Annotated in this window: 60 protein-coding genes and 1 pseudogene (2 of these 61 running past the window's edge); 25 read left to right on the plus strand and 36 right to left on the minus strand. The window is 65.9% G+C overall.

The features are described 5' to 3' along the window. Nucleotides 1-145 carry the 5' portion of a hypothetical protein gene (locus HNE04_RS02725; RefSeq protein WP_172216500.1) on the minus strand. It extends 158 nt beyond the left edge of the window, so only the first 145 of its 303 coding nucleotides appear in the window; the start codon lies at nt 143-145; the stop codon falls past the left edge of the window. A gap of 26 nt (nt 146-171) precedes the next feature. On the opposite strand from HNE04_RS02725, the gene HNE04_RS02730 reads away from it, so the two are divergent. Beyond that, nucleotides 172-768, plus strand: a complete 597-nt coding sequence (locus HNE04_RS02730; protein WP_172216502.1) for a 3'-5' exonuclease — start codon at nt 172-174, stop codon at nt 766-768. On the opposite strand, the gene HNE04_RS02735 is transcribed toward HNE04_RS02730, so the two are convergent. Both HNE04_RS02735 and HNE04_RS02740 read right to left on the minus strand, forming a co-directional pair. Then, nucleotides 747-1,295 (minus strand): NYN domain-containing protein, encoded by a 549-nt coding sequence (locus tag HNE04_RS02735; protein WP_235964716.1) that lies wholly within the window; start codon nt 1,293-1,295, stop codon nt 747-749. The two genes, HNE04_RS02730 and HNE04_RS02735, sit on opposite strands and share 22 nt — an antisense overlap. 3 nt (nt 1,296-1,298) lie before the next feature. After that, the gene (locus tag HNE04_RS02740) at nt 1,299-2,303 is read right to left on the minus strand and encodes an aldo/keto reductase (RefSeq protein WP_172216504.1); all 1,005 of its coding nucleotides are present in this window, start codon (nt 2,301-2,303) and stop codon (nt 1,299-1,301) included. A 48-nt stretch (nt 2,304-2,351) separates the two neighbouring features. Here HNE04_RS02740 and HNE04_RS02745 point away from each other — a divergent pair, with 48 nt between their 5' ends. Then, nucleotides 2,352-3,608 (plus strand): DEAD/DEAH box helicase, encoded by a 1,257-nt coding sequence (locus tag HNE04_RS02745; RefSeq protein ID WP_172216505.1) that lies wholly within the window; start codon nt 2,352-2,354, stop codon nt 3,606-3,608. 453 nt (nt 3,609-4,061) lie between these two features. Here the strand turns inward: HNE04_RS02745 and HNE04_RS02750 are convergent, their stop codons facing one another. From HNE04_RS02750 to HNE04_RS02760, 3 genes are read right to left on the minus strand one after another with little or no spacing between them, the layout of a single operon-like run. After that, the gene (locus HNE04_RS02750; protein WP_172216506.1) at nt 4,062-4,370 is read right to left on the minus strand and encodes a DUF6172 family protein; all 309 of its coding nucleotides are present in this window, start codon (nt 4,368-4,370) and stop codon (nt 4,062-4,064) included. 26 nt (nt 4,371-4,396) lie between these two features. Further along, on the minus strand, nt 4,397-4,978 hold the full coding sequence (locus HNE04_RS02755; protein WP_172216507.1) for a molybdopterin-dependent oxidoreductase: 582 nt from the start codon (nt 4,976-4,978) through the stop codon (nt 4,397-4,399). Between the two features lie 35 nt (nt 4,979-5,013). Next, nucleotides 5,014-5,799 carry a 2-keto-4-pentenoate hydratase gene (locus HNE04_RS02760; protein WP_172216508.1) on the minus strand — a complete coding sequence of 262 codons (786 nt, stop codon included), beginning with the start codon at nt 5,797-5,799 and terminating at the stop codon, nt 5,014-5,016. A gap of 61 nt (nt 5,800-5,860) precedes the next feature. Between HNE04_RS02760 and HNE04_RS02765 the strand changes: the two genes are divergently transcribed. Next, complete coding sequence (locus tag HNE04_RS02765) at nt 5,861-6,682, plus strand: aldo/keto reductase (RefSeq protein WP_172216509.1); 822 nt, start codon at nt 5,861-5,863, stop codon at nt 6,680-6,682. Further along, nucleotides 6,682-6,915, plus strand: a complete 234-nt coding sequence (locus tag HNE04_RS02770; RefSeq protein WP_172216510.1) for a hypothetical protein — start codon at nt 6,682-6,684, stop codon at nt 6,913-6,915. The genes HNE04_RS02765 and HNE04_RS02770 overlap by 1 nt, the downstream gene beginning before the upstream one ends. Before the next feature lie 349 nt (nt 6,916-7,264). Here HNE04_RS02770 and HNE04_RS02775 read toward each other — a convergent pair whose 3' ends face one another. From HNE04_RS02775 to HNE04_RS02785, 3 genes are read right to left on the minus strand one after another with little or no spacing between them, the layout of a single operon-like run. Beyond that, on the minus strand, nt 7,265-7,477 hold the full coding sequence (locus HNE04_RS02775; RefSeq protein ID WP_172216511.1) for a DUF3820 family protein: 213 nt from the start codon (nt 7,475-7,477) through the stop codon (nt 7,265-7,267). Between the two features lie 7 nt (nt 7,478-7,484). After that, a complete protein-coding gene (locus tag HNE04_RS02780; protein ID WP_172216512.1) occupies nt 7,485-7,850 on the minus strand; it encodes a translation initiation factor Sui1 in 366 nt (121 codons plus the stop codon). 21 nt (nt 7,851-7,871) lie between these two features. Beyond that, nucleotides 7,872-8,621 (minus strand): SDR family oxidoreductase, encoded by a 750-nt coding sequence (locus tag HNE04_RS02785; protein ID WP_172216514.1) that lies wholly within the window; start codon nt 8,619-8,621, stop codon nt 7,872-7,874. Nucleotides 8,622-8,745: 124 nt separating this feature from the next. Between HNE04_RS02785 and HNE04_RS02790 the strand changes: the two genes are divergently transcribed. Next, a complete protein-coding gene (locus tag HNE04_RS02790) occupies nt 8,746-9,639 on the plus strand; it encodes a LysR family transcriptional regulator (protein WP_172216779.1) in 894 nt (297 codons plus the stop codon). Here the strand turns inward: HNE04_RS02790 and HNE04_RS02795 are convergent. From HNE04_RS02795 to HNE04_RS02810, 4 genes are all read right to left on the minus strand, one after another. Next, nucleotides 9,636-10,433: a lysozyme family protein gene (locus HNE04_RS02795; protein ID WP_172216516.1), complete on the minus strand. Its 798-nt coding sequence runs from the start codon at nt 10,431-10,433 to the stop codon at nt 9,636-9,638. The genes HNE04_RS02790 and HNE04_RS02795 overlap by 4 nt on opposite strands. Nucleotides 10,434-10,532: 99 nt before the next feature. Beyond that, nucleotides 10,533-13,547: an ATP-binding protein gene (locus tag HNE04_RS02800; protein WP_172216518.1), complete on the minus strand. Its 3,015-nt coding sequence runs from the start codon at nt 13,545-13,547 to the stop codon at nt 10,533-10,535. 109 nt (nt 13,548-13,656) lie between these two features. Beyond that, a complete protein-coding gene (locus HNE04_RS02805; protein WP_172216520.1) occupies nt 13,657-13,911 on the minus strand; it encodes a hypothetical protein in 255 nt (84 codons plus the stop codon). An 8-nt stretch (nt 13,912-13,919) separates the two neighbouring features. Then, the gene (locus HNE04_RS02810; RefSeq protein WP_172216522.1) at nt 13,920-14,918 is read right to left on the minus strand and encodes a Bug family tripartite tricarboxylate transporter substrate binding protein; all 999 of its coding nucleotides are present in this window, start codon (nt 14,916-14,918) and stop codon (nt 13,920-13,922) included. A 483-nt stretch (nt 14,919-15,401) separates the two neighbouring features. On the opposite strand from HNE04_RS02810, the gene HNE04_RS02815 reads away from it, so the two are divergent. Then, nucleotides 15,402-16,607, plus strand: coding sequence for a WD40/YVTN/BNR-like repeat-containing protein (locus tag HNE04_RS02815; protein ID WP_172216524.1), 1,206 nt, complete (start codon nt 15,402-15,404; stop codon nt 16,605-16,607). Nucleotides 16,608-16,644: 37 nt separating this feature from the next. Here HNE04_RS02815 and HNE04_RS02820 read toward each other — a convergent pair whose 3' ends face one another. Both HNE04_RS02820 and HNE04_RS02825 read right to left on the minus strand, forming a co-directional pair. Beyond that, nucleotides 16,645-19,008: a glycoside hydrolase family 5 protein gene (locus HNE04_RS02820; protein WP_172216526.1), complete on the minus strand. Its 2,364-nt coding sequence runs from the start codon at nt 19,006-19,008 to the stop codon at nt 16,645-16,647. A gap of 8 nt (nt 19,009-19,016) precedes the next feature. Further along, nucleotides 19,017-21,035 (minus strand): penicillin-binding protein 1A, encoded by a 2,019-nt coding sequence (locus HNE04_RS02825; RefSeq protein ID WP_172216528.1) that lies wholly within the window; start codon nt 21,033-21,035, stop codon nt 19,017-19,019. Between the two features lie 163 nt (nt 21,036-21,198). Between HNE04_RS02825 and HNE04_RS02830 the strand changes: the two genes are divergently transcribed. After that, a complete protein-coding gene (locus HNE04_RS02830; protein WP_172216530.1) occupies nt 21,199-21,837 on the plus strand; it encodes a class I SAM-dependent methyltransferase in 639 nt (212 codons plus the stop codon). Here the strand turns inward: HNE04_RS02830 and HNE04_RS02835 are convergent. After that, the gene (locus tag HNE04_RS02835) at nt 21,834-22,262 is read right to left on the minus strand and encodes a helix-turn-helix domain-containing protein (protein ID WP_172216532.1); all 429 of its coding nucleotides are present in this window, start codon (nt 22,260-22,262) and stop codon (nt 21,834-21,836) included. The genes HNE04_RS02830 and HNE04_RS02835 overlap by 4 nt on opposite strands. Nucleotides 22,263-22,319: 57 nt before the next feature. Between HNE04_RS02835 and HNE04_RS02840 the strand changes: the two genes are divergently transcribed. Together HNE04_RS02840 and HNE04_RS02845 are read left to right on the plus strand one after the other, a co-directional pair. Continuing rightward, a complete protein-coding gene (locus tag HNE04_RS02840) occupies nt 22,320-22,913 on the plus strand; it encodes a D-Ala-D-Ala carboxypeptidase family metallohydrolase (protein ID WP_172216534.1) in 594 nt (197 codons plus the stop codon). A 10-nt stretch (nt 22,914-22,923) separates the two neighbouring features. Then, entirely contained in the window at nt 22,924-24,189 is a 1,266-nt protein-coding gene (locus HNE04_RS02845) for a phospholipase D-like domain-containing protein (protein WP_172216536.1), read from the plus strand. Here the strand turns inward: HNE04_RS02845 and HNE04_RS02850 are convergent. Beyond that, on the minus strand, nt 24,173-24,775 hold the full coding sequence (locus HNE04_RS02850) for a DedA family protein (RefSeq protein WP_172216538.1): 603 nt from the start codon (nt 24,773-24,775) through the stop codon (nt 24,173-24,175). The genes HNE04_RS02845 and HNE04_RS02850 overlap by 17 nt on opposite strands. A gap of 221 nt (nt 24,776-24,996) precedes the next feature. Here HNE04_RS02850 and HNE04_RS02855 point away from each other — a divergent pair, with 221 nt between their 5' ends. Continuing rightward, nucleotides 24,997-25,434 (plus strand): DUF4383 domain-containing protein, encoded by a 438-nt coding sequence (locus HNE04_RS02855; RefSeq protein ID WP_172216540.1) that lies wholly within the window; start codon nt 24,997-24,999, stop codon nt 25,432-25,434. Between the two features lie 11 nt (nt 25,435-25,445). On the opposite strand, the gene HNE04_RS02860 is transcribed toward HNE04_RS02855, so the two are convergent. The 9 genes from HNE04_RS02860 to HNE04_RS02900 form a co-directional block, all read right to left on the minus strand. Continuing rightward, the gene (locus tag HNE04_RS02860; RefSeq protein WP_172216542.1) at nt 25,446-26,039 is read right to left on the minus strand and encodes a DUF2889 domain-containing protein; all 594 of its coding nucleotides are present in this window, start codon (nt 26,037-26,039) and stop codon (nt 25,446-25,448) included. Nucleotides 26,040-26,081: 42 nt separating this feature from the next. Beyond that, entirely contained in the window at nt 26,082-27,662 is a 1,581-nt protein-coding gene (locus HNE04_RS02865; RefSeq protein ID WP_172216544.1) for an MFS transporter, read from the minus strand. Nucleotides 27,663-27,705: 43 nt separating this feature from the next. After that, a complete protein-coding gene (locus HNE04_RS02870) occupies nt 27,706-29,448 on the minus strand; it encodes a DUF4382 domain-containing protein (protein ID WP_172216546.1) in 1,743 nt (580 codons plus the stop codon). 162 nt (nt 29,449-29,610) lie between these two features. Further along, nucleotides 29,611-30,366 (minus strand): SDR family NAD(P)-dependent oxidoreductase, encoded by a 756-nt coding sequence (locus HNE04_RS02875; RefSeq protein ID WP_172216548.1) that lies wholly within the window; start codon nt 30,364-30,366, stop codon nt 29,611-29,613. Between the two features lie 2 nt (nt 30,367-30,368). Continuing rightward, nucleotides 30,369-31,370 (minus strand): tripartite tricarboxylate transporter substrate binding protein, encoded by a 1,002-nt coding sequence (locus tag HNE04_RS02880; RefSeq protein ID WP_172216549.1) that lies wholly within the window; start codon nt 31,368-31,370, stop codon nt 30,369-30,371. Between the two features lie 31 nt (nt 31,371-31,401). Next, complete coding sequence (locus tag HNE04_RS02885; protein ID WP_172216551.1) at nt 31,402-32,118, minus strand: GntR family transcriptional regulator; 717 nt, start codon at nt 32,116-32,118, stop codon at nt 31,402-31,404. A gap of 5 nt (nt 32,119-32,123) precedes the next feature. Then, nucleotides 32,124-32,747 (minus strand): DAK2 domain-containing protein, encoded by a 624-nt coding sequence (locus tag HNE04_RS02890; RefSeq protein ID WP_172216553.1) that lies wholly within the window; start codon nt 32,745-32,747, stop codon nt 32,124-32,126. After that, a complete protein-coding gene (locus tag HNE04_RS02895; protein WP_172216555.1) occupies nt 32,747-33,745 on the minus strand; it encodes a dihydroxyacetone kinase subunit DhaK in 999 nt (332 codons plus the stop codon). The genes HNE04_RS02890 and HNE04_RS02895 overlap by 1 nt, the downstream gene beginning before the upstream one ends. 2 nt (nt 33,746-33,747) lie before the next feature. Next, nucleotides 33,748-34,638, minus strand: coding sequence for a dihydrodipicolinate synthase family protein (locus HNE04_RS02900; protein ID WP_172216557.1), 891 nt, complete (start codon nt 34,636-34,638; stop codon nt 33,748-33,750). A 149-nt stretch (nt 34,639-34,787) separates the two neighbouring features. Between HNE04_RS02900 and HNE04_RS02905 the strand changes: the two genes are divergently transcribed. After that, nucleotides 34,788-35,516 (plus strand): GntR family transcriptional regulator, encoded by a 729-nt coding sequence (locus HNE04_RS02905; RefSeq protein ID WP_172216559.1) that lies wholly within the window; start codon nt 34,788-34,790, stop codon nt 35,514-35,516. Nucleotides 35,517-35,545: 29 nt separating this feature from the next. On the opposite strand, the gene HNE04_RS02910 is transcribed toward HNE04_RS02905, so the two are convergent. From HNE04_RS02910 to HNE04_RS02935, 6 genes are read right to left on the minus strand one after another with little or no spacing between them, the layout of a single operon-like run. After that, the gene (locus HNE04_RS02910) at nt 35,546-36,214 is read right to left on the minus strand and encodes an aspartate/glutamate racemase family protein (RefSeq protein WP_172216561.1); all 669 of its coding nucleotides are present in this window, start codon (nt 36,212-36,214) and stop codon (nt 35,546-35,548) included. Next, nucleotides 36,214-37,146 (minus strand): SMP-30/gluconolactonase/LRE family protein, encoded by a 933-nt coding sequence (locus HNE04_RS02915; RefSeq protein ID WP_172216563.1) that lies wholly within the window; start codon nt 37,144-37,146, stop codon nt 36,214-36,216. The genes HNE04_RS02910 and HNE04_RS02915 overlap by 1 nt, the downstream gene beginning before the upstream one ends. A gap of 12 nt (nt 37,147-37,158) precedes the next feature. Next, nucleotides 37,159-37,926: an HpcH/HpaI aldolase family protein gene (locus tag HNE04_RS02920; protein ID WP_172216564.1), complete on the minus strand. Its 768-nt coding sequence runs from the start codon at nt 37,924-37,926 to the stop codon at nt 37,159-37,161. A 9-nt stretch (nt 37,927-37,935) separates the two neighbouring features. Beyond that, nucleotides 37,936-38,796 (minus strand): IclR family transcriptional regulator, encoded by an 861-nt coding sequence (locus tag HNE04_RS02925; RefSeq protein ID WP_172216565.1) that lies wholly within the window; start codon nt 38,794-38,796, stop codon nt 37,936-37,938. 10 nt (nt 38,797-38,806) lie between these two features. Next, nucleotides 38,807-39,562 (minus strand): SDR family NAD(P)-dependent oxidoreductase, encoded by a 756-nt coding sequence (locus tag HNE04_RS02930; protein ID WP_172216566.1) that lies wholly within the window; start codon nt 39,560-39,562, stop codon nt 38,807-38,809. 28 nt (nt 39,563-39,590) lie between these two features. Beyond that, entirely contained in the window at nt 39,591-40,586 is a 996-nt protein-coding gene (locus HNE04_RS02935) for a tripartite tricarboxylate transporter substrate binding protein (RefSeq protein ID WP_172216567.1), read from the minus strand. 224 nt (nt 40,587-40,810) lie between these two features. Here HNE04_RS02935 and HNE04_RS02940 point away from each other — a divergent pair, with 224 nt between their 5' ends. Both HNE04_RS02940 and HNE04_RS02945 read left to right on the plus strand, forming a co-directional pair. Next, nucleotides 40,811-41,719 (plus strand): Cof-type HAD-IIB family hydrolase, encoded by a 909-nt coding sequence (locus HNE04_RS02940; protein WP_172216568.1) that lies wholly within the window; start codon nt 40,811-40,813, stop codon nt 41,717-41,719. Between the two features lie 2 nt (nt 41,720-41,721). Continuing rightward, the gene (locus tag HNE04_RS02945) at nt 41,722-42,669 is read left to right on the plus strand and encodes a phosphotransferase family protein (protein WP_268904835.1); all 948 of its coding nucleotides are present in this window, start codon (nt 41,722-41,724) and stop codon (nt 42,667-42,669) included. A 9-nt stretch (nt 42,670-42,678) separates the two neighbouring features. Here the strand turns inward: HNE04_RS02945 and HNE04_RS02950 are convergent, their stop codons facing one another. Beyond that, nucleotides 42,679-43,095: a cupin domain-containing protein gene (locus tag HNE04_RS02950; RefSeq protein WP_172216570.1), complete on the minus strand. Its 417-nt coding sequence runs from the start codon at nt 43,093-43,095 to the stop codon at nt 42,679-42,681. A 100-nt stretch (nt 43,096-43,195) separates the two neighbouring features. Here HNE04_RS02950 and HNE04_RS02955 point away from each other — a divergent pair, with 100 nt between their 5' ends. From HNE04_RS02955 to HNE04_RS02965, 3 genes are all read left to right on the plus strand, one after another. After that, nucleotides 43,196-44,089 (plus strand): LysR family transcriptional regulator, encoded by an 894-nt coding sequence (locus tag HNE04_RS02955; RefSeq protein ID WP_172216571.1) that lies wholly within the window; start codon nt 43,196-43,198, stop codon nt 44,087-44,089. Nucleotides 44,090-44,091: 2 nt separating this feature from the next. Further along, entirely contained in the window at nt 44,092-44,517 is a 426-nt protein-coding gene (locus HNE04_RS02960) for a DUF1810 domain-containing protein (RefSeq protein WP_172216573.1), read from the plus strand. Nucleotides 44,518-44,748: 231 nt separating this feature from the next. After that, entirely contained in the window at nt 44,749-45,741 is a 993-nt protein-coding gene (locus tag HNE04_RS02965) for an acrylyl-CoA reductase family protein (RefSeq protein ID WP_172216575.1), read from the plus strand. Between the two features lies 1 nt (nt 45,742). Here the strand turns inward: HNE04_RS02965 and HNE04_RS02970 are convergent, their stop codons facing one another. Beyond that, a complete protein-coding gene (locus tag HNE04_RS02970) occupies nt 45,743-46,552 on the minus strand; it encodes a class I SAM-dependent methyltransferase (protein ID WP_172216577.1) in 810 nt (269 codons plus the stop codon). 219 nt (nt 46,553-46,771) lie between these two features. Between HNE04_RS02970 and HNE04_RS02975 the strand changes: the two are divergent. The 7 genes and pseudogenes from HNE04_RS02975 to HNE04_RS03005 all read left to right on the plus strand — a co-directional run. After that, nucleotides 46,772-46,978, plus strand: a pseudogene (locus HNE04_RS02975) (FCD domain-containing protein); the annotation flags it as partial. Nucleotides 46,979-46,982: 4 nt separating this feature from the next. Continuing rightward, nucleotides 46,983-47,720: an ABC transporter substrate-binding protein gene (locus HNE04_RS02980; protein WP_172216579.1), complete on the plus strand. Its 738-nt coding sequence runs from the start codon at nt 46,983-46,985 to the stop codon at nt 47,718-47,720. A 157-nt stretch (nt 47,721-47,877) separates the two neighbouring features. Next, on the plus strand, nt 47,878-48,555 hold the full coding sequence (locus HNE04_RS02985; RefSeq protein WP_235964717.1) for an SRPBCC family protein: 678 nt from the start codon (nt 47,878-47,880) through the stop codon (nt 48,553-48,555). A 34-nt stretch (nt 48,556-48,589) separates the two neighbouring features. Then, nucleotides 48,590-48,862, plus strand: coding sequence for a 2Fe-2S iron-sulfur cluster-binding protein (locus HNE04_RS27925; protein ID WP_328700248.1), 273 nt, complete (start codon nt 48,590-48,592; stop codon nt 48,860-48,862). Between the two features lie 142 nt (nt 48,863-49,004). Next, nucleotides 49,005-49,394, plus strand: a complete 390-nt coding sequence (locus HNE04_RS02995) for a hypothetical protein (protein WP_172216581.1) — start codon at nt 49,005-49,007, stop codon at nt 49,392-49,394. Nucleotides 49,395-49,518: 124 nt separating this feature from the next. Beyond that, nucleotides 49,519-49,722, plus strand: a complete 204-nt coding sequence (locus HNE04_RS03000; protein WP_172216583.1) for a dodecin family protein — start codon at nt 49,519-49,521, stop codon at nt 49,720-49,722. A gap of 39 nt (nt 49,723-49,761) precedes the next feature. Then, a complete protein-coding gene (locus HNE04_RS03005) occupies nt 49,762-50,043 on the plus strand; it encodes a GIY-YIG nuclease family protein (RefSeq protein WP_172216585.1) in 282 nt (93 codons plus the stop codon). On the opposite strand, the gene HNE04_RS03010 is transcribed toward HNE04_RS03005, so the two are convergent. Next, nucleotides 50,020-50,238: a hypothetical protein gene (locus tag HNE04_RS03010; RefSeq protein ID WP_172216587.1), complete on the minus strand. Its 219-nt coding sequence runs from the start codon at nt 50,236-50,238 to the stop codon at nt 50,020-50,022. The two genes, HNE04_RS03005 and HNE04_RS03010, sit on opposite strands and share 24 nt — an antisense overlap. Before the next feature lie 29 nt (nt 50,239-50,267). Between HNE04_RS03010 and HNE04_RS03015 the strand changes: the two genes are divergently transcribed. Together HNE04_RS03015 and HNE04_RS03020 are read left to right on the plus strand one after the other, a co-directional pair. Then, complete coding sequence (locus tag HNE04_RS03015; RefSeq protein WP_172216589.1) at nt 50,268-52,313, plus strand: M3 family metallopeptidase; 2,046 nt, start codon at nt 50,268-50,270, stop codon at nt 52,311-52,313. Between the two features lie 10 nt (nt 52,314-52,323). Continuing rightward, nucleotides 52,324-53,160 carry a PPK2 family polyphosphate kinase gene (locus HNE04_RS03020; RefSeq protein WP_172216591.1) on the plus strand — a complete coding sequence of 279 codons (837 nt, stop codon included), beginning with the start codon at nt 52,324-52,326 and terminating at the stop codon, nt 53,158-53,160. Between the two features lies 1 nt (nt 53,161). Here HNE04_RS03020 and HNE04_RS03025 read toward each other — a convergent pair whose 3' ends face one another. After that, nucleotides 53,162-54,244 carry the 3' portion of a SulP family inorganic anion transporter gene (locus HNE04_RS03025; protein ID WP_172216593.1) on the minus strand. It continues 669 nt past the right edge of the window, so only the last 1,083 of its 1,752 coding nucleotides appear in the window; the start codon falls outside the window, past its right edge — the gene reads right to left on this strand; its stop codon occupies nt 53,162-53,164.

Raw genomic sequence — 54,244 nt, forward strand, 5'->3', positions numbered from 1 at the left:
TGCGCAAGTACGCGGTGTACACGGGCGCCACCAGGCTGGCATCGCCCAGCGTGTCCTCCAGCGCCGCGCGAAAACGTTGTTCAGCCTCTCGCCGCTGAGCATCGGAGACGTCGTCGGCATCGTAGAGAACGAGGGAATAGGTCATTGGGTTATCCTGCGCTGCCAATTCTCATGCATAGCCGCCACCCCACGCCCGACAAAGCCGAGATAGCCCTGCTGGAGCCATTCGACCGGCTGGGGCTGGACCAGATCCAGCTCGTGGCGACACCGGCGCAGGCTCAACAGGCCTCCCGCGAACTGGCTGCGGCCCCGGTGTGGGGCTTCGATACCGAATCCAAACCCACATTCGTCAAGGACCAGCTGTCCGAAGGGCCGCACATCGTGCAATTGGCGACTCTGCACAAGGCCTGGGTGTTCCAGCTGCACGACCTGGAGTGCCGCGCCATGGTGGCGCAACTGCTGGCGCTTCCGGGTGTCGTCAAGGCGGGCTTCGGACTGGGCGACGACCGCAAGCGGATCGTGAGCAAACTGGGGGTCGAGCCGGTGGACGTGCTGGAGCTCAACACGGTCTTTCGGGACCGCGGGTACCGCAAGGACATGGGCGTCAAGGGGGCCGTGGCCGTCCTGTTCAACCAGCGTTTCATCAAGTCGCGCAAGGCGACCACCTCGAACTGGGCCAACCCGCGGCTGTCCGAGGCACAGCTGATCTACGCGGCCAACGACGCTTACGCCGCTGTCCGCGTATTTCACGCGCTTGGACTGGGCTGAGCCTTAGCTTCGGCGGGCGACGCGCCGGACAGGCTCTCGTAGTAGCGAAACTCATGGCAGCTCTTGGCCCAGTGCCGGTTGGTCGACTTGCGCGCCGCGACGCCTACGAGTGTCAGGCCGGCCGCCCTGATCTTCTGCGACAGCGGCGTGAAATCGCTGTCGCCTCCGACCACGATCACGGTCCGGATGTGACCGAAGCGGGCCATGTCTTCGGCCGCATCCAGGCACAACCGGATGTCGGCGCCGTTCTTGGACGAGCCGCCCGGCGGAAAAAGCTGCACCAGATCCACGGCGTTCTGCATCAGCGCATCGCGGTAGCGGCCGAAATACTGCCAGTTGCAATAGGCCCGGTTGATGGCGATCGGGCCGTACGACAGCGCCAGATCGACGATGGCCTGCACGTCCACCAGCGGCTCCTGGACCTTGAAACGGTTGTCGGGCTTGCCGCCGTAGGCGCCCTCGCCCTGCAAGTCCTCGTACAGGCTGGCGTGAAGGTTCTCGAAATCCCAATACAAGGCAACGGACATCGTCTAGCCCCTCACCCGCGGATGCAGCGGATAGCCCGGATCGGTATACCCCGGCGTCGATGGATGGCCGGGCGCAACGAAGGAATCGACCAGTGCCTCGTCCTCGCGGGTCACCGCGTATTCGAGCGCGGGCAGATAGTCCTGCCATTGCTTGAGTGTCCTGGGTCCGGCGATCACCGAACTGACGGCGCGGTTGGCCAGCACCCAGGCCGTGGCGAACTGCGCCAGGGTGATGCCCTTTGCTTCCGCATGCGCCTTCAGCTTCTGGGCGATTTGCAGCGATTCCTCGCGGAACTCGGTTTCGGCGATGCGCTTGTCGCCGCGCGCCGCACGCGTGCCCTCGGCCGGCGGTTGGCCCGGCGGGTACTTGCCCGTCAGCACGCCCCGCGCGATCGGGCTGTAGGGCGTGACGCCGATGCCGAAGTGTTCGCAGGCAGGCAATATCTCGACCTCCGGCATGCGATTGAGCAAGTTGTAATAGGGCTGGCAGACCACGGGACCCGGCATGCCCAGCTGGCCGGCCACTCGCACGATCTCGGCGATGCGCCAGCCGCGGAAGTTGGACACACCCCAGTAGCGGATCTTGCCAGCGCGCAACATGGCATCGAACGCCCGCAGCGGCTCTTCCAGGTCCATGCCGTTGTTGTCGCGGTGCATGTAGAGGATGTCGACGTGATCGGTCTGCAGGCGCTGCAGGCTGGCGTCCACCTCGCGCAGCATCCAGCTGCGCGAGAAGTGCCCTTCGTTCGGGCGATCCGACATCTTGTTGCCCAGCTTGGTGGCCAGCACCCAGTCGTGACGCTGGTCCTTGATCAGCTCGCCGACCATGCGCTCGGAGCCACCCTTGCTGTACACGTCGGCCGTGTCGATGTAGTTCACGCCGTTGGCGCGCGCATCGGCCACGATGGACTGGGCTTCTTCGCGGCCGGTCTGGTCGCCGAACATCATGGTGCCCAGGCAGAGGGCGGACACTTGCAGGTTGCTTTTGCCGAGCTGGCGGTATTGCATGGCATCTCCTTCGGGCCCACAGCTTAAACTGCTGCGAAACTTCCCATCATGCCCTTCTCCTTTCTCGGCCTTTCCCCCGCGCTCGTGCGCGCCGCCGGCGAACTCGGTTTCGCCGCGCCCACACCCATCCAATCCGAAGCCATCCCCGCAGCGCTGCGCGGCGCGGATCTCTTGGGCTGCGCCCAGACCGGCTCGGGCAAGACGGCCGCCTTCGCCCTGCCCCTGCTGCAGCGCCTGGAGCAAGGGCCGCAGCACACGCCAAGACGCACGCGAGCGCTGGTCCTCGTGCCAACGCGCGAGCTGGCGGCCCAGGTGGGCGAAGTCATTCGCAGCCTGGCCCAGCATCTGCCGCAGCGGCCCAAGGTGGCCGTGGTGTTCGGCGGCGTTTCCATCAATCCACAGATGATGGGCTTGCGTGGCGGTGCCGACGTCGTGGTGGCAACGCCCGGCCGCCTGCTCGACCTGGTGCAGCACAACGCGCTCAAGCTCGCCGCGGTGGAAGTGCTGGTTCTCGACGAAGCCGACCGGTTGCTGGACCTGGGCTTTGCCGAGGAACTGGATCGCGTGCTGTGGCTGCTGCCGCCCAAACGCCAGAACCTGTTCTTTTCGGCAACTTTTCCACCGGCCGTTCAGGTGCTGGCTGAAACGCTGCTGCGCGACCCGGTTCGTGTGGACGTGCCCTCCACGCCCGCGAACGAACCGTCCATCCTCCAGCGCGTGATCCAGGTCGACGAGAAGCGGCGCACCGAGCTGCTGCGCCACCTCATCAAGGAGCAGAGTTGGGAGCGGGCGCTGGTGTTCGTCGCCACCAAGTACGCCGCCGAGCACGTGGCCTGGAAGCTGTACAAGAACGGCATCTTCGCCACGCCCTTCCATGGCGACCTGAGCCAGGGCGCCCGCAAGCAGGTGCTGTCGGAATTCAAGAGCGGCCAGTGGGACGTGCTGGTCACGACCGACCTGGCATCGCGCGGCATCGACATTGTGCAGCTGCCAGTGGTGGTCAACTACGACTTGCCCCGTTCCGCGGTGGATTACCTGCACCGCATCGGCCGCACCGGCCGCGCCGGTGAAAGCGGTCTAGCCGTGAGTTTTGTCAGCGCCGACACCGAAGCCCACTTCCGCCTGATCGAGAAGCGCCAGCACCTGAGCCTGCCGCGCGAGCAGATCGAAGGCTACGAGCCGGTCGATGCGGAAGCGGCGGCAAGCGCGGCCGCCGCGCCGGGCACCGGCGGCATCAAGGGCAAGCGCCCCAGCAAGAAGGACAAGCTGCGCGCCGCAGCGGCGAATTTGTCATCCCGGGCTTGACCCACTACTGTCCGGAGATTTCAGAGCGCTCGCAATTGCTCGTGGATGAGAGCTTGACCCGGGACCTATGGTCGCGAGCGGTTCGCTGCTTTGTGACGCGCGGTCAGCCCGTTCCGCGCCTTTTCAAGGCGCGGAAGCGGCGACGTGTGCAAGGCTGTGCGCCGGTCGGCTGCGGCGCGCAATCGGGACCAGTCGAGATGCGGAGGTCGAGTTTGCGGCCGTTTGCGCGCGATCAGCGCGCGGACGTCTCCGGAGCGCGGGGACAGGCCACGATTAGTCCGAAGGCCGCAAACTCGACCTCCGCATCGTTTCGGCGCTCCCAGCGCCGAACGGCTGGTCCGCGCGCCGCAGCCGACCGGCGCACAGCCTTGCCGCGAGGTGTTGGCGCGCAACAGGGTGGATTGCGGACCGGGCCTGCCCCGGACTTGATGCGGGGTCCGCAATGACAGCTTTTCATGCCGCCTCCGCCTCGCCCTCAGGCCGGGCCTTGCGGTGGCCGGGCTTGGCCAGGATCTCCACGTAAAACTGATCGCCACCGGCCTTGGCCACTTCGTCGATCAGGCCTGTGAGGTTGCCCAGGTGCGTGACCTGGGCGGTGTCGGCGGCAACGCCGAACTTGCAATCGAAATCCCAGTAGTCGGCACCGGCGGGCACGTCGCGCCCGCGCTCGCGCCTGATGTACTTGCGGATCTCGTGCTTCACGGCTTCGAGCACGCGGTCGCGATTCTTGCCTTCGATGTTGAGCTGGAATGTCTTTTTCATGCGCGATGGTACCGCGCGCCTTGGCGCTAGGCTTGCACGTCGATGTGGTACAGCGCCCAGGGGCACAGCGCGAACCGCTGGTCGACCGGTTTGGTCGCCATGTCGGGGAAACGATCGGCATCGTATACCGCCCAGAGGGGCCCCAGCCCGCCTAGCGACATCGGCTTTCCGTCCAGGAAAGTCGCGACGATGAAGCGGTACTTCTGAACGTCCGCAATACTGATCGATGGCGAATAACCGTCCACTGCTCGCATCGCCAGCTTGCTAGCGTTCGGCGCGACGCGAGCCGCCTTCAGCACGGTGGCGAGCAGCGGTCCGCGCAAAGTGTGCGGCTTGTTGTCGTACTCCAACGTGGGTCTGATGGTGACCGAGGGCATCGCCGCTAGCGCGGGGAAGTCAAAGGAGCAGGCTTTGTCGAAGTTGACCTTCTGCTTGGCCATCATCTGATCCAGCACCGGGTCGAACGGGCCGCGGTTGGTCTTGCCGATGGCTCCGCTGAGCGTCAGCAAGGCGGGCGTTTGTCCTCTGCCCAGGCTGATGCCCTGGGCCAGTGATGGCACGGCCGCTGATCCCAGGACGCTGGCCGCCAGAAAATCGCGTTTGTTCATAGTCCTGCTCGTCAAGGAGCCAATGGTGGATGCCTTCAGGTGAAGGATATCTCCAGCCTGGAAAGCGGCGCGTCGAAATGCGCCACCCAGCGCTCCCCCGACCCCACGGGCCAAGCATCGGTCCACGTACCCGTCGTCACCACGTCGCCGGGCTGTACATCGGGCGCGCCCGGAAACTCGCGCAACGTCTTCAGGAAATGTTGCAGCGCATGCAAGGGCCCCTCCAGCACGTTGGCACCCACGCCCTGGTCCACCTCCTCACGGCCATGATGCAGGGTGACGCGGGCTGCCGCAAATTTTTGCTCGAATTCGATTGCGTTGCTGGCAACCGCGGCGACAGGCAGGCGCGCGCCCACCAACAGGTGGGCGTGCAGGCCACCATCGGCCACCGTGTCCGCGGCAACGAACTTCCAGCCCGGTTGGTGCGATTGCACGATCTCGAACCCTGGCGCCACCCATTCCACGCACGACAGCAGTTGGTCCATCGAGGCCCGGGCCGGTGGCGTGCTGGCGAAGCCGAAAACCGCTTCGGCCTCCAACCGCGGCTGGCAGGTTCTCGCCAGCGACACCTCGCCCCGCCCTTCGCAAAAAGTCAGCGTGGTGTCCCACACCGTTCCCCAGATGGGTGCGAACACGTTGTAGCGAGGCCAGATGCCGCGGTTGGTGAAGCCCACCTTGTACCCGCGCGGCTGTTCGCCCCGTGCGATGCGCATCTGGCGCACCGTCAGCGCGCGTTCATAGGCAAGCGGCAAATCCAGGCCGCAACCCGCCGTCCAGTAAGAGGCCTGGTCGTAGTGGTCGAGCAATTCCTGCGCGGTCATGCCTACAGCTTAGCGCAGCTGACCTTGCTTGCGCGTCACGAGGCGTTTATCGTCGTGCCTCATGCACACACGTCCCATCCCTTCCACGGGTGCAATGCTGCCCGTCATCGGCTGCGGCACCTGGCTCGGCTTCGACGTCGGCTCCAAGCCGCTGGAGCTGCCCCAGCGCGGCGAAGTCCTGGCCGCGCTGTTCGAAACCGGCGGCAGCGTGGTGGACACCTCGCCCATGTACGGTTCGGCCGAGCAGGTCGTGGGCAATCTCTTGCTAGCCAATAGCCAGCGCGACAAGGCCTTCCTCGCCACGAAGGTCTGGACCACGGGCAAGCAGGCCGGCATCCAGCAGATGGAGCGCTCCATGGCGCTGCTGCGCAGCGGCCACATCGACCTGATGCAGGTGCACAACCTGGAGGATTGGCGAATCCACCTGCCGACGCTGCATGCGTTGAAAGCCGAAGGGCGCATCTCGTACCTCGGCGTGACGCACTACACCGAGGCCGCGCACCCCGAGCTGGAAAAGGTGATGCGTGCCGAGCCGTTGGACTTCGTGCAGTTCAATTACTCGATCGCCAGCCGAAATGCCGAGCAGCGCCTGCTACCGCTGGCGGCGGAGCGCGGCATGGCCGTGCTGGTCAACTTGCCATTCGGCGGGGGCAAGGTGCTGCGCCCGTTGCGGGAAAAGCCATTGCCGGGCTGGGCTGCTGAAATCGGCTGCACCAGCTGGAACCAGGTACTGTTGAAATTCGTCCTGTCGCAGCCTGCCGTCACCTGCGTCATTCCTGGCACCTCCAGCCCCAGCCATATGCGGGACAATACGCAGGCTGGCAGCGGCGAGTTGCCAGGACCGGACTTCTGGAAAGCAAGGATGAGAGATCTCGAACCCTGATGGCTAAGGCAAAAGCAAACGATTGGGCGCCGAAGGTGCTCGCGCTGCTCAAAGGCGGCAATGCGCCGGCGGCCATCGCCCAGATCAAGGTCGCGCCTAGCGTGAAAGACCTCAAGCAGCTCGGCGACGCCGTGGCGGCCGCCGGACTTGTTGGGCGCTGGCGCGACGTCGATGCGGCTATCGAAGACAACATCGCCGCGCTGTCCGCCCCGCGGTTGCACCGGTCGCCATAAGAGCGATCGATCATCCTCGCGTCGCGGCAGGCGGTACCCGGCGAGGGCTCATACTGTGGCGGTCGGCGCTTTCTGCGCCGACTCCGCTGCGAGCCTCGGCCTGGGGTCGGCGTCGCGGAACTCACTGCGCGCCCTAAGGCCGCTGCGTTCAAACAGCCGCGACGAGTCAGTTACGAAGCGCTGCGCGCCCGCCCCCAGGCCGAGCCTCGCAGCCGCCACAGAAATCGCCCCCGCCGGGTACCGCCTGCCGCGAGCCAAGGTGGTGGGCGTGCGGTGCGACGAATACCAACCACCTCTCTGCAAAGGCCTGCCCGGACACGCCTTTGCCGCGTGAACCTGCGGCAGGGCCTTAGCGCTTTCGCAGCGGAGCGAGCAACGAGCTCAAGCCGTTGTGGTCGATCTCGTGCATCAGCGCCAAGAGGCGGCCGAGTTCGCCTGAAGGGAAGCCTTCACGCGCGAACCAGTTCAGGTAGTTGCCCGGCAGGTCCGCCAGCAGGCGGCCCTTGTACTTGCCGTAGGGCATTTCGCGGGTGACCAGCAGTTCCAGCGATTTCGCGTCCATGGATTGCCTATCCGCCCGCGCGCTTGACGGTGTGGCCCTGCTCCTTGAGCATCCCGATCACCCGCTCGCAGTGATCGCCCTGCACTTCGATCACGCCGTCTTTCACCGTACCGCCAGAGCCGCAAGCCGCCTTGAGCTGCTGGCCCAGCTTGACCAGTGCCGCTTCGTCCAGCGTCAATCCCTTGACCACCGTCACGGCCTTGCCGCCCCGGCCCTTCGTTTCGCGCGACACCCGCACGATGCCGTCGGAAGGCACGGCGGCCTTCGCCTGCTTGCAGATGCACTGCGCGATGGGCCGGCGGCACGCCGGGCACATGCGCCCGGCGTCCGTGGAGTACACCAGCCCGCCGCCGGTCGTGATCCTGCTTTTCATGTCCGCAATACTACCTTTGGTTCAGACCAAGCCGCCGTTGGCGCGCAAGGTCTGGCCGTTGATCCAGCCGGCGTCGTCGCTCGCCAGGAAAGCCACGGCGCTGGCGATGTCCTCGGGAGTGCCCAGGCGTTCCAGCGGTGCAGCTTTCGCGAGTCGCTCGATGGCATCGGGAGACTTGCCGTCCAGGAACAAGGCTGTGGCCGTGGGTCCCGGCGCCACCGCGTTCACGGTGATGCCCTTGCCGCGCAGCTCCTTGGCCACGATGTTGGTGAAGGTTTCCACGGCGCTTTTAGTGGCGGCGTAAACGGCGTACCCCGGAAGCGCCAGGCCGATCACGCTGGTGGAGAAATTGACGATGCGCCCGCCGGCCTGCAGCCGCGTTGCCGCTTCACGCAGGGTGTTGAAGGTGCCTTTCACGTTGACGGAGAAGAGCCGGTCGAACGTCGCGTCGTCGGTCTGCGCCAAGGGCGGCAGCGCGGGCGGCATGATGCCCGCGTTGTTCACCAGCACATCGACTCGGCCCCAGGTGCTGATAGCTTCATCGAACAGCCGCCGCACGGCTGCGCTGTCCGATACATCGGCCTGCACGGCAATGGCTTGGCCGCCCTCGGACTCGATCGCTTGCACGACGCCATGCGCCTCTTCGGCCTTGCCGGCGTAGTTGACGACGACAGCGTAGCCGTCCCGGGCCAGCCGCAGGGCTACAGCGGCGCCGATGCCGCGCGACGCGCCGGTGACGATGGCGACTCGGGGATGGGTGGGGTTGCTCATTTCAGGTGCTCCAGGTTGAAAAGTTGAATCGGTGAGGGGATTGTTCTATTCAACCTGGCCTAGATAAATGGCCTAAAATTGCCATTACTATCCAAACAGCAACAACAATCGACGCGAGGTTCCCCTGGATCGTTTTCATTCCATGCGGCTGTTCACCCGCATCGTCGAGCTGGGCAGTTTCACCAAGGCCGCGGACGACCTGCAGCTGCCCCGCGCCACGGTGACGCACGCCATCCAGCAGATGGAAAAGCGGCTGGGGACGCGGCTACTACACCGGACGACGCGCCATGTCAGCCCCACGCAGGACGGAGAGGCCTACTACGAGCGCTGCGTGCGCCTGCTGGCAGACCTGGAGGAAACCGAAACGGCGTTTGCCGCTAGCGCCAGGCCCAAGGGCAAGCTGCGCGCGGACCTGCAGGGCACGTTGGCCAAACACTTCATCCTGCCCGTCGTTCACGAGTTTTTCGAGCGCTACCCGGATATCGAGCTCGAGATCGGCATGGGCGACCGCCTGGTCGATCTGGTGCGAGAGGGTGTGGACTGCGTGCTGCGCGCTGGGGAGCTGGGCGATTCAGCCATGGTGGCGCGCCGCGTCGCGTCCCTGCAGCAAGTGACCTGCGCCAGCCGTGAATACCTCAAGCGTCACGGCGTGCCCAAGTCCGTCGATGAACTGCGCGGGCACCGCGCGGTGAACTTCCTCTCCGCCCGCACCGGCAAACCCCTGCCGTTCGACTTCGTGGTGGACGGCGCGCCTCGCAGCGTGCGGCTGCCGGGCTCAGTGACGGTGAATGACGCCGATGCCTACGCAGCGTGTTGTGCTGCGCACCTGGGATTCATCCAGCTGCCGCGCTATCACGTGGCCGCCCAGCTGGAGGACGGCAGCCTGCGCGAGGTGCTCGCCAAGTGGCGGCCCGCGCCCATGCCGGTTTCGGTCATGTACCCGCACCACCGGCAGCTGTCGCCGCGCGTGCGCGTGTTCGTGGACTGGCTGGCCGAAGTGATGGGCCGCGCCGGCTAATTGCTCGCCGTCAAGACGCCCCGCGCCAGGATGTCGGCCTGCTGCGCCCCGAGCCGGGCGTTGTGGATGTGCAGCTGCGTTTCGCGTGGAAGCTTCTTGGTGTTCTTGCCGTTCCAGGCGGCCCGCCCGCGGCTGGAGAGGTTGTAGTAGATCGAAACGCCTTCGCGCAGCTTGGCGGCGCGTTCGTCGGCATCGAGCTTGAGGCCGGCGATTCGCGCCTGGCTCCACAGCGCCGCTTCCTTCATGTGCAGTGCGGCCACATGCACCGACTCCACCGGATCGTCGGGGTTGCGCACACCCAGCAACTTGGCAGTGGCCGGCTCGAACTGCGCGATGCCCAGGTTGGGCGTGCCGTCCTTGCTGGCGCCGGTGCGGGGAACCCAGGAGGTCTCGGCATTGATGATGCCGTACACGTCCTTGAAGCCGAGGCCCACCTCGTTCAAGCCGGCGCGCTGCGCGGCGGATTTGACCAGCAGGATCCTGGAATCGGGATCGGGCGTGGGAAGCTTCTCCTCGCCTATGCGTGTGGACACCCAGCGGATGCGGCTGCGCAGCTGGTCGTAGTACCCGTCCTCGGGCCGGGGAGCCGGCACCGCGGCGACCGGCGCCTGCGCAACTTTTTCCTGCACCGCCTGGATCGTCGCCTGGGCCTGCGCAGCCGCGAGTTGGGTAGCGCGGGTGGGATGCCAGCCCATCCAGCCGGCAAGGGCTACGAGTTCCAGCGCAACGACGGCAAACGCGACAGTGGTGAATCCTGCAACAGCAGAGTAAGTCGCCCAGCGATGGCTGTTCATGTAGTCCCTTTCTTACAAAGAAGACCAAGGGAGACCGCTGGCGACCTCCAAGTTCACCGATGTTTCAATCAATCCTGCTGCTGAGGATGTACGCGCGAATTAATCCACGGCTTCATTGCGCTGGGAGCTGATGTGCCGCAGCAGAGTCAGGAGGCGCCCGGTTTCTATCGGCTTCACCATGTGGTGGTCGAACTCGGACGCGATCGGGCTCGGCCTGCCGTTTTCCTGGCTGTATCCCGTCACCGCGATCAGCACCGAACCGGCGGTCTCGGGCTGGGCTCGCAGCCGGCGCGCCAGTTCGTTGCCGTCCATCTCGGGCAATCCGATATCCAGCAGGCAAACGTCGGGCTGCGCCGCCCGCGCCAGCTCCAGCGCGTGCTTGGGCAGGTGTTCCACGAAAACGCGCTGGCCGGAGACCTTCAGGAGCATGCCCAGCATCTGGGCCGCGTCCACGTTGTCGTCGACGATCAGAACCTTCAACTCCGCCGCGCCGGCCTGCGCGGCCAGAGACTGGCCGGGTTTTTCAACCGCGGGGGCGATCTCGCCGGCACGCGGCAGCAATACCCGGAACTCACTACCCAGGCCAAGGCCGTCGCTGTGCGCCGTCACGGTTCCGCCGTGGAGCTCCACGATCCCCCGCACCAGCGCCAAGCCGATCCCCAGTCCCCCGTCGGCGCGATCGGACGTTCTTTGGGCCTGAGCGAACAGCTCGAACGCGGACTCGACCAGCTCCGGGGACATGCCGATGCCGTTGTCGCGCACCGAAAGCCCGACATAGCCTTCCAGCGCCTCGACCTTCAGGACGATATTGCCGCCCGGCGGCGTGTACTTGACCGCGTTGTTCAGCAGGTTGGCCAGCACCTGCACCAGCCGCTTGTGGTCGCCCCACACCAGGGCGGGGACGGGCGCGGGCAGAACCGCCAGATGGTGGTCGCGCGACCTGATCAGCGGCTCGACCTGCTCTATCGCCTCGGCCATGATGCTCTTGATGTCCATCGGCGCGCGGACCAGGGTGACCAGCCCGCTCGTCACGCGCGACATATCCAGCAGGTCGTTGACCAGGCTGGTCATATGGCTGACTTGGCGCGAGATGACCTCGCTGGTGTGCTGCACGTCCTCGGAATTGAGCCCCTCGATGGAAAGAAGCTCCGCCGCCGCCGCGATGGGCGCCAGCGGATTGCGCAGCTCATGGGCGAGCATCGCCAGGAATTCGTCTTTGCGGCGATCGGCTTCCTTGAGCTTCTCCTCGGCCTGCTTGCGTTCGTTGATGTCGCGATAGAAGACTGCCAGCCCGCCATTCAGCGCCGGATAGGCGCGCACCTCCAGCCATGAGACCTCGTCGCCACCGTTGGTACGGTATTCGACCGACGCGCCCTTTCCCGTTTCCCGGACGCGGTGATAAAGATCGCTGAGGCCCGAGCCCACCACCTTGGGCCAGATCTCCCAGACCCTGCGCCCGATCACCTCGGGCGCGGACAACTTGCCGATGCGCAGCCCCTCGGCGTTCATCTGCAGCAGGCGGCAATCCGGGTCGAGCATGGCGAACCCCTCGGTCATGCTGTCGAACACGTACTGGCTCTGGTCCCGCTCGGCCCGCAGCGCTGCCTGGGCCCGCGCGGTTTCGACGTAGGACCAGGTGCGCTCGGCCATGTCCTGCGCGCGCTGCAGGTCCACGGCTCGCCAGCGGCAGGGCTCTTGCTGCTGGACCATCAAGACGATGCTGAGCCGCCCGGACTTGACCAGCGGCAAGGCAAGAAACGCGCGCACGCCCACCCGCGCATACGTTTGCGCGAAGGCTGCGGTCCGTTCGTCCTTTGACACGTCATCGACGGTCAACACCGTGCCTGCCCGCAAGGCCGCGATGACGTCGGTGCCGAACTCTTCGAGGCGGTTGATGTTGCCGGCCACGCTGACGACGCCCTCGTCGGTCCAGTCGCGACGCACGTCGAAGGTTCCGTTGACATCATCCACCTCGGCGTAAAGGACCCGGGATGCGCCGAGCTGATGGCCCAGCAGGCTGCTTGCCAGCGCAATGATCGCGTCGGGGTCGGTCAGCGGCCGCAGCATGTCGGAGAGTTCGAGCCGGAAGGCCTGCAGGGCGGCGTTGTGCTGCAGTTCCTCCTCCGCCATGCGCCTTCGCTCGTCGGAATGCGCGCGTTCGATCGCAGCCCAGGTACGCTCCGCAACGTCCTCGGCCAGCGTCACCTCGTCGTCGGTCCACACGTGAGTGGCGGCGCGGTGCAGGCGGAGCACGGCGCGCCACCGGCCGTTCTTGATCAGCGGGATGGCCAGCAACGACCGCGCGCCGATAGCCGTGTAAGTGTGGGCGTACGGTGCCGAGCGTTCATCCGTTTGGGAATCGTCCACCCGGAGCGTGCGCCCAGCCTTCAGCACGGCGGTTGCCATCGGACCGAAGTTGTCCAAGTCGAGGGTCCGGCCGGACAGCGGCGGCAGCTCACCCTGCGACCAGTCATGCCTGACCTTGACCTGTCGTTCAGCCGCATCGACTTCCAGGTAACCGACACGCGCCACCTTGAGATGCAGGCCCAGCATGCGGCTGGCCACGCCGATGATTTCGTCCGGATCCGACAAGCGCCGCAGGTGATCGGAAAGCTGCAGCTGGAACGCATGCCGCCGTTCCATCTCGACTTGCGTCGTGGTTTCGGTCGCAATGCAGATGAGCCCGCCAATACTGCCCTCGTCGTCGCGAACCGGCGTGTACGAGAAAGTGAACCAGCCTTGGCTGGGGCGGCCGTGGCGGACGGTCTCGGCGGGGAAATTCTCGAAGTAGCAGGACTGCCCCTCGACAGTGCGGTAAGCGATGGGGCCGATCTCGGGCCACACCTCGGCAAATACTTCCCGCATCGGCGCACCGAACGCGGCTGGATGCTTGTGACCGATCAGGCTCAGATACCCGTCGTTGTAGATGAGCCTGAGCTCGGGCCCCCAGGCCAGGCACATGGGAAAGGCCGAGTCCAGCATCAGGTCCACGACCGTGCAGAGCGACTTCGGCCAAGAGAGCGGCTCCCCGAAGGATGAGGCACTCCAGTCGAACTCGCTCATGTAGGCGTGCATCCGGCTCGTACCCGGGCGCGTTTCCCTGTCCAGTGCCATTTGTCCGCACCTCCAGCAGACTGAACAGCTTACTCTGTTGCTGCTTTTTTGTGCATCATCCAATTGAGGGATGGGCCAGCAATACTTTAATACTACTTAGACCCGGAAATCAGTCGGGCGTGAACTTGGCGTTGAACGTGGCGGCGTCGGCCGCCAGTTCGAAGGTCACCAGTTGGCCCATCTTGCCGTCGGCCAGCCGGTAGGCAGCGAACAGGCTGTGCTTGCCCTTCAGGCGGAATGCGGGCAGGTCGATCAGGGCATAGGGATGCGGCACGAACACCTCATGCAGGAAGATCTCGCGGTGCACGTTGCGCGGAGATGGGAAAAGCTTGTAGCTGTCGGTGGTGATGGTGGCTTCGGGCATTCCGCATCCTAATCCGGCTTGGCACCCGACTCCTTCACCACCTTCGCCCACTTCGCCGTTTCGCTCTGCATCAGGCTGGCCAGCGCCTCGGGAGTGCCGGGCCCTGCCTCCAGCCCCAGGCCGGACAGTTTTTCCCTCACGTCGGGCATGGCCAGGACCTTGGCCGTTTCCTGGTTGATGCGCGCCTGCACGTCGCGCGGCATGCCCGCCGGCCCGAGCAACGCGAACCATGACGTGGCCTCGAATCCCGGCAAGCCGGATTCGGCGATGGTCGGGATGCCGGGCGCCGCCGGCGAACGGTTGGCGCTGGTGACGGCAATAGCCCGCACTTCGCCCGCCTTGACCAGCGGCAGGGCCGAGGGCATGTTGTCGAAGATCATGTGGATGCGTCCGCCCAGCAGATCGGGCACCGCCTGGGCGCGCCCCTTGTACGGGATGTGCTGCATCTTCACGCCGGCGAGCGTATTGAAGAGCTCGCCGGATAGATGGATGGACGTGCCACTTCCCGACGAGCCGAAGCTCAGCGGCGTCGTCTTCGCCAGCTCTATGAGTTCCTTCACCGTGGTCGCCGGCACGGTCTTGTTCACCACCAGCAGGTTGGGCGTGGAAGCCAGGAAGGTGATGGGCGTGAAGTCCTTGATGTGGTTGTACGGCAGCTTGTCGTAGAGCGACGCATTGATGGCGTGGGTTCCCACCGTGCCAATGATGAGCGTTGCGCCATCGCCCGGGCTCTTGGCAACGAAATCCGCCCCGATGTTGCCGCCGGCGCCAGGCTTGTTGTCCACGGTCACCGGCTGCCCCAGCGCGGCCCATTTCTCGGCCAGCACGCGGGCCAGCGTGTCAGGCGCGCCGCCCGGCGGAAACGTGACCACGATCCTGATGGGCTTGGTGGGCCACAAGGCGCTCTGCGCGTGTGCCGCCGCATGCAGCGCGAACCCGACGAGCAACACACTGGAGCTGATGAGCATCTGCCGCAAGCTCATGCGGCTGAGGGAACGGATGGGCATGGGATGTCTCCTTGGATGGCAGCTTACGTGCGGTCAGCGCTCGTGTCAGTGCGGGTTTGACCCATACACCAAAGCGCTTAACAAGGTTTGCGGATGAGGCATCCGCCTACACGCGGACGATCCTAAAGCTGATGCGTACGGTCGGACTGGACTTTCAGAATGCCTGCTGAGGCGTCTGTGTCACGCCGTATCAAAAGGGGATAGCTCGTGTCCATCAGTCACTCAAAATCGCGTTACCAGAACATCGCTTGGTCAACTGTGGCTGCCCTTTGGCTGACCGCTTGCGGCGGTGGGGGCGGAGGAGACTTCGTCATCAGCGCGCCGGCACCAGCCCCTGCGGCCGGGCCCGCACCAGCCCCCGCGCCGGCACCCGCCCCCGTACGTGTCACCGGGCTTACACAGCAAGCTCAGGCGAACGCCTCGTACACGGTGGCGGCGGCGACGACGGGCACGGTTGTCATCACGCTCCCTCCCACTGCGCAAGTGCAAGTGGGCGACACAGTCAGCGTGACGGGCGAGAGCGCCAATAGCTGGCAAATTGTCCAGAACCCGGGGCAGGCCGTAGTGACCACGGGCATGGCGGGGAACGTGGCGCCCGGCGCAACCTGGACGCCTCGCATGAGCCCGAAAGCCTGGCATTGGATTTCTTCAAGCGCGGGCGGGGACGTATTGGCCGCTGGCGCGGGCGGGGGCGACCTCAACACATCCGTTGACGGCGGCGTCAACTGGACTGCCGGCGACAGCCCGACCGGCCTCACCTGGATCTCCAGTGACATGAGCGCCAGCGGCGACCGCATCGCGGCGGTCCAGTATGGCGGCGGCCTGTACATGTCGACCAACGGCGGCGCAAACTGGACACAGGTGACGAGTACGGATCCCGGCGTCAACCTGGCCGCACAAGCCTTCGAGTCGGTGAACGTCTCGCAGGATGGTCAGCGCATCGTGGTCGCGGTGCAGAACGGGCCCCTTTACGTTTCCAGCAACGCCGGCGTGAACTGGGTGGCAGGCACGATGGCGGCGGCTCCCCTGAACGGCTGGTGGCGCTCGGTCGACAGCTCGGCCGATGGGATGATCGTCATGGCCGCCGACCACAACGGGCTCCTCTATCGCTCCACCGATGGTGGCCTGACCTGGGCGGCCCGCAACGTCAACGTCGGCGGTGTGCCGGTTTCCGAAAGCTGGTACCGGATGAAGATGTCCGCCGACGGCAGTGTCATCGCCGTGGCGGGCAATGCCTTCGGCGGCGCGCCAGGCACCGGTATCTACGTTTCCCATGATGCGGGGCTGACATGGACCAAGCCCCATAGCCTGGTGGCCGACTACACGGCAATCGCCATGTCGGCCGACGGCCAGATCATCGGTGTGACCGCTTCCGGCGGCGGATCCACGGGTCGAGTGCTGCGCTCCACCGATGGCGGAGCCTCCTTCACCGAGGTGACGATGCCCGGCACGGACACGAACTGGCGCGCGATGGCGATGTCGTCGGACGGCAACAGGCTCGCCGTTGCGGCAGGCCTGTTCGCCGGCGCCGTGACCGGCCAGCTGTACACCTCCGGTGGCAATCGCACCGACATGGGCACGCTGGGCTCCATCACCGGCGGCCAGGGCCTGTCGGCCGAGCTCGAGTACATCGGCGGCGGACTGTTCAAGGTGCGCAGCTCAGCCGGCGGCACCTTCTCGATCCAGTAATCGCTGGGGCGGAGGCGGTGCTCGATGCGGACCCTGGCTATCGCGCCAGGTACCGCTCCAGCACCGCCATTTCTTCCGGGCTGGGTGTGCCCTTGCCTGCGATGACGGCATAGACGTTGCCCCCGAAGCCTTCGCGCGGGTAGTACCTCAAGAACCCCCATCCGATCAGCAACTGGTCGAAGCCAGCGGGCGCAAACGATGCCGCGCCGGTGGCCACGACGGTTGAATTGACGCGAAGCTTCTGAGATCCCGCAGCCGACGTGAACGAGACGACTGCCGGGGTGTTGGCCTCGAGCCGCTTGGGACTGGTCAGCTCCGTCTTGGCCCCGCTCGCATCGGTCCAGCGAGCCTGAGGCTGGCCCTTGCTGAAGCTCAATTCCGAAAAGTACATCTCCACCGAGTTGGATGCCTGGAACACCGCGCCGGTATTGTCCTGCCCGGTAACGCTCACGGCGGCGATGGCGAAGTGATCGTGCTGCATTCCGTAGCCGACACGATTTCTGGGATTGGGCTGGACGCCGGGCACGCCCAAGGGCTTGCGGCACCAGAAGCCCCAGGTGTCGGAGCCGCCATGGTCGGAGCACTTCTTGCCATTGATCACCCGCATCGTGGGCGGGCGCATCGTTCCCATCGCGGCGCTGTCGGTGTTGACCCAGTTGATCATCTGCATCGCGTTGCCGGGACTGGAGCCCCAGCCCGAGTCGGAAACCGCGCGAACCGCTTGTCCATGCGTGGCGGGCGCGCCTTGGAGGTAGTCCGTGTGGCCGTCGGCCAGGTCCCATTTGCACGCGCCGTATTTGGCGATGATCGCCATGGCCGCGTCGGGCAGGCTCGTGGCCGCATACGCGACTGGGTCGGACAGGGAGTAGACCTTCCGCGGTGGTGGCGCGGCGATGCCACCCGGCGCGCCGGAATAGGTCAGCGTCGTGACACTGTTCGCCGCCGGTGTGAACGAAAAGCTGTCCTGCCCATTCGGTCCCGCCGGTATTTCAACGGTCGTCTTGCCCAAGCGTCCGCCATTGCTCGAACTGATGGCCAGCCGGACCGGTGCAGCCAGGTTGCCGCGAGCGTAGACGGTGATCGTGACGGCCTCGCCGCCGGCGCTCCACCCGGGGCCATCGTCGAACAGCGTGGCCTGCGCGATGCCCGCGCTCGCCTTCAGCGGCCCCGACATCGCGGGCTCGAGCGTCTTCGACTGGTGCCAGCCCGGAACGTGATTGATGGCGCCGTTGTGGACCGGCCAGTGGTTGCCGCCCTGCCAGCTGTAGATCTCGCAGCCGGATTGGCGGGCATAGTTGGCCAGCCGCTTGAACATCTCCTCCCATCGAGGATCGTCGATGGGCATGCCCGTCTCGGTCAGCGCCAGCTTGACGCCCTTCGCCCGCGCCCATTCGACAGCGGGCTTCAGGCGCTGGATGCCCGTGTCCTTGTTGATGCCGGAGTTCTTCGCGGCCTCAGTGTCGTAATCGAAAACCTGGCCGGTGCCGATGGCATCGAGATACAGATGCACCTCGTAGATGATGTTGGCTGCGGCCACCGGCCAACCGGGATTCCTGGTCGCGAGGGTGGTCGCCCCGCTCCATTCGTTGCCACCCAGATAGATGGGGTTCGTGCCGTCGACGGCACGAATGGCTTTGATGGCGGCTAGCGCGTACGCCGGCCAGATGGTCAGGTCTTCGCCGCCACGGGACTCGACGATCTGCCCGGGCCGCGGCATGTCGTGCGGCTCATTCATGAGGCCGTACCCGCCGAAGCCGGGATGATTCTTCCATTTCGCGGCCGCCTTCGTCCAGAAGTCCACGAAATTCGATTGCTTGAGCGTCGCGCCCGGGGCCAGCGCAAAGATGCGGTCCTGCACCTGGGTGTTGTCGCTCGTGTACGGGCGCAGCAGCGGATCGGGAGGCACCACGAAGCCGGTCACCGACCCATCGGGCTGGAACTTGAAGTCCCGGTAGCGGCAGTAGTTGTGGCAGTCGATGATGCATTTGATGCCGGCCGCCGCGTGCGCATCCAGCACGCCGGTGATGTATGACTCATAGCCGGCATGAAAGGCACCGGGCCGGCCCACTCCCGCAATCACGGCGGGCGCGGCGACCGTGTCGTGCAGCATGGGCTGCAGCAGCTCCCATTTGATCGGCAGGCGTGTCTTGGTGTAGCCGTTGCGCGCGAGGTAGATCACATCCGCACGGCGCGGCACGGTGAAGTTGAGATTGGGCAATGCGCTGGTGCCGTAGCGAAGGCCCGACTCGGCCCATTCCATGCCGGAAAGATTGGTTCCCAAGGCGAGCACTCTCGCCGCTTGCGCCTCGCGCGGGGGCGGCCCTGCCCTGCCCTCCCCCGGCGCGAGCACGGCGCCCGCACCCAGACCGAGGGCAACCTTGGAAAAGCCTCGTCTGTGCATCCGCGCAGTCACTGGAGCTGTTTGAAAATCCGGCCCAGGAGATCGTTGACGATCCCCAGGAGCGGATCTTCCACTCGCGGCGGCTGTGGCCGCGGCCGTGGAATGTCGAACTCGGCCTGCGGATCGATCCAGCGGCTGCGCACAGCCTGCTGGAACACATCGCCGACGATGGGCAGCGCGCTGCGGGCGCCCTCGCCCCAGGCGCCCATCGTCACCTTGTTGTCGTTGAAGCCTACCCAGGCGCCTGCCACCAATTGCCTGTGCATCAGGATGAACCAGCCATCGCTGTTGTCCTGGGTGGTTCCCGTCTTCCCCGCAACGTCCGCCTGGATGCCGTAGCGCTGGCGAATGGCCGCGCCCGTGCCCTCGTCCACCACGCCCCGCATCACATCCACCAGCGTCAGGGCATGCTGGCGCTGGAAGGCCCGCTCGGGCTCGACCGGCCGCCATTCCTGCAGCAGCTGCCCCTTGCGGTTTTCGATGCGCGTCACCAGCACCGGCTCGATATAGTTGCCGCCGTTGGCGATCGAGCCGTAAGCTGCCACCATTTCCCGCAGCGTGACCGGGCTGGTACCCAGCGCCAGCGACGGTACCGGTTCGAGCTTGCTCTGCCGCACGCCCATCGCACGCGCCAGTTCGGCGACCTTGGCCGGCCCGACCTGCTGGATCAGCTGCGCGGTGATCGTGTTCTTCGAGTACACCAATCCGTCGCGCAGGCTCATCGGTTGCCCGGTCGGCGGCTTGGCGTCCGTGGGCGACCACACCTCGCGGCCCGACTGGATGGAAACGGCCTGGTCGATCAGCGTGTGGGAAGGTCTGAACCCTTGCTCGAACGCGGCGCCATACACGAAGGGCTTGAACGTGGAGCCCGGCTGCCGGCGCGCCTGGCTCACGTGGTCGAACTGTTCCGTTTCGAAGTCGCGGCTGCCGACCCAGGCCCGCACGAAGCCGCTGCGCGGATCGAGCGCCAGGAAGCCCGCCTGCAGGACCGGCCGTTCCTCACCTGCCTTATGGCGGGCGTCCACCAGTTTTTGCAGCTGCACCATCTGGCGCACCACGGCCTGGTTGGCCGCCTTCTGCAGCTTGGCGTCGATCGTCGTGCGCACCACCAGCCCGTCGGCGTGGATGTCGTAGCCCCTGCGGTCGGCCCATTCGATCAGCCACTTGCGCAGATGCTGCGCGACGTGCGGCGCCGGTCCCAGCGGCTCGACCTGCCGCTCGAAATCGATACGCAGCGGACGCGCCGCCAGCGCCTGGACCTTCGTCGGATCCAGCTTGCCCTGCTTGGCCATCTGCGCCAGCACCAGGTTGCGGCGGCCCAGCGCGCGCTCGGGGTTGAGCACCGGGTTGTAGTAGCTGGTGCCCTTGAGCATGCCGATCAGCGTCGCGCTCTCCAGCACGTCCAGCTTGTCGGCCGTCTTGTCGAAATAGGTGCGCGCGGCCATCTCTATCCCGAAAGCGTTGTAGAGGAAGGGCACGGTGTTGAGGTAGGTCTCCAGGATCTCGTCCTTGGTATAGACCGACTCGATCTTCAGCGCCGTGATCGCTTCCTTGATCTTGCGGGTGACGGAGAGCGATCGGCCGATCTCCTCCGGGTACATATTGCGCGCCAGCTGCTGCGTGATGGTGGAGCCGCCCTGTCGATCGCCCGACAAGGTAGCCAGCACGGCTGCACCGGTACGCCGGAAATCGATGCCATGGTGCTGGTAGAACCGATGATCCTCGGTGGCGATGAGTGCGTTCACCACATGCGGAGAGATCTTCTTGAGCGGCACCCACTGCCGGTTGATGCGTTTGTATTCGGCCAGCACGACGCCGTCCGACGAGAGCACCCGGGCGGGCACCTCGGACTTGGCGCGGCGCAGGTCATTGACGCTCGGCGTGAACGGGATCAGCGCCAGAACGTAGAGCAGCACCAGCGCGGGCAGGAGCAATGCGGCGCGGTAGGGGTGCCGCTTCGCGGCCTCACGGACACGGCGGAATTGTTCGCCGGCAAACACGGCGGCGCGGGACGCGGCGGGGGTCATTCGCCGAGCCTACCGCAACGGTTGGGTTGGCGGCGTAGGACGAAAGCGCTTGTCAGCTCATCGTCCGCCCGCCGTCCTCAGGCCCAAGCGAAGCTGTCCGACAGCGCCGGCCGCTTGCCGACCGCAGAATCCCTCATCAACCAGCCAGAGACAAGCGGGCACCATGAACGAACAGCAAGCCGGACAGCCTGTCCGACGAAGCCCATTGCCCAGCGGCAATCTCAGCCTCGGGCAGGTCCGTGACAGTCTCGAATTTCTTCGCGGGTTTTTCCGCCATCCCGCCCAGGTCGGCTCGGTGATCCCGAGTTCGCACCACCTCGAACAGCGGCTGGCGCGTTGCGGCCGGGTCAGCGAGGCACGCACCGTCGTCGAACTGGGCCCCGGCACGGGCGGCACCACGGCCGCCCTGCTGCAGGCCATGCGGCCCTCGGCGCGGCTGATGGCCATAGAACTCGACAGCGTTTTCCACCATCACCTGTGCGTCTCGCGGCGCGATCCACGGCTGGTCGTCGAACTCGGCAGCGCCGAGCACCTGGAGCAATTCCTGGCTACAAACCATATAGCTGCGCCCGACGCGATCGTGTCGGGAATACCGTTCTCCACCATGCCACCCGAGGTTTCCGATCGGGTGGCCGCTGCCATCTCCCGCGCGTTGCGGCCGGGTGGCCGTTTCGTGGCCTACCAGGTTCGCACGCATGTAGCCCGCTTCGTCTCGCCCTATCTCGGGCAGCCCGCGGCGGAGTGGGAACCGATCAACATCCCGCCGGTGCGCGTCTTCACCTGGGTGAAGCCCCAGGGTTAGCCTTCGAGCTGCTGCGCGACGTCTCGCTTGCCCATACTGCGCAACGCCGCGATCGCCTCGATCTGCTTGGCGCGCGGACGGGTATTGCCGCTCTCCCATTTGTACACTGACAGGGCCGACACGCCGAGCAGGCGGGCCAGCGCGGCTGCGGACAGCCCTAGCCTTCGGCGCTGGGCCACCAGGCTCTTGGCGCTGAAACGGATCTTCGTCTGTGGTTCGACCTCGGCCTCTGGCGCCCCAGCCTTCACGGTGACCTTGCGCAGGCGCTTGACTTGCTGCTCCAGCGCCTGCATGCGCCGCTTGAGGTCGGCGATCTGCGTGCGGTACTGCGAAATGGACTTTTTCAGCGCTTGGGTCTCCCCGCGCACTTCCTTGCGCGAAACCCTTGAAATTTCGCTTTTTAGAACCGTTCCGATATTGGGCATTGGAATCTATATGTTGGCAGACAATCTACATCTTAATACCCAATACCGAATCCATCCATGCACCGGACAGTCATCGCAAGCCTTGCCATCGCCCCGCTGCTGGTGGGTGCATGCTCGTTCTTGCCGGTCGAAGCCGAACTGGAAGCCTTCACGCAATGGGCACGAAGCGCGCCCGTGAGCGAGTTCGAGCAATACCTCGCAACGTCGAACCTCGATGGCGTCATACCCACGCGCCAGCTCGTGCGAACCGCCACCGACTGGAGGAAATGCGGCGGGCCCCGTTTCGAGCTACCGCCCCGCGCCCAGTGGCTGGATGTGGCGAAGGTGCTCACGCTGGTCGCCGAGTTGAAGAGCAGGAAGATCCTGGCCGACTTCGAAGCGGTATCGAACTTCCGCAACCCCGAGCTGAATGCCTGCGCCGGCGGGGCAAGGGACAGCGCCCACACGCAAGCCTTTGCCATCGACGTCATTTCCCGCGACGGCAAGATCGACGAGGCGCTCTTGTGCGACTTCTGGCGAACCGACGGCAAGGCCTGGGACATGGGTGTCAGCAGGTATCCCAGCGGGCGCATCCACCTGGACACCAGCGGGTATCGCACCTGGGGCTCCGACCTGACGAAGGGCACCTCGTTTTGCCAACAAACCCCATAATTGCCGAGCCATGATGAGCACTACTTTCTGGATCGGACTGTCCTTCGGCATCGCCGCTTTGCTGCTGATCATGATGTGGTCGGTGCGGCGCCACCAAAGCCCGATCCTCAACATCGAGTGCGACTCCCCGATCGACAAGCTCATGCCCTCGCTCTCCGGCCTGACGCTGGGCAGCGCGATCGCGGGTAACTCGGTGGAACTGCTGGAGAACGGCGCCTTCTTCGACGTATTGATAGAGCGCATCCGCGCCGCCACCAAAACCGTGCACTTCGAGACTTTCCTGTGGGAGGAAGGGACGCTGGGCCAGCGCGTCGCCGACGCTCTCTCGGACCGGGCGCGCGCCGGCTTGAAAGTGCGCGTAACGCTGGACGCCACCGGCTCCAAGAAAGTTGGCAAGGCCGCGCGCCAGCAGATGAGGGACGCGGGCTGCCGGCTCGTGTTCTTCCACAAGCGGTCGTTTCGCAACCTGGGCGTGCTGAACGACCGCGACCACCGCAAGCTGGTCGTGATCGACGGCCGCGAGGCATTCGTCGGCGGCCACTGCGTGGTGGACAAGTGGCTCGGGAATGCCGAGGATGGCAAGCACTACGCCGACATCAGCCTGCGCCTGCACGGCCCCATCGTGCACAGCGTGCAGGCGGCCTTCAGCGAGAACTGGGGCGGCGAAACCGGGGAGCTTTTCGTCGGCGACGACGTGTTCCCTGAGCTGAAGCCGGCTGGCGACGCATTGATCCACGCGGCCTACCTGAAGCCGGAAGGCTCGGCGCCTGCCGTGAAGATTCTTCACCACACCGCCATCTGCCTGGCCCGCAAGCGCATCTGGATCCAGAACCCCTATTTCATCCCGGAGCCGGAGGCCATCGACGCATTCGGCCAAGCCGTGAAGCGCGGTGTCGATGTGCGGGTGCTGATGCCTTCGACCAGCGGCTCCGACAACCCCATGGTGCAGCACGCGGGACACCGCAACTTCGAGAAGCTCCTGAAGTGCGGCGTGCGGCTGTTCGAATACTCCCACACCCTCCTGCACCAGAAGGTCATGACCATCGATGGGGTGTGGAGCGCGGTGGGCTCCAGCAACTTCGACGATCGTTCCTTCGACACCAACGACGAGATCACCCTGGGAATCCTCGACGCCAAACTGGCGCAGCAGATCGACGGCATCTTCGAGAAGTACGTCGCTCGGGCGGACGAAATAAAACTGGAGGTCTGGAAGAACCGCGGCCTCTGGCACAAGACCAAAGACAACGCGTTCTACATGATCAACGAACTGCTCTGATCAGCCACACGCCCAGCACCAGCAGCAGGATGCCGGGCACCAGGAAGGCCTGGAAGTGTCCAACGAAGGCCATGATCTCGTCCCAGCGACCACCCAGGTAGCGCACGCCGTACACCAGCAATGGCAACTCCACCGCCGCCGCCGCGCCGTCGAAGATGAACTGGTGCCGGTACGGCATCTTCAGCGAACCGGCCGCGAAGTACAGGGCGGTTCGTATCCCCGGCATGAATCGCGCCAGGAAAATATAGCCGGGCCCATAGCGCAGCATCGCGGCCTGCATGGATGCCACGCGCCGCGGCGGCACCAGCCGCGCAAACAACCGATGCTGCAGCATCCGCGCGCCGAATCGATGCCCCCAGTGGAAGATCAATGTGTCGGCCGTCAGTACCCCGAACCATGCAACCGCGATCAGCGGTATCGGATCCATGACGCCCTTGAGCGTGAGCGCGGCCGCCCCGAGCAGGAGGATGTCTTCGTTGATCGGCAGCCCGAATCCGGAGCCGAACAACAGGCCGAACAGCAGAGCGTAAGCCGGGAAACCCTCCAGCGAATGCAACGAACCCATCAGGGAATCGACGATGCTCATGGCGTCATTCTCGGTCTATTTCCGCGACGTGACGGCGCAGAAGAAGGTGGCCAGGGCAGCGAGTTCACCGTGCGGCTCCCGCTCGCGGCAGCCGCCGAGAACGTCGAGCCCTCGCCCATCAACAACGGTGCCGGCCTGCCTGCTGAGCTCGAGACCCTTCAGGAACTGCTGTCTTCGTTAGAGGGATAGACTGGAACTCCTGCAACTGCTGGAGGCGAATCATGAGTACCCTCAGACGCTTCGCGCTGATCTTCGGCATCGTATTCCTGCTCGCGGGCATCGCCGGGTTCATTCCCGGCATCACCATGCCGCACACCCACCCGGACGTGATCGTGACGGCTGGCCTGGGCCTGGTGGTGGGACTTTTCCCGGTGAACGTTCTCCACAACCTGGCTCATTTGCTGTTCGGGGCGTGGGGCCTGTTGGCGGCAAAGTCGGACTCGGCGGCGCGCATTTATGGCAAGACGGTGGCGATCGCCTATGCCCTGCTCACGGTCATGGGCCTGATCACGCAAATGAACCTGCACACGGCGTTCGGCTTTGTTCCCCTGTATGGGCACGATATCTGGCTGCATGCGGGGCTGGCCGTCGTAGCCGCTTATTTCGGCTTCTTCCACGAACGCGACCTGCCCATTGACCCGGGACTGAGGCCACGCTAGAGGCGCGCGCCTCAGCTGCCCAGCTTGCTCACGCGCCGCACCGGCTGCCAGCCGGCGAACTGCGGGTAGTGGCGCTGCACCACTGCCCCGTTGAAATCCCAGGCGATGCAGCGACCCAGGTGGTAGGGCGGCTCGGGGGTGGCACTGAGCGACAGGCCCGCCAGGGTGCGCTGGTGCTGCTGGTAGGGAAAGACGGTCTGGTAGGCCGCGGTGGCCATGTTGAACAGCAGCTCGCGCAGGTGCGTGCAGCCCTTGATGCCGCCGAGCGCCCGCTCGATCGCCTGGCGCCAGCCCGGCCCCATGCAGGTGCCGACCATCCGCTGCATCGGGTCCGTGCCCTGCTGGCATTCGCCAAACGGCGTGAAGTCCATGGCCGCGGCGATCTCGCGGATGGTCATCGTGTCGTCCACGGTGACGCGAATCGCCATGCCGTGGACCGGCGTGCCCGGTGGCATGTGGCCGCGCTCGGACATGTCGGTACCGTAGGTCTTGACGTCCGACAACTCGCCTTCGATCTCCCACAAGCCATCTTCGCGAAGATAGCCGCGGTAGGTGACGGCACGGGTGTGGAGGTGGGTGCGGGGGGCGGGGGTCGGGAGTGACATGTACTGCTTCTTGCTGCTCAAGGGATTCGAAAGACTTTTGGCTCAGCGCTCCGCGATGTAATGCTGCATCGTGACCGACTCGCCGGGCAACAGGAATTCGCGCACGCGCGATTCCAGCTGCTGGTCAGCCATCGTAGCGCGGGCGCGCTGGTGAAGGTATTCGGCCCAGGACGTCACGATGAAGCGCTCCACATAGCGCGACGAGTCGGCCAGGTCGCGATAGATCCGCCAGAAGGTCGCTCCGTCGCGCCGCCGCGGCGCGCGCAACAGGGTCACGGCGTTCAGGAACTCGTCGGCCTCGCCCTGGCGGATGCGGTAGCCGATCTCCACGGCCACCGGCCCATCCTCGGGCTTGGGTTCCGCCACGATGAACAGCTCTTCCCAGGGGGTGCCCGGCGTGACCTCACCCAGTTCGCCCATGCGCAGCGGGAACGGCCGTGCCAGCAGCGGGCCCGCAGCCATCAGAACCGCGGCGGCGCACAGAGCCACCGAGAGGCCCGCAAGGCTGGACACGGCGCCCCAGAACGCCGAGCCGATGGCGAATGAGCCCAGCGCGCTCAGGGTATGCAGTGCCGCGGCCCGCGAGCGCACCCAGGGCGGTGCGCTGGTCTGGGTGGCGGTGTTGAAGGTGGACATCACCGCCATCCAGGCGGCGCCGCCGATGACCAAGGCCCCATAGACCACGATGGGAATGGGCACCAGCGCCGCCACCGCCATCACCGCCGCGAAGATGACGCAGCAGCCGGCCACCAGGGCCTCCAGGCCGATGCGCGCGCGCACACGGCCCAGCACCAGGCCCGCCGCCACGGCGCCGGTGCCCAGGCACGCCATCAACAGGCCGAAGCCCGCGGCGCCCAGCCCCAGCTGGCGTTGGCCGATAACCGGCAGCAAAGCCCACAGCGCCGAGCCGGTCGCGCTGTAGGCCACCGTCCGCAGCAGCTGCGCCAGGATGATTCGCGAATGGCGCGCGAACCGCAGGCCGCTGAGCGTGCCGCCCCAAAGCCGCTCTGCAGGCAAGCGGGATTGAGGATGCGGTTTGGGCGGCCAGCGGCGGATGGCCTGCATCATCACGAAGGCGCTGGCCACCGCCAGGGCAAACACCCAGCCGGCGCCCAGCTGCGCGAACACCAGGCCCGCCAGGGCCGGCCCCAGGGCGCGGGCGCCGTTCCACGCCATCGACATCGCCGTGATGGCCTGCGGCATGTCCTCGCGCGGAACCGTGTCGGCCACGGTGGAATTCCAGGCCGGCGAGAAAAGCGCCGTGCAGCAGCCCGCGACAAAGGTGAAGAACAGCAGCGTGGCCGGCCCCGCCACGCCGGCCAGCACCAGCAGCGCCAGCAGCACCACCGTCGCCGCCTGCACCGCCAATGCCGAGAGGATGAGACGCCGCCGGTCCGTGGTATCGGCCAGCACGCCGGAAGGCAGCGACAGCAGGAACATCGGCAGGAACACCGCGGTTTGCACCAGCGCCGCCAGGAACGAGGAGCCGGTCAGCTCCACCATCAGCCACGAAGCCGCCATGGCCTGCATGGCGTTGCCGATGAAATAGATGCCGCTACTGGCCCAGAGGCCGCGGAACGCCGGGAGGCGCAGCGGACTCCAGATCGAATGCGCAGGGTTCATCGATCCGATTATTGACGACGATTCCCCCGCGCGCGGCGCAAAGCTACGGGAAGCCCAGCAGGCCGGTCGCCGGAAAGACGCGCGCGTAGCTCGAGCGGAGGCTGTCCGCCCCGACTCCACTCCAGGAAATCATGAAGCCGCCGCCGGCCATGGCCACGACGGTGACCGGCCCCGCGGAGGAGGTGGTGACCAGGTTGATGCGCGTCTCCTCGCCGACGGGCGTGCCATCGGCCGCGAAGCGCCGCGCGTGCACTTCGCCAACCTCGATCCACGCGACCACGTAGCCGCCATCGGCCAAACCCGCGGCCGCTGCAGCGGAGTGACCGATAGCCGGGGCGGTGGACCCGTCCACGATCCTCGCGGCGCCCAGCGGCGTTGCGTCCGGCGCCAGTTGCAAGATGTGCACATAGGGCGTTGACGACGCGAACGATTCGAACCTCACCCATGCCATGACGGCCCCGCCACCCGTCAGCGCCGAACCGACATTGGGTTCGTCGCCCCCAAAGCCCAAGCCGGCCCAGGCGGGTCCAGCGGGCTGCGGCGGCCCAAGCGGCGCGTCGGCGGCTGAGTAGGCCCGGACGAACCCGGCAGCTCCTCCACTGCCCCAGTTGACGATATAGCCGCCCGTGGCGAGGCCGGTGACGCCCAGGTAACCCGAGCCGTCGGGCGTGACCTGGTGCACCGCCGCAGCGGGGGTGCCGTCCGCGTTCAATCGCTGCGCATAGATCCCGGAATCGGTATGGGACGGCAAGGCCCAAACCACCACATAGCCGCCGCCCGCGAGCGCGGCGATTTGCGGCAAGGCGATGGGCCGGGAGATCCAGTAGCGACCGGGTATGGCTTGCCCGATCGACAGCGGGCTGTTGATGGCCACGCCCGCCGACGAGAAGCTCTGCGTCATCACGTCGTACAGGCTGCCCCCGAACCGCTCGAATTGAACCAGCCTCAGCCAGGTCACTGCATAATCGCCGCCGGTCAAAGGCGCGATCTTCAGCAGCGAATCGGCCGCGCCGAGCGCTGGAGCTAGGGTCGTTTCACCCCCTGCCAGCTGGCCGTTGGCGCCATAGCGCTGTAGCACCCAGGTGCTCGTCCCCTCCAACCGCGACAGCGCGTAGCCGCCACCCATCAGTGGCATGACCGTGCCCGAGGGTATCTGCGTTTCGGGCGCAACGACCGCGAGTTGAACAATGGCCGACATCTCAGGCTTCAACTGATACCGGGGCGAGTTGCGATTGCCAGTCTGCGCCGCTAGCTCGCAAGGGTCAAATCGTTGCAGCACCAAATCGCCGGCCTGACCCGCAGGCACCACGAAGTCGCCTTTGAGCTTCAGTCCGCTTTGCGCGCCGCCGGGCACGCTCAGTTCAGCCAGGTTGCCGTCGGTCGGGTGGACGGCATGGGCCAATCTGTTGCCCGTGTCGTTGGCCGCCAGGATGAGCCGCAGCTCGGTGTAGTGGCCGGGCGGCAGGGGCGCGGCGCCGAGTGCTTGCAACAACCCGCCGCTGAGGTTCATGAGATCGATGCGCTGAGGAGCCGGCAGCGCGCTGTCCTTTGACTGTTCGCCGCCGGCTGCCCGCAGACGCGCCTGGACGTTCTCAACCGTGATGTACAGATGCTGATAGCTGCAACTGGCCCTGCTCCCCGACTCCACGAGCGTGCCGGTCGATTGCTCGCGACCGCCGCCGCCACCGCACGCAGCCAAGACCGCGATCAGGGCAATACCGAAGAACCATCGCAAACCGCTGACCAGACGAGACTTTGGGATATCGCAGCCCGCGGTGTCAATCATGAAAAACTTCTCCAGGAAAGATCACAAAATGCTATGGGGCTCAAGCTCTGCGCTATGTAGGACCTAGCGCCATGGTGCGGTCGAGTCGCGCAGCGACAACACGGATTGGCAACCCAGATGGAGAAGCGCAAGCAGAACGCGCTCACCAGGTGACCGGCCGCTCTACGAGTCGAACAGCCGCAAGGATGCCAGCCCGCCATCGACCGTCAGCACCGAGCCGACGGTGGATTGCGCGCGGGGATCCGCCAGGTACAGCACTGCACGTGCCACTTCTTCGGCCGACACCATGACACCGGTCGGTTGGCGGTCGTTGTAAACCCGCCGTTGCCGCCCAGGATCCGGCGCCTCGTCGATCAACTTGCGGATGAGAGGTGTATCGACCGTGCCGGGACTGACGCAGTTGACGCGTATGCCCTCCGCCAACAGGTCGGCGGCCATCGCCCGGGTCATCGCCTCGATGGCCCCCTTGGTGGCCGAATAGAGCACGCGCCGGCGCAGCCCCGTGGCCGCGGTGCAGGAGGACATGTTGACGATCGCCGCATGCTCCGACTTCCGCAGGTAAGGCAGCGCCGCGCGAGTTGCGCGAACGTAGCCCAGCACGTTGATATCGAGGATGCGCTGCCAGTCTTCGAGCGGACCGTCTTCGACCGTCGCCGGATAGCTGACGCCGGCATTCGCCACCAGCACATCGATCCGGCCGTGCTGGGCGGCGAAGGACTCGATGGCGGCGCTCACGCCGGCGTCGCTCGTGACATCGGCCTGAAGCGCCGTCACGCCGTCGGAAGGGGTGCCCGGTTCGCGGTCCAGGATGGCCACCACCGCACCCGCCTCCACGAACGCTTGCGCGACTGCTTTGCCGATGCCGGCGGCGCCTCCCGTCACGACGACGATGCTGCCTTCGAAGGGCCGGGCCGACATGGCTACGGCTTGGCCGTCTTCTTGATCTCGGCGGCCAGGTTCTCGTAGAAGGGCCGCTCGCGCGCCACGAAATCCGTCAGGTCCTTGGTGTTCAGGTAGCGGATGGTGAGCCCGCGGCCGTTCATGAAGTCGGTGAACGACTTTTCCTGCATGCCCTTGGCGAAAGCGTCGTGCAGGATCTTCACGGCTTCGTCAGGCGTTCCGGCCGGCGCGCCGATGGCGCGCCAGGTGCCGACGGACAGGTCGATGCCCTTCTCTTTCAGCGTCGGGACGTCGGGGAACTTGGGGTTGCGCTTGTCGCCCATCACCGCGAGGATCTTCATCTTGCCGGCTTCCACTTGCGTGGCCACCTCGGGCGGGCTGGCGACGAAGGCTTCGATGTGGTTACCCAGAACCGCCTGCACCGTCGGCGCGGAGCCGTTGTACGGAATCTGGTTCAACTCGATGCCGGCTTTCTTGGCGAAGGCCGCAGCGGACAGGTGCCAGATGTTGCCGAAGCCCGAGTTGCCCACGCTGATCTTGCCGGGATTGGCTTTGGCCTCGGCGATGAAGGCTTCGAGCGTGTTCAGCTTCGAGTCGGCAGCCACCACCAGGCAGGCCGGGTCTTCGTTGACCAGGATGATCGGTCGGAAGTCCTTGCCGGAGAAGGTCAGCGGCTGGAAGATGGGCAGCGTGAAGATCTCGGAGGTGTAGGAGTTGATGTTCAAGCCGTTGGCGGGCTTGATCGCGGCCTGGGCCAGTCCGACAGCGCCGCCGGCACCGGGCAGGTTCAGCACGACGATGGTTTTGTCGAGGTGCTTGCGGGTCGCCTCCATGAGCGCCCGGAACGTGAGATCGGTTCCGCCCGCCGGGGCGACGGGAATAAGCATGGTGATGTTGCCTTCAGGCAGCGCGTAGGGCTTTTGCGCTTGTGCGTGGGCTTGCTGAGTCGGAGCGAGAGAGGCGAACACGCCCAGCGCCAATGCGGCGAGGACTGCTCTTCGGGATTGCAACGCGATCTTCATGGGTGTCTCCTTGGAAAGTATGTGCCTGAACTCAGGCGAAAGCCAACGCCCGCGCGGAGGCCGGCGAATTGGATGAGGCATCGATCACCCGCTGGCGCGAGCTGCCGATGTGGTGCATGAGCGCCGCCACCGCGGCGGGGGCGTCCCGGCGGCGCAGCGCGGCGATAAAAATGAGGTGCTCCTGCATGGCCGGCAGCACGCGCTGCGCAGCGATCTGGCTTGCGTCCAGCGCGATCAGCCGCACATGCAGGCTGTTGACGCGGTACATCTCCGACAGGATCTCGTTGCCCATGGCGTCCACCATCCGGTCGTGGAAGCCCCAGTCCAACTGCTGGGCGTCGGCATCCAGCGCGGAGTCGGGCTGCGGCGCCTGGGCGCGCGCGCGCATGCGCAGGTGGTCGGCTTCGAGCGCGTCCAGCTCCTCAGGCGTGACGACCTGGGTGAAATGAAAGATCGCCTCGCGCTCGATCATGGCGCGGACCTGGAACGCATTGCGAATCAGCTTGAGGTCCACCGGCGCGATCTGCAGCCCGCGCTTGGGCACGGTGACCAGCAGGCCCGCCGCCTCCAGGCGCGGAATGAGTTCGCGCACGGAACCCAGCGGCATGTCGAGCAGCGCCACCAGCTCGCGCTGGGAGATGAACTGGCCCGGGCGCACCCGTGCGAGCCGCAGCTGATCGCAGAAGCGCTCGTACGCTTCGGCGCGGCCGGAGAGGGCCCGTTCCCGACGAATGGTGGTCTGGGCCATGCCGGTCAAAGCGCCTGCGCCATGCGACGCACGGCAACCATGCCGGGGTCGTCCATGCCGATGCTGCGTTCGGCGAACATGCGGGCGCGGCCGATGCGGTTGGGCTGCTGGCGGAAGACTTCCAGCGCCAGCTCCGCCCCCCGCACGGCTGCTTGCTTCAGCGGCTGCGGACCGGCCTCGGCATCGCACACCTTCAGCGCGCGCGCGATGAAATCAATGCTGTCGAGCATGGTCTTGTCGCCCAGCGCGGCGCCGCCACGCTGCGAGAGCGCCTGTTGCACCCCCGTCAGCACTTCGACCAGGTCATCGCGGCCCAGCACCTGGCGCGTCCCGACGATGCGGGCGGCTTGCATGAAGCCCACTGCCAGCAGCGTGCCGAAGCTGGAACCCGAGGCACGGGCGCAGGCCTGGGCGCAGGATTTCAGCAGCGTCTCCAGGGACACCGGCGGCGCGGCAAACAGCTCGCGCACATTGCCCGCACACTTGGATAGCGTCGCGCCCAAGTCGCCGTCGCCGAGGCGGCCGTCGAGCGCATTGAGTTCGGGCGCCGCGGCTTCCATGGCATCGCACCAGCGCGCAAGCGCTGCGTGCAGGCCGGCGGCATCCACGATGGGGGTCACGGTCTGCATCAGACTCTCCAGAAGGGACATTGGGCCGGCGCCTTCAGCAAGCGTTCCAGCTCGCTGTCCAGCGGCATCAGCGTGAGCGAGGCTCCCGCCATTTCCATCGAGGTGGCGTAGCGGCCGACCAGCGGCATCACAGCCGTCACGCCCCTGTCCGCCAAGGCCTTGGCCACGCGGCGGTAGAGGATGTACAGCTCTTCATGGGGTGTGGCGCCCAGGCTGTTGACCAGCACCGCTGCGCGGCTGCCCCGCGTGAGTTCGAGCTCGGGCAGCAGGTGCTCCAGCATTTCGTCGGCCAGCGCGTCGGCCGGCTTCATGGCGCCGCGCCAGATTCCCGGCTCGCCATGGATGCCCATGCCGACCTCGATCTCGCCGTCGCCGATGGCGAAGCTGGGCTTGCCGGACTCGGGCACCACGCAGGGCGTGAGCGCCACGCCGATGGAGCGGCAGGCATCCGCGGCCTTCTGTGCGGCGGCCGTCACTTCTTTCAGCGAAGCGCCTTCGGCCGCGCGCGCACCCGCGACCTTGAAGGCGTAGACCATGCCGGCCACGCCGCGGCGCTTGACGCGCTCGGCCTTGGGCGCGCTGGCGACGTCGTCCGCCACCCGCACCGAAGCGACCTCCATGCCTTCGAGTTCGAGGAACTCCTGCGACATGTCGAAGTTCATGCGGTCGCCGCCATAGTTGCCGTACAACTGCAGCACGCCGGCGCCGCCGTCGGCCGCGTGTGCGGCGGCCTGGCAGTCGCCCACGCGCGGACCGGCGAACACGTTGCCCACCGCGCAGGCATCGAGCAGGCCGTCGCCCACGTAGCCCAGGAACACCGGCAGGTGGCCGGAGCCGCCGCCGGTGACGATGCCGACCTTGCCCTGGATGGCGCCGCCGGCGCGGGCGATCACCCGGCCGTCGTCGCCCAGTCGGCGCAAGGCTTCAGGATGCGCGGCGACAAGGCCGTCCAGCATCTCGTCGACGTAAGCCTGGGGGCTGTTGAGGATCTTCTTCACGATCAGTTGTCGTAGCGCAGCACTTGGTCCATCTCGCGGCGGATGTTCGCGGCCTGCTCCGGCGTAGTGGCGGGCATGGGCATGCGGGGCACGCCGGTCTCGCAGCCCTGCAGCGACAGCGAGAACTTGATGTTGGCGGGCAAGTTGTCGAAGGCGATGGTGTTCCAGAAACGCAGCAGCGCTTCGTGGATTTCCTTGGCCTTTTTGTGGTCGCCGGCTTGCACGGCATTCCACAGGTTGATGCACACGCCGGGCACGGCGGCCGGGTTGGCGGCGATGGTGCCGTGCGCGCCGAGGGCGAACGATGGATACAGCAGCGCATCGACGGCACTGAAGACCTTCTTGCCCTTGGGCAGGTTGATCAGCAGGTCGGCCATCAGCTTCAGGTCGCCGGCGGACTGCTTGACGCCGATGACGCCCGGCATGTCCTTCATGATGCGCACCAGCAGCGCCGGGCTGAGGTAGTTCCACGGCACGACGTTGTAGATGATGACCGGGAACTTGGTGGATTCCGACAGCGCCTTGAAGTGCTTGTACGTGGCGTCTTCGTCCGGCTTGAACACGTAGTGCACCGGCGTGACTTGCAGGCCGGCAATGGGCAGGTGGGCGATCGACGCGGCGCGGGCGATGGCGTCGCGGGTGCTGTTGACGATGATGCCGGCCACGACGGGGATGGCGCCGTTGACCTCTTCGCAGGCGATCTCGTTGAGCCGCTTGAATTCCTCGGCGGAGTAGGTGTGCCCTTCCCCGCTGCTGCCGCCGACGCAGATGCCGTGAACCTTCTTCTTCACCATGAAGCGGACGACGCCGCGGAAGGCCTGCTCATCCACGTCGCCGTTGGCGGTGAAAGGCGTGACGATGGGCGGGATGATGCCGAAGAGGTCGGTGTGCATGAACTGGGGCTCCTGGGGTGGGTACGGGGGTTGCGACGCACTGAGTATACGTTGACATGTCAGTGAGTAGTCAAGCCGTTTTTGCTGAACGTGCAACCGTGGGTTACCGGCGTTTGGCGCGACAATGCGAGTCTCAGCCCAGCCTTGCCATGCCCGCCACCCGAAAGAAAACCGCCGCGCCCGCCCCTGCCTCCCCGGAGGACGCCGCCGTCTCGCCGTCGCTGCGGACCCTCGCCTACGAGCGGTTCCGCCAGCAGATCCTGGACGGACGGCTGCGCGCCGGGCAGTTCGTTTCCCAGCGCGAGCTGGTGCGGTTGCTGGACGTGCCGCTGGGCGCGGTGCGCGAGATGATCCCCCGGCTGGAAGCGGCGCGGCTCATGGTCACGGTGCCCAAGCGCGGGCTGCAGATCGCGCATATCGACCTCAAGCTGATCCGCAACGCCTTCCAGGTGCGCGCCATGATCGAGCGCGAGGCCGTTGCTCACTATCTGCGCAGCGCCAGCGACGCGGAACTGGAAGCCGAGGAGAAAAAGCACCAGGCCATCCTGCAGCGGGCCCTCTCGGGCAAGCCCGACGCCAAGCTCGACCAGGAGGCGCTGGCCGTGGACTGGGCCCTGCACGACCGCATGGTGGACGCCATGGGCAACGAAATCCTGTCGGAGATCTACCGCGCCAACAGCCTGCACGTGCGCATGATCCGGCTCGACGCCCAGCAGGTGCGGCCACAGCGCGTGGTGCCGGCCATGGAGGAACACCTGAAGTTCATCGCATTGCTCAAGGCGCGCGACGAAGCCGGCGCGCTCAAGGCCATGCAGGAGCACGTGGAGCAGTCACGCCAGCGCGTGCTCAACGCGACGCTGGAGCAGGGTTCCGCCTGAGGCGCGCGGATTTTATTGGCAGCCCAACTTCATGCGGCCGCCAGCTGCTGCAGTTGGCTCTTCAGTGCCTGCATCAGCATGGGTGGACTCGCGAGCACGGGGCAAGCCAGTTCTGTTGCCAGTCCGCCCTGCAGATGCGCGAGCGACGCCTGCGCGAGTACGAGCATGTCCACTTCCCGCGCCAGCAACAGTGCAGAAGCGCGCACCTGTTCGTCATGGCTGCCGCGCTCCCCCGCCATCAACGCCTGGTAGGCCTCGGGATTCACCAGCGGCATGATCGTGACGCTGCGGCCCTGCTCCGCGGCATGCGCCTGCAACAGGGCTGTGCTGGGCGCGACGGTGCTGGCCGCCGTGCATAGCAGGCCGATGCGACCGCCATGGCGCACAGCTTCCGCCGCCATGGGGTCGTCGATTTTCAACACCGGCTGGCGCACGAGCTTGCGCGCCGTATCAACGGCCGGCGAGGTGGAGGAACAAGTCACCGCGATGATGTCCGCCCCGGCGTCGGCCGCCAGTTGGATCTGCTCCGTCACCCGGCGATACACCAGCGGCAGCGGCGCGCCGCGCAGCAGGTCCTGCAACAGGCTCTCGTTGAGGATGTGGAATGCATCGACCGCGGGCAGCTCCTCGCGCACACGCTTGCGAAAGTCCTCGACCAGGAAGCCGACGGTATGGATGAAGGCAATGCGTGCAGGCATCAGACGGCCCCCCGTGTGTTGACGTAGAGCGCGTACAGCGACTGGCTGCCGGCCATGAAGAGGCGGTTGCGCTGCCGGCCGCCGAAGCACAGGTTGGCGCAACGCTCAGGCAGAGCAATGCGGCCGATCCGCTCACCCTGGGGGCTAAACACCATCACTCCATCGAGTTCCGGACTGCCCATGCCCCAGCCGCACCAGAGATTACCGTCTTCGTCGCAGCGCAGGCCGTCCGGAATGCCGGGCCCGCAGTCGATCAGCACGCGCGGGTTAGCTAGTTCCACGCCATCGACCACGTCGTAGGCGACGATGTTGCGATGCGGCTTGGCCCTGCTCTGGACCACGTACAGCCGCGACTCGTCGGGCGAAAATGCAAGGCCGTTGGGCGACAACATGTCTCCGGTGGCCACGGTCAGCTTGCCGCTGTCCGGATCGATGCGATAGAGGTTGGTCGGCAGCTGCGGCTCGGCGCGATGGCCCTCGTAGTCGCCTGAAATGCCGAACGGCGGGTCGGTGAACCAGACGCTGCCATCCGATTTCACCACCACGTCGTTCGGCGCATTCAGCGGCTTGCCGTCGAAGCTATCGGCCAGCACCGTGATGCGGCCATCGTATTCGGTGCGGGTGACGCGGCGGGTGCCGTGTTCGCAGCTCACTAGCCGGCCTTGCCGGTCGCGTGTGTTGCCGTTGGTGAAGTCCGAAGGCTTGCGGAACACGGTCACCGCTCCAGTCTCCTCTTCCAACTTCATGATGCGGTTGTTCGGGATGTCGCTGAAGAGAAGATAGCGGCCATCACCGAACCACACCGGACCTTCGGTGAAGCGAAAGCCGGTGGCCAGCCGCTCGACAGCGGCTAGTGCGATGCGGTACTTCTCGAAGCTCGGCTGCAGCACCTGTACCGCCGGATCCGGATAGCTGGGGCTGGGCTGCCACATGGCTGCTCCCTGTCAGCGCGGCGCCAGCCGCTGCACCAGCGCCTTGGCGCCGCGGGTGATGATCGAAGTGTCCGTGGCCACGCCGACGATTTCCACCCCCTGCCCGATGCGCCGCTGGGCCTCCTCCTCGTTCAGCGTCAGGTAGCCGGCCGGCTTGCCGATCGCCTTGAGGCGGCGGAAGGCGTCTTCCACTGCCGCCTGCACTTCAGGGTGCTGGCCGTTGCCAATGTGCCCCATCGAGGCGGCGAGGTCGGCCGGGCCGATGAAGACGGCGTCAACGCCTTGGACCTCGGCAATGGCCTCCAGGTTCTGCAACCCTTCCAGGGTTTCGATCTGCACGATCACGCAGAGCTCGGATTCGCAGGTCTTGAGGTAGTTCGTGTTCAGGCCGTAGTTGGCGGCGCGCGAGCTGCCGGAAACGCCCCGCACGCCGCTCGGCGGATAGCGCGTGTAGCTAATGGCAGAGCGCGCTTCTTCGGCCGATTGCACGCAGGGAATCAGCAGGGTCTGCGCCCCGGCATCGAGCAATCGCTTGATCATGACCATGTCGGACCAAGCCGGCCTCACGATCGGGCTGACATCGAACGCAGCCATGGCCTGCAACTGCGCGATGGTCTCCGGCATGTCGTTGGGCGAATGCTCGGTGTCGATCAGGATCCAGTCGAAGCCGCAACCGGCGAACAGTTCGGCCAGCGTGGGGCTGCCGAGCGTGGAGAAAAAGCCGATCTGCTGGCGCCCTTGAAGCAATGCCTGCTTGAAACGGTTGGTGGAGGTTTGCACGAAAAGCCTTTACTTGGGGATATTGACCGCGATTGCGCCGCCGGAAAAACGCAGCGCGCGGGAGAGTTCAGATGCGATAGCCAGGGCCCTAGGGGTGGCCGTGGCGACCAGTTGTTCGATTGACATGCGACTCGCATCGATGGTCAGGCTGATGCCCGCAACCGGGACGCCGGCCGCGTCGTACACCGGCACGGCGACGGTGCGCAGGCCGTAGGCGTTCTCGCCATCGGATACTGCATAGCCGCGTTCCCGCACCTCCCGCAGCCGCTGCATCAAGTCGCCGAGTTCGGTGAGGGTGCGGTCGGAAAGCTTGACGCGTTCCGCGCTTTCCAGGATGCGAATCTGCTCCGCCTCCGGCAGGAAGGCGAGCATCGCGTGTCCGAGGGCAGCGCCATAGGCGCGGATGCGGCGGCCCGGCCGGCGGTCGACGGTGTGACGCGCCAGGCCCTTGTCGACGCGCTGCAGGTACAACACGTCGGCCCCGTCCAGCACGCCGAGCGAGGCGGCGTCCGCCAAGTCCGGCACGCAGGCCTCCAACAGCGGCTGTGCGTGCGCCCATAGGTCGTGCGACGATAGCGCCATGAAGCCGAGTTCGAGGCACTTCAGCGTGAGCCGGTACTTGCGGACGGGCACCGCCGAGAGATAGCCGAGCGCCACCAGGGTGTGGATGAGGCGAAATGCGGTGCCGCGGTCGAGATCGCCTGCGGCGGCGATCTCGCTCACCGTCATCGCCGGACGCTCGGCACGGAACGCATGCAACACGGCAAAGGCCTTCATTACCGAGTTGACGACGTTTTTCGGGTTGTCGGCGGGGCTGGGCTTGTCGTCGGCCCTGCGGCTTGCCGCTGCGGGCGGGGTCGAACCGTTCATGGGAGGCTGTTCATGAGTCGAATAGCCTCAAGGATGCCAGACCGCCATCGACAGTCAGAATCGAGCCGGACGTGGAGCGAGCTCGCGGGTCGGCCAGATACAGGACGGCACGCGCCACCTCTTCCGCCTGGACCATGAAGCCCGTCGGCTGCCGGTCGTTGTAAACCTGCCGCTGCAAGGCCGGGTCCGGCGCTTCGTCAATCAGCTTGCCGATGAGGGGCGTGTTGACCGTGCCCGGCCTCACGCTGTTGACGCGGATGCCTTCGTGCAGCAGGTCGGCTGCCATGGCGCGCGTCATTGCGTCAATCGCGCCTTTGGTTGCCGAATAAAGGACGCGGCGCCGCAGCCCGGTAGCGACGGTGCACGAGGACATGTTGACGATGGCCGCGTGCTTGGACCGGCGCAGGTAAGGCAGCGCCGCGCGGATCGCGCGCACGTAGCCCAGCACGTTGATGTCGAAGATCCGCTGCCAGTCGTTCAGCGGCCCTTGTTCCACCGTCGCCGGATAGCTGACGCCGGCATTTGCCACCAGCACGTCGATGCGCCCTTGCTTGTCGCCAAAAGACTGGATGGCGGAGTTCACGGCGGCATCGCTCGTAACGTCGGCTTGTAGCCCCGTCACGCCTTCAGGGGCGTCGCTCACATCGCGGTCGAGGACGGCCACGGTCGCGCCCTCGGCCAGGAAGGCTTGCGCCACGGCCTTGCCAATGCCGGCGGCGCCTCCGGTCACGACGACGACGCTGCCCTTGAATGGTTGTTCCGGCATCGGCTGCTCCTGGCTGTGAAATGCGCTTTTACTGCTTCTGCGTCTTCTTGATTTCGGCGGCCAGCGCCTCATACACCGGACGCTCGCGCGCGGCGAAGTCGGTGAGCTCCTTGGTGCCCATGTAGCGGATGGTCAGGCCCCGGCCGTTCATGAAGTCCACGAACGACTTTTCCTGCATGCCCTTGGCAAACGCATCGTGCAGGACCTTGGCGGCCTCGTCCGGGGTGCCCGCTGGCGCACCGATGGCCCGCCAAGTGCCGATCGTCAGGTCGATGCCCTTTTCCTTCAGCGTCGGCACGTCGGGGAACTTGGCATTGCGCTTGTCAGACATCACGGCCAGGATCTTCATCTTGCCGGCTTCCACCTGCGAGGCGACCTCGGGCGGGCTAGCGACGAAGGCTTCGATGTGGTTACCCAGAACCGCCTGCACCGTCGGCGCGGAGCCGTTGTACGGGATCTGGTTCAGCTCGATTCCGGCTTTCTTCGCGAACGCCGCCGCGGAGATGTGCCAGATGTTGCCGAAACCCGAGTTGCCCACGCTGATCTTGCCGGGATGGGCCTTGGCTTCGGCGATGAAGGCTTCCAGGGTATTGAGCTTGGAGTCGGCCGGAACCACCAGGCAGGCCGGGTCTTCGTTGACCAGGATGATCGGTCGGAAGTCCTTGCCGGAGAAGGTCAGCGGCTGGAAGATGGGTAGCGTGAAGATCTCGGAGGTGTAGGAGTTGATGTTCAAGCCGTTGGCGGGCTTGATCGCGGCCTGGGCCAGTCCGACAGCGCCGCCGGCACCGGGCAGGTTCAGCACGACGATGGTTTTGTCGAGGTGCTTGCGGGTCGCCTCCATGAGCGCCCGGAACGTCAGATCGGTTCCGCCCGCCGGGGCGACGGGAATAAGCATGGTGATGTTGCCTTCAGGCAGCGCGTAGGGCTTCTGCACTTGCGCGAAGGCTTGCTGTGTCGGGGTAAGCGAAGCGAACAATGCCATCGCCAACGACGCGATGACTGGTATTCCAGCGTTGAACTTCATAAGGGTTTCCTTGGTTTCTGTCCGATATGATCGGAATGCGAACAAATGTTGCGTATATGCACGCCATTGTCTCGCTTGGATTTGGTGCCGGTATAGGGGCAAACCCGTAGTCGGTGCGTCCACTGCGCCTGGGAAGTGTCTGGCGGAATCAGTCCCCGGCTGACAAGGCCGGGCTCCCGGCGCGGTCATCATGTAGCTCGCAACAGCCTCACTGGGCAGCCCATATGGACGAGCTTCTGGACTATTTGCCACGACTGCAGCGCTTCCTGCGCGATTCGCGGTTTGCCGAACGCGGCGCGGTGATGACCGATCTGGACGGCACCGCCGTGCACGAGCGGGAGGGCCGCGTCATCCTGTCCAGAAGCGTCGAGATGGGCCTGGAGCGCGTGCATGCGACGGGCCGCGAGGTGCTCATCAACACGTTGCGCTTTCCGCTGTCGATCATGCGGGTGTTCGGCGCCGAGTGGCGCCGTGCATCGGGCTGCGACATGCTGGTCGTGTCGCTCAAGGGCAGCCTCGTCGGTCGCATCGTGACGGCGGATGGGGGCGAGCTGGCTTTCGAGGAGATCGAGGCTTTCACGCTGACGGCCGAAGAGCTCACCGAAGTGCTGACCGGCGTGCGGGGCCTGTGCGAGCAAGGAGCGGACGATCTGCTGGTCTTCTTCTACCCGCGGGACTGGCGTCAAGGAGAATTGATCTGGACGCCCGATCCGCAGCGCGTCGCGCATGTGCAGGCCAAGTACCGCAGCGCCAGCCGGGTGTTCTCCGGCAGCGTCGATCAGCTCGAGGCGGACCTGCGCGCAGAGCCGCAGTGCATGGTGTTCCTGCTGATCGATGCGCCGCAGGACCGGCTGATGGCCTACCAGCACACCGAGCGCACGCGCTTCGTGACCCACCTCGGCATCGACAAACGGCATGGCGCGATCACGCTCGCGTCGGCGCTCGGCATCTCGCTGGCCGACAGCGTCGGTGCAGGTGACGCCGAAACCGATACCTTTCTGAACGAGGTGGGCCTTGCTGCGATCGTGGGTAACCAGGACGTCGGCTTCAAGGGAAAGTACGACACCGTGCGGCTGCCCGACGCGCCGGCTTTCGGCGAATTGCTGCTGGCCATTGCCGACTCGGCGGCCTGACGATGGTTACCGCCGGACCGCACGAAGCTCCGGCACCCGCCGATACGGACCACCGACTCGCCGCCCGAATCGTTCGGCGCCACCTGGGCGAGCGCCCTCGCCGCCTGCAGGCTCTCGGGGGTGGCTTGAACAACGAGGTCTATCGCGCCGAGCTGAAGGGCCAGGAACACGTGGTGGTTCGGCTCCACAGCGACCCCGACAAGCTGGCCGACTATCGCAAGGAGGACTGGGCCATGGATCAGGCACGCGCAGCCGGTGTGCCGACGCCGCGCGTGCTCGAGATCGGGCTGGAACGCGATCGCCCGTTCATGATCCTGGAAGAGGCGCGCGGCATTCTCGCGACGCACTGGAGCGACTCGGCCTCCGTTCTGCGCGAGCTCGGCCAGTACGCCGCCCGCATCCATCGGATACGCAGCCACGGCTTCGGCCGCGCGATCGGCAGCACCGGGCCGGGACGGCAACTCTGGCCGCGCTGGGCCGAATTCCTCGACAACGAACTACACGTGGACGAGCGCCTTCAGCTGCTGGAGAGCTTGCACGTGCTGCCGGACGCCGGATGGCAGGCGCTGCAGGCCACGCTTGAGCAGATGCGCGGCTGGAAGCGCCGGCCGGTGCTGCAACACGGCGACTTGCGGTTGAAGAACGTGATCGTCTCGCCCGAGGACGGCCGCATCGTCGCCCTGCTCGACTGGGACAACTGCCTGTCCGCGCCGCCGCCGTATTGGGACCTCGCGATCGCGCTTCATGATCTCGGCCCCGACGACAAGGAAGCTTTCCTCGAAGGTTATGGCCTGTCGCCCCCTCGCTTCGAGCGGCTGGCCCCAGTGATGCGCGTGCTCAACCTGCTCAACTATGCCTGGGCGATCCAGCAAGCGCTCGACGCGGGTGAGCGCAAGCGCGTCGCCTGGCTCAAGGCCCGGTTGCGCGGCGTGTTCGATATGGCGTTCTAGGCGCCGCTCCTAGTGCACCGAGTCCAGGAACGGCGTGCCCGGGTCGCTGACGTAGAAGATCACCACCTTGAGCGGCTCCGACGAACTGCGGTTGTAGCCCGTCATCTTCACGTGGGGCGGCTCCACATACGCCTGGCCGGGGCCCACCACGATGGGTGGCCGGCCTTCGAGTTCGAGCGTGAACTGGCCCTCCAGCACATACACGGTGACGGGTGAGCGATGCGTGTGAAAGACCGTGCGCTCGCCCGGCTGGAACGCTGCCGTGAGGACGCGTACCTGCTGCCGCTCGCCACGCGGCATCTGCTCGACCATTTCCGAAAGCACCTGGCTCGGCCGGGCCAGGCCGGGCTGCTGGGCAAAAGCCGGTATCGCCCAGTTGGCCAAAAGCAGCAGGATGGCTGCGGCGCGCGGCAGGATGGTATGCATGGCGGGTTCCTCGAATCGATGTGGGTCAAGTCTAGAAAATTCCTTGCCCGCGCAACAGCCGCGCGTTTGCATAATGGGGCCGCAAGACTGCGGGGTGCGAATGTTCGACTGGGACGATCTCAAGCCATTCCTGGCGGTGGCTCGGCACGGCAGCACGACGGCGGCCGCACGGGCCTTGGGCATCGATCAATCCACCGTGCAGCGGCGCCTTGCGGAACTGGAAAGGCGCATCGGTCAGCCCCTGGTTCAGCGTCATCCCAGCGGCTACCGGCTGACCGCCTATGGCGAGGAATTGCTGCCCCTGGCCCAGGGCGTTGAGCGTCAAGTGGCCGGCCTGGAGGAAAAAATCCGGTTGTCGGCGCGCGAAGTCAACGGCTTGTTGCGCCTCACCTGCCCCGAACCGCTGGTGGCACGCATCACCCGCTCACCATTGCTGGACCGCCTGGGGGCACGCCACCCCGGCCTGCGCGTGGAGTTCGTCACCACGGACCACTACGTCGATCTCACGCAAGGTGAAGCCGACGTGGCCCTGCGCTCGGGCGACACGGTCGATAACAAACTGGTCGGCCGCAAGGTGGGCGAATCGCTGTGGGCGGTTTACGCCGGGCGCGGGTATGTGCAAAAGCACTGCGCTCCCGAATCGGTGCAGGCCGCGGCGGGGCACGACTGGATCGCACTGGACGCCTCGATGCCGAACCACCGCTCCACCCAATGGCTACGCCAGGCAGCGCCCAACGCAAGAATCGTCGTGACCAGCGGCAGCGTCCTGGGCATGGTGCATTCCGCCAAGGCCAACGTCGGCCTGGCCGCCCTGCCCACAGCACTCGGGGACGCCGAGCCGGACCTGGTGCGCCTCTTCGGCCCGGTGCCCGAGCTCACGAGGATCTGGCGCATCCTCACCACCCGGCAGTTGCGTCGCACGCCACGGGTGGCCTCGTTCTTCGAGTTCATGGTGCAGGAAACGGCGACGCTTCGGCCGATATTGACGGGGTAGGCGTGCACCAGGACCCCTTCGATCTGGAACGATTCGTCGCCGCCCAGGCGCCGGTGATCGACGACGTCTATGAGGAGTTGCGGCGCGGCCGCAAGACCAGCCACTGGATGTGGTTCATCTTCCCGCAGCTCGAGGCGCTGGGCATGAGTGCCATGGCCAAGCGTTTCGGCATCGCCTCGCTGGCCGAGGCCCGCGCCTACCTGGCCCATCCGGTCCTGGGCCCGCGTCTGCTGGGGTGTTGCGCCTTGCTGCTGGACGTGCAAAACCGAAACATCCACGAGATCCTGGGACATCCCGACGACCTCAAGTTTCGGTCCTGCCTGACCTTGTTCAGGCAGGCCGCGCCGGACGAGGCCTTGTTCTCGCAATGCCTGGACAAGTACTACGGCGGCCAGCCGGATCCACTCACCGTCAGCCTTGCTCGCTGATCAGGGCCGAGTGCCGACATCACGGCCGCGTGTACCGCACGGCCCGGCTGTAGCGCGGCTGACCGCGAACACATTGAAGCCCGGACCTTCGACCACGTTGCCACCGCTATCCGTTAGCACCACGGTGTCCGCCCCGGCGTCCAGAGCCCCCAAGAGGCCCATCGTCAGATCGGATGGGGCGGTACCATCCATATGCGGGATATGCCCGTGCTCAAGCCCAGGTATTTTGTGATGGACACCTTTCGCGCCTACCTCATCTCGCGCCAGGACGCCCAGGTCCGCGCCGCATTCACCGACATGGACCGTTCGCAGCTCGACCCGGGCGACGTGGTCGTGCGCATCGACTACGCGAGCATCAACTACAAGGACGCGCTGGCCGCGACCGGCAAGGCGCCGATCATCCGGCGTTATCCGTGCGTGGGCGGCATCGACGCGGCGGGCACGGTGGAGAGCTCCAATTCGCCGCGCTTCAAACCAGGCGACACCGTCATCGTGCACAGCCATGGCTTCGGCGTATCCCAGCATGGCGGCTATGCCGGCCTGACGCGCGTGCCGGCAGATTGGGTCAACCTCGTACCGCCGGGACTGAGCGCGCTGGACGCGATCACCATCGGTGTCGCCGGCTACACCGCGGGGCTCGCCGTCGAGCTGATGGAGCACAACGGCCTGGCGCCCTCACGCGGCAAGGTGGTGGTGAATGGCGCCTCCGGCGGCGTGGCGAGCATCGCCATCGACATGCTGGCGCAGCGCGGCTACGAGGTGGTTGCGGCCACCCGAAAGACCAACGAGCGCGACTACCTGCTCGGCCTCGGCGCGGCCGAAGTGATCGACAGCGCATCGCTCTCCGTCGGCAAGCGGCCGCTGGAAGCGGCGACATGGCAGGGCGCGGTGGACTCGCTCGGCGGGCAGGCCCTGGCGGACCTCATCCGCACGATGCAGCGTGACGGCGTCATCGCGAGCCTGGGCAATGCGATGGGCATTGAATTCACCAGCACCGTCCTGCCGTTCATCCTGCGCGGCGTGCGGCTGATCGGCGTCAACTCCGACAACGAACCGCCGCTGCGCGCGCGGCTGTGGGAGCGCTTCGCCACCGACCTGAAGCCGCGTCACCTCGCGAAGATCGCGCGGGTCGCGCCGTTCGAGGAATTGCCGGCACTGATCGAGGAAGTGGCCGGCGGGCGGATCAAGGGCCGGACGGTGATCGAAATGGGAGCGCGCCGGTAGATCACGGCCGCTTCGGAACTTCACCCTTGACCGCCCACGCCCGGGCGGTCAGTGCGATGGGCCCGTCGCCGGCCGATGCAAGCCGCCCCTTCAAGGTCTCCCGTATGCGATCCCGGGCGGCCGCGTCGAGCCCCGCAAGGTACGTGGGTGCCGCGCCCTGCTTCCCCAGGAAGGGAGTCCAGTAGTCGTCGAAGTTGCGGAAGACCGTGGGGATGTCGATGGCACGCACGGACACCGAGTTCAGTCCCACCTCGCGAAACAGCGACTCGAGGGGGTCAGGCTGGCAGATCGGAAAGCGCTCGGCCTGATCGAGTTTGGAATCCTGAGGATTAAGCTGCACCGCCACATCCCAGAAATTCCTCATCATCTGCATGCCGCCGCCGTAGTCCCAGACATAGGCGCCTACCGTGCCTCCGGGACGCGTCACCCGCACCATTTCGGCTGCCATGACCTTGGGGTCCGGCACGAAATTCAGTACCAACCCCGACACGGTGGCGTCGCAGGCGCCGTCCGGCCAGCCCAGTGCCAGCGCGTCGCCCACGTCGAACTGAGCCCGCGGGTCTTTGACCCTCTCGCGCGCAGCACGAACAAAGCCTTCCGCGCGGTCAATGGCGATGATCGAGGCCGGGTGCCGGCTGGCGAGGATGCATTCCGTGAGCGCGCCTGTTCCGCAGCCCACGTCGCCCCAGGCCAGGCCCGATTCATTGTCCAGCCATACGAGAAACTCGCTGGCCACCGGACGGCTCCAGCGCCCCACCCACTGCTCGTAGGCGTCACCAGAACCCCAGGTTTCTTTGGCGCTATCGGTCATTCCTGGCTCCTCGTGTGGATCAGGAATTATCCGGCGACATCAGTCCAGTTTGATCCCGGCCGATTTCACCAGCGCGCTCCAGCGCTTGCTCTCCGCGGTGATGAACGCGGCGAACTCTTCCGGCGTGCCGCCGCCGATCTCGTTGCCGGGGCCGGTGATCTTGCGGATAGCCGAGCTCGGTCATGGTCGGGACGTCGGGCAGGCTGGGCAAGCGCTCTCATCCGCCGCGTCAACCGCGTGCGCCGCCTGCTCTCCTACCGCTCGACGCAGGACCGCCAGCGTTACCGGCAGCACTGCCAGCAGCATCTGGATGTGCTAGAACTACTGGAGCAGGAGCGCAACGACGAAGCCGCCGAGGCATTGCGTGCCCACCTGACCAGTACCCTGAAGAACCTGACGAAGATTTCCAACCTCCTGAAGCCCTGACGCCATGAACATCGCGCCCGAACTGCTGCAACGCATCGCCCCTACCGGCGTGCTGCGCGCCTCCATCAACCTTGGCAACCCCATCCTGGCCAACAAGGACCCGGCAACCGGAAAGCCCTTCGGCGTTTCGATCGACCTGGCCCATGCTTTCGCACAACGCCTGGGGCTGCCGATCGAACTGGTGGTGTTCGACTCGGCGGGCAAGTCCGTGGAGGCGGTGACGCAGGAACGTGCCGACATCGGCTTCTTTGCCGTCGATCCACTGCGCGGCGAGCACATTGCCTTCACAGCGCCTTACGTACTGATCGAGGGCAGTTACCTGGTGCGGCAGGACTCCGCCCTCCAATCGAACGCTGAAGTCGACCAGCCCGGCCGCCGTGTCGTGGTCGGCAAGGGCAGCGCCTACGACCTGTTCCTCACACGCGAGCTGAAGCACGCGGAAATCGTGCGTGCCCCCACCTCGCCGGCTGTGGTCGACCTTTTCGTCGAGCAGGGCGTGGAGATCGCGGCCGGCGTGCGGCAGCAACTGGAGGCCGATGCCCGGCGCCTGCCGGGCCTGCGCTTGCTGCCGGGGCGCTTCATGGTGATCCAGCAGGCGATGGGCCTGCCCAAGAGCCGGGGCGCGGAAGCGGCGACGCTTCTTGCACAGTTCGTGGAAGACATGAAGGCCAGCGGCTTCGTCAGCGAAGCGCTCAAGCGGCACGGCATAGAAGGTGCTTCGGTCGCGCCTGCCGAGGCATAGCCGCCAACAGTGCGAATCGCCATGTAATTTCGTCTCCGGCGAGCGCCGATGCTGAGTGCATGTTTGCGCTCTGTTGCAATGTGCACGAGATAGTTGCCCATTATCAAACGGCGTAGCAACGCATCACGGATCAACTTTCTTTGAAAGGGGAATCACCATGCGGAGAAAATTTCCTGCCATCGCTGCACTGGCGCTCGGTGGACTGCTTCTGTCGAATCTGATGATGAAAAGGCGGCACGCATCGGCTCCCACCGTGCCCGTCGAGGAGCCGAGCGGCACCCATCTGCCGGTCGGCACGGCTACCGCCACGGTCGCTGCGCTGCTAGCCGGCGGATGGCTAGTATCGGCGCAGCTGAAGAGAATGCGCGGACCAGGCGCGATGGCATCGGTCGAAGAGTCCATCGAGCTGAACGTTCCCGTCAGCGTGGCCTACAAGCAGTGGACCCAGTTCGAGGAATTTCCGAGGTTCATGGACAGCGTTCAGGAAGTGAAGCAGCTCGACGAAACGCACACCCATTGGCGCGCCAGGGTCGCTGGCAAACCCAAGGAGTGGGACGCCGAGATCACCGAGCAGGTCCCGGACGAGCGCATCGCGTGGCGCAGCACGAGCGGAGTCAAGAACTCAGGCGTCGTCACCTTCCACAAGCTTTCGGATTCGCGCACGAAGCTCATGCTGCACATGGATTATCAGCCCGAGACCACCGAGGAAAGAATCGGCGGCGCATTGGGCGGCGTCAAGCTGATGACAAAGAGCAATCTGAAGCGCTTCAAGGACCTGATCGAAGCGCGCGGCGTGGAAGCCGGCGCTTGGCGCGGCTCTGTGGCGCAGCACTGAGGTTGCGATCTCAGCGGCTAGGTACCATCGGCGGGTGACCGTCATCCACCGTATCCGCCTCGAGCCGGGCGGCATCATCTTCGATGCCGCCTCGGACCAGCCGTTGCTTCTGTCCGCCGCTGCGGCCGGCGTTGAGTTTCCCAGTTCCTGCCGCAACGGGACTTGCCGCACGTGCATGAGGCAGCTTCTGAGCGGTCGCGTTACCTACCGCATCGAATGGCCGGGCCTGTTGGCCGAGGAAAAGGCCGAGGGCTGGATCCTTCCGTGTGTGGCGTACCCAGAGGCTGACCTGGTCATCAGCGGCTGACGGCTACATCCGGATTACAAAAGCGGAACACGTTGAATGTGCCGCGAATACCGGAGCTTCCCATACTCCATCCGTCACCGGAACGGGTGGGCCCGGAGCGAAGCCCCCCAGCCCGATTACCCTTTCGCTCGAGGAGTCCACCATGAACCACCGTATCGCATCCGCCATCACCTTCGCCTCGACCGTCGCAGCCGCTACGGTTGCGGCTGCCTTCCTGACCACCAGCGCGTATGCCGAAACCCCGACCATCGACACCACGGTCTTCGTCAGCACGCGCAGCCGGGCCGACGTGCAGGCTGAACTCATGGGCCAGCGCGGCCAGATCACCGTCGCGGCCAGCGAATGGACGATGCAGCACAACGATGCCCGCCCATTCCAGAGCACCCTCACGGCCGAACAGGTCAGGTCCGAGTACAAGGCCGCGCGCAACGAAGTGCGGATGCTGACCGGCGAAGACAGCGGCTCGAGCTACTTCGCGCAGATGCGCCGCAGCGCACCCAGCGGCACCATCGCTGCCCGCTTGGCGCAGTGAGCTTCGCCAAGGCCCGGCCGGTTTCGTGCCGGGCCGTTTCGTGGATGGCTTGCCACCGGGGCGCGAGGCGCGCAGACTGCCCTTTCAGATCCCGCATCGGGGTCTCAACCGTGGAGGCAAGATCATGACCGTCGCACGCATCACCGAAATCAGCTGTGTCAGTGGCACGAGTTTCCAGGACGCGATCGTCCAGGGCGTCGAGCGCGCCAACAAGACCCTGAAGAACGTCAAGGGCGCCTGGGTCAAAGACCAGGAAGTGACCATCGACAATGGCAAGGTGACGGGATACAAGGTGATCCTGAAGGTGACGTTCATCCTCGCGGATTGATCGCAGGTCCGTCGGACCACGGGCGGGCATACTGGCAGGATGGATTCAGACCCGCCGCCGTACTGGCTCTACCTCCTGGAGTGCGAGGGCGGCAGTTATTACGCCGGCGTCGCCCTCGATGTGGAGCACCGATTCACACTGCACGTACTGGGGCGCGGAGCGCGCTACACCCGGGCCAACCCTCCAATTCGGATCGTGGCCGCGCGGCAGTATCCCGACAAGGGCTCGGCCCTGAGCGCAGAGTACGCGCTCAAGCAATTGCCTCGTGCCGAGAAGTTGAAGTTCTTTGCCCGCTCCCTACTCCCGCACGACTGCCGCTAATTCCCACGCGCCGCTGCCGTTCTCGCGGCGCAGAACGTACAGGCCGTCTTCCGTGTCCACCTTCCACCAGCGGCGGCCCGAGCCATACCAGCGGTCGATGATCGACTGAACCACGACACGCCTGCTGCCAAACCAGATCACGCTGGGCTCGAGTTCGGCCAGCGGTCCCACGTCGCATTCAACCCGCAAGTCCATTGCAGCACGATACCCGGCAAAATCATCCCATGCCAAACGCCAACAATCCCCTGCTCCAGGCCTGGACTCATCCGTACGGCCTTCCGCCCTTCAGTGACATCAAGCCCGAGCATTTCGAACCCGCCTTCGAAGTGGCGATGCGCGAGCAGCTGGCCGAGATCGATGCGATCGCCGCTGAGGCGGCGCCGGCCACGTTCGCCAACACCGTAGAGGCGTTGGATCGCGGCGGGCGCCTACTCGCCCGGATCAGCAAGGTGTTCGGCAACCTGACGTCGAGCGAGACCAGCCCGGCCTTGCAGGCCGTCGAGCGGGCAATGGCGCCACGCCTGGCCGCCCACCGGAATGCGATTTATATGCACGCCGGGCTGTTCGATCGCATCGCCGCTGTGCACGCCCGGCGCGATTCCCTTGGCCTCCAGGATGAAGATCTGGCGCTGCTGGAACGCGTTCACTTCGACTTCGTGCTCTCCGGCGCCAAATTGCCACCGGAATCGCGCAGTCGATACGCCGAGATCACGCAGGAGCTTGCGCAACTCACCACCCGGTTCGCCCAGAACCTGCTGGCCGAGGAGTCGAGCTGGGCGCTCCAGCTGAACGGTGAAGCCGATCTGGCCGGCCTGCCCGACTCCGTGCGCTCGGCCGCCCGCACCGCCGCGCTCGAGCGCGGGCTGGGCGCCGAAGCCTATGCCATCACCTTGTCGCCCTCACTGGCCGAGCCATTCCTGACCTTTTCATCGCGCCGCGACCTGCGCGAGATCGTGTGGCGGGCACGCGTAGCGCGCGGCGCCCATGAAGGCGAACACGACAACCGCCCCGTCGCGGCCGGCATCGTCGCCCTGCGCCAGGAACTGGCCGGGCTGCACGGCTATGCCAGTTACGCCGATTACGCGCTGGCCGACCGTATGGCCCAGGACACCGCCGCGGTGCTCGACCTGCTGCGCAAGGCCTGGGAGCCGGCCAAGGCCAAGGCGGCCGACGATCGCGCGCTACTGACGGCAACGGCAAAACGCCTGGGCGAGCCTACGCCCATCGCGGCCTGGGACTGGCGCTACGTGGCCGAAAAGGTGCGGCAGCAGCAGTTCGATCTGGACGATGCGGCGCTCAAGCCCTATTTCACGCTGGACAACATGATCGCGGCGATGTTCGATTGCGCGGGGCGGCTATTCGGCCTGCGTTTCGTCGAGCAGGCCAGCCCGGGCCTGTACCACCCCGACGTGCGGCTATGGGAGGTGCGGGGCCGCGACAACGCCCTGGTCGGCATCTTCCTGGGCGACAACTATGCCCGCGCATCCAAGCGCAGCGGCGCCTGGATGAGCGTCTTTCGCAGCCAGTCGGGCATCGATGGCGGCACCTTGCCCATCGTCATCAACAACAACAATTTCGCCAAGGCCAGCCCTACCCTCCTGAGCTTCGACGACGTCAGGACGCTGTTCCACGAATTCGGCCACGCCCTGCATGGCCTGCTGTCGCAGGTGCGGCACGAACGCCTGTCCGGCACCAGCGTGCTGCGCGACTTCGTCGAGCTGCCCTCGCAGCTGTTCGAGAACTGGGCGCTGGAGCCGCAGATCCTGCAGCAGCACGCGCGCCATTGGCAGACGGGCGAGCCGATCCCAAATAATTTGATAGACAAGCTGCTGCGCGCGCGGCGCTTCGACCAGGCCTGGGCCACCATCCAGTACACCGGCCCCGCGCTGATCGACATGGCCTTGCACAGCCTGCCGAACGGCACGCCCGTGGACATCGCGGAATTCGAGGCGCAGCAGTGCAAGTTGCTCGGCGTGCCCGAAGACATCGGGCTGCGCCACCACCTCACCCATTTCGGGCACCTGTTTGCAGGCGGCTACGCGGCTGGTTACTATGTGTACATGTGGGCGGAGGTTCTGGAGGCCGATGCCTTCGATGCCTTCGCCGAGAGCGGCGATCCGTTCCACCCCGAAACGGCGCAGCGGCTGCATCTGCATATCTACAGCACCGGCGGCAAGAGCAAGCCCGCCCATGCCTATCGCGCGTTCCGGGGAAGGGATGCGATGGTGGAGGCGATGCTGAAGAAGCGCGGGTTGGTGGGACACACTTGAGGAGTCGCGGATGCCCAAAAAAAATACCGTCCAAGCGCTTCAACACTGGCAGCCTCGCAGCGATAAGGGCAAGCCCTTCCCGCTGTCCGGGCTCGATCCAGCCGCTACACCGTTCTCTACGGGGGACAAGGACCAAGACAAGCTCGCCGTCGAGGAACTGGCGTCGGAAATCAACGAACTGCAAGACATGCTGTTCGCCGACAAGCGCTACAAGCTGCTGGTGATACTGCAGGGCATGGACGCGTCCGGCAAGGACGGGACCATCCGCGGTGTGCTCGGACAGGTGAGCCCCCTGGGCGTGCACGCCTACAGCTGGCGCGCCCCCACCGACGAAGAGCGGGCGCACGATTTCCTGTGGCGGATCCACCATCGCGTACCGGCGGCCGGTGAATTGACCATCTTCAACCGCAGCCACTACGAGGATGTATTGGTGCCGGTCGTCGAAGGCACGCTGAAGCGCGAGCAGACAGACCAACGCTTCCGGCAGATCAATGACTTCGAGCGCATGCTGGTCGAAACCGGGACTGTGGTGCTCAAGTTCATGTTGCTCATCAGCCGCAAGGAGCAGGGGCAGCGCCTGCAGGCCCGCATCGACGATCCGGCCAAAGCCTGGAAATTCGTTCCGCACGACCTCCAGGTTCGCCGGCAGTGGAACGCTTACCGCAAGGCCTACGAGGCGTTCCTCGGCGCCACCAGCACCGACGTCGCTCCCTGGACCATCGTGCCTTCGGATTCCAAGACCCATCGCAACCTGATGATCGGCACCATCGTGCGCGACACCCTGAAGTCGATGAAGCTGCGCTACCCGCCGCCCGCGCCGGAGATTGCCACCGCCCGGGTCAAATGAGTCAACGCCGGTCCTCCCAGTCCACCCATTCGACCGAGTGGGCCTTGAGATAGGAGCTGACCGCTTGGCCCATCGTTGGAAAGAACCGCTCCTCGCCCAGCCTGGAAAAGAGGCCGAAGCGCTTGAGCTTGTCCTTGACGGGATCCTTCATTTCGGCAAAACACAGATCGATACCTGCGGCGTCCAGCTCCCGGTCCAGTTCGTCCAAGGTGTCGGCGGCGGTGACGTCGACGCTGGTCATCGGTTCGGCGCCAACCACGAGCCAGCGCACCGGCGTGGGCGATGCCGCCACCGCGTCAAGCACCCGGTCACGGAACAACTCGGCGTTAGCGAAGAAAAGCGGCGCATCCCACCGGAACAACACCAGGCCCGGGATGGTGCGAGCCTGTGGATACCGGGTGATGTCGTGGTAGCCCTTGAGATCATCGACGCGACCCAGCACGGCCGAATGAGGGCGCCAGCCGTCCCAGAGAAACTCGATGACGGCAATCACGACAGCCAGTGCAATTCCCTGGATCGGGCCCAGTACGGCTACGCCGGCGAGGCAGCCGATGGACAACCAGAACTCCCAGCGCTGGATGCGATAAATCCTTCGCAGGTCGGCGATTTCGATCAGCGCGAGGGCGGAGGCAATCACGACTGCGGCCAAAGCCGCCTTGGGCAGGTTCTGGAGCAAATTCGGCGCGAACATCAGCAATGCAGTCACCGTGAGCGCGCCCACTACACCCGCGAGTTGAGTCCTGGCACCCGCGGCCTCCGCAACCGGCGTGCGTGAAGCGCTCGCGCTCACCGGCATGCCTTGGAAGAGCCCGGCTGCGACATTGGCAGCTCCGAGACCGACCATCTCCTGATTGGCATCGACGAAGGCGCCCTTCCGCGCGGCGTAAGTGCGAGAGAGCACGCTCGTGTCGGCGAACGAGACCAAGGCTATGGCCAGGCCGCCGAGCAGCACCGGGACGACGTCGCCCGAATCGATCCAGGGGAACACAAGCGCCGGCAGGCCTTGGGGTAATGCCCCGAGGACGGACACGCCGAAACGCGCCGCCAGATCGAAAGCCGCGACGATGACGGTGGCGCCGGCGAC

The organism is Caenimonas soli, from assembly GCF_013155545.1.
Taxonomy (GTDB): Bacteria; Pseudomonadota; Gammaproteobacteria; order Burkholderiales; family Burkholderiaceae_C; genus Ramlibacter; species Ramlibacter soli.

Coding starts and splice junctions, on each gene's coding strand:
- HNE04_RS03015 (WP_172216589.1), top strand. CDS start 50,268: ATGCCAAACGCCAACAATCCCCTGCTCCAGGCCTGGACTCATCCGTAC.
- HNE04_RS02780 (WP_172216512.1), bottom strand. CDS start 7,850: ATGAAAAGCAGGATCACGACCGGCGGCGGGCTGGTGTACTCCACGGAC.
- HNE04_RS03005 (WP_172216585.1), top strand. CDS start 49,762: ATGGATTCAGACCCGCCGCCGTACTGGCTCTACCTCCTGGAGTGCGAG.
- HNE04_RS02765 (WP_172216509.1), top strand. CDS start 5,861: ATGCACACACGTCCCATCCCTTCCACGGGTGCAATGCTGCCCGTCATC.
- HNE04_RS02825 (WP_172216528.1), bottom strand. CDS start 21,035: ATGACCCCCGCCGCGTCCCGCGCCGCCGTGTTTGCCGGCGAACAATTC.
- HNE04_RS02885 (WP_172216551.1), bottom strand. CDS start 32,118: ATGGCCCAGACCACCATTCGTCGGGAACGGGCCCTCTCCGGCCGCGCC.
- HNE04_RS03020 (WP_172216591.1), top strand. CDS start 52,324: ATGCCCAAAAAAAATACCGTCCAAGCGCTTCAACACTGGCAGCCTCGC.
- HNE04_RS02795 (WP_172216516.1), bottom strand. CDS start 10,433: ATGAACAGCCATCGCTGGGCGACTTACTCTGCTGTTGCAGGATTCACC.
- HNE04_RS02745 (WP_172216505.1), top strand. CDS start 2,352: ATGCCCTTCTCCTTTCTCGGCCTTTCCCCCGCGCTCGTGCGCGCCGCC.
- HNE04_RS02810 (WP_172216522.1), bottom strand. CDS start 14,918: ATGCCCATCCGTTCCCTCAGCCGCATGAGCTTGCGGCAGATGCTCATC.
- HNE04_RS02820 (WP_172216526.1), bottom strand. CDS start 19,008: ATGCACAGACGAGGCTTTTCCAAGGTTGCCCTCGGTCTGGGTGCGGGC.
- HNE04_RS02785 (WP_172216514.1), bottom strand. CDS start 8,621: ATGAGCAACCCCACCCATCCCCGAGTCGCCATCGTCACCGGCGCGTCG.
- HNE04_RS02760 (WP_172216508.1), bottom strand. CDS start 5,799: ATGACCGCGCAGGAATTGCTCGACCACTACGACCAGGCCTCTTACTGG.
- HNE04_RS02730 (WP_172216502.1), top strand. CDS start 172: ATGCATAGCCGCCACCCCACGCCCGACAAAGCCGAGATAGCCCTGCTG.
- HNE04_RS02875 (WP_172216548.1), bottom strand. CDS start 30,366: ATGTCGGCCCGGCCCTTCGAAGGCAGCATCGTCGTCGTGACGGGAGGC.
- HNE04_RS02915 (WP_172216563.1), bottom strand. CDS start 37,146: ATGTGGCAGCCCAGCCCCAGCTATCCGGATCCGGCGGTACAGGTGCTG.
- HNE04_RS02935 (WP_172216567.1), bottom strand. CDS start 40,586: ATGAAGTTCAACGCTGGAATACCAGTCATCGCGTCGTTGGCGATGGCA.
- HNE04_RS02905 (WP_172216559.1), top strand. CDS start 34,788: ATGCCCGCCACCCGAAAGAAAACCGCCGCGCCCGCCCCTGCCTCCCCG.
- HNE04_RS02965 (WP_172216575.1), top strand. CDS start 44,749: ATGGACACCTTTCGCGCCTACCTCATCTCGCGCCAGGACGCCCAGGTC.
- HNE04_RS02985 (WP_235964717.1), top strand. CDS start 47,878: ATGCGGAGAAAATTTCCTGCCATCGCTGCACTGGCGCTCGGTGGACTG.
- HNE04_RS02860 (WP_172216542.1), bottom strand. CDS start 26,039: ATGTCACTCCCGACCCCCGCCCCCCGCACCCACCTCCACACCCGTGCC.
- HNE04_RS02930 (WP_172216566.1), bottom strand. CDS start 39,562: ATGCCGGAACAACCATTCAAGGGCAGCGTCGTCGTCGTGACCGGAGGC.
- HNE04_RS02835 (WP_172216532.1), bottom strand. CDS start 22,262: ATGCCCAATATCGGAACGGTTCTAAAAAGCGAAATTTCAAGGGTTTCG.
- HNE04_RS02890 (WP_172216553.1), bottom strand. CDS start 32,747: ATGCAGACCGTGACCCCCATCGTGGATGCCGCCGGCCTGCACGCAGCG.
- HNE04_RS02865 (WP_172216544.1), bottom strand. CDS start 27,662: ATGAACCCTGCGCATTCGATCTGGAGTCCGCTGCGCCTCCCGGCGTTC.
- HNE04_RS02775 (WP_172216511.1), bottom strand. CDS start 7,477: ATGGACGCGAAATCGCTGGAACTGCTGGTCACCCGCGAAATGCCCTAC.
- HNE04_RS02940 (WP_172216568.1), top strand. CDS start 40,811: ATGGACGAGCTTCTGGACTATTTGCCACGACTGCAGCGCTTCCTGCGC.
- HNE04_RS03010 (WP_172216587.1), bottom strand. CDS start 50,238: ATGGACTTGCGGGTTGAATGCGACGTGGGACCGCTGGCCGAACTCGAG.
- HNE04_RS02880 (WP_172216549.1), bottom strand. CDS start 31,370: ATGAAGATCGCGTTGCAATCCCGAAGAGCAGTCCTCGCCGCATTGGCG.
- HNE04_RS02850 (WP_172216538.1), bottom strand. CDS start 24,775: ATGAGCATCGTCGATTCCCTGATGGGTTCGTTGCATTCGCTGGAGGGT.
- HNE04_RS02750 (WP_172216506.1), bottom strand. CDS start 4,370: ATGAAAAAGACATTCCAGCTCAACATCGAAGGCAAGAATCGCGACCGC.
- HNE04_RS02800 (WP_172216518.1), bottom strand. CDS start 13,547: ATGGCACTGGACAGGGAAACGCGCCCGGGTACGAGCCGGATGCACGCC.
- HNE04_RS02845 (WP_172216536.1), top strand. CDS start 22,924: ATGATGAGCACTACTTTCTGGATCGGACTGTCCTTCGGCATCGCCGCT.
- HNE04_RS02925 (WP_172216565.1), bottom strand. CDS start 38,796: ATGAACGGTTCGACCCCGCCCGCAGCGGCAAGCCGCAGGGCCGACGAC.
- HNE04_RS02955 (WP_172216571.1), top strand. CDS start 43,196: ATGTTCGACTGGGACGATCTCAAGCCATTCCTGGCGGTGGCTCGGCAC.
- HNE04_RS02840 (WP_172216534.1), top strand. CDS start 22,320: ATGCACCGGACAGTCATCGCAAGCCTTGCCATCGCCCCGCTGCTGGTG.
- HNE04_RS02805 (WP_172216520.1), bottom strand. CDS start 13,911: ATGCCCGAAGCCACCATCACCACCGACAGCTACAAGCTTTTCCCATCT.
- HNE04_RS02735 (WP_235964716.1), bottom strand. CDS start 1,295: ATGTCCGTTGCCTTGTATTGGGATTTCGAGAACCTTCACGCCAGCCTG.
- HNE04_RS02950 (WP_172216570.1), bottom strand. CDS start 43,095: ATGCATACCATCCTGCCGCGCGCCGCAGCCATCCTGCTGCTTTTGGCC.
- HNE04_RS02980 (WP_172216579.1), top strand. CDS start 46,983: ATGAACATCGCGCCCGAACTGCTGCAACGCATCGCCCCTACCGGCGTG.
- HNE04_RS02770 (WP_172216510.1), top strand. CDS start 6,682: ATGGCTAAGGCAAAAGCAAACGATTGGGCGCCGAAGGTGCTCGCGCTG.
- HNE04_RS02945 (WP_268904835.1), top strand. CDS start 41,722: ATGGTTACCGCCGGACCGCACGAAGCTCCGGCACCCGCCGATACGGAC.
- HNE04_RS02830 (WP_172216530.1), top strand. CDS start 21,199: ATGAACGAACAGCAAGCCGGACAGCCTGTCCGACGAAGCCCATTGCCC.
- HNE04_RS02740 (WP_172216504.1), bottom strand. CDS start 2,303: ATGCAATACCGCCAGCTCGGCAAAAGCAACCTGCAAGTGTCCGCCCTC.
- HNE04_RS02970 (WP_172216577.1), bottom strand. CDS start 46,552: ATGACCGATAGCGCCAAAGAAACCTGGGGTTCTGGTGACGCCTACGAG.
- HNE04_RS02855 (WP_172216540.1), top strand. CDS start 24,997: ATGAGTACCCTCAGACGCTTCGCGCTGATCTTCGGCATCGTATTCCTG.
- HNE04_RS02910 (WP_172216561.1), bottom strand. CDS start 36,214: ATGCCTGCACGCATTGCCTTCATCCATACCGTCGGCTTCCTGGTCGAG.
- HNE04_RS02995 (WP_172216581.1), top strand. CDS start 49,005: ATGAACCACCGTATCGCATCCGCCATCACCTTCGCCTCGACCGTCGCA.
- HNE04_RS02900 (WP_172216557.1), bottom strand. CDS start 34,638: ATGCACACCGACCTCTTCGGCATCATCCCGCCCATCGTCACGCCTTTC.
- HNE04_RS03000 (WP_172216583.1), top strand. CDS start 49,519: ATGACCGTCGCACGCATCACCGAAATCAGCTGTGTCAGTGGCACGAGT.
- HNE04_RS02755 (WP_172216507.1), bottom strand. CDS start 4,978: ATGAACAAACGCGATTTTCTGGCGGCCAGCGTCCTGGGATCAGCGGCC.
- HNE04_RS02870 (WP_172216546.1), bottom strand. CDS start 29,448: ATGATTGACACCGCGGGCTGCGATATCCCAAAGTCTCGTCTGGTCAGC.